At 30.4% G+C, this 57,671-nt stretch carries 55 protein-coding genes (1 of these 55 cut by a window edge); 46 read left to right on the top strand and 9 right to left on the bottom strand.

The features are described 5' to 3' along the window. The first annotated feature begins 112 nt into the window (after positions 1–112). The 3 genes from C820_RS14325 (at position 113) to C820_RS14315 (ending at position 2,797) form a co-directional block, all read left to right on the top strand. On the top strand, positions 113–1,108 hold the full coding sequence (locus C820_RS14325; RefSeq protein WP_004036514.1) for an AAA family ATPase: 996 nt from the start codon (positions 113–115) through the stop codon (positions 1,106–1,108). Further along, positions 1,092–1,958: a DUF58 domain-containing protein gene (locus C820_RS14320; protein ID WP_004036515.1), complete on the top strand. Its 867-nt coding sequence runs from the start codon at positions 1,092–1,094 to the stop codon at positions 1,956–1,958. Before C820_RS14325 ends, C820_RS14320 begins: the two co-directional genes overlap by 17 nt. Before the next feature lie 92 nt (positions 1,959–2,050). Next, positions 2,051–2,797 (top strand): hypothetical protein, encoded by a 747-nt coding sequence (locus tag C820_RS14315; RefSeq protein ID WP_004036517.1) that lies wholly within the window; start codon positions 2,051–2,053, stop codon positions 2,795–2,797. Between the two features lie 115 nt (positions 2,798–2,912). Here the strand turns inward: C820_RS14315 and C820_RS14310 are convergent, their stop codons facing one another. After that, complete coding sequence (locus C820_RS14310) at positions 2,913–3,233, bottom strand: hypothetical protein (RefSeq protein ID WP_004036519.1); 321 nt, start codon at positions 3,231–3,233, stop codon at positions 2,913–2,915. 203 nt (positions 3,234–3,436) lie between these two features. Between C820_RS14310 and pheA the strand changes: the two genes are divergently transcribed. From pheA to rlmD, 9 genes are all read left to right on the top strand, one after another. Continuing rightward, positions 3,437–4,264 (top strand): prephenate dehydratase, encoded by an 828-nt coding sequence (gene pheA, locus C820_RS14305; protein ID WP_004036520.1) that lies wholly within the window; start codon positions 3,437–3,439, stop codon positions 4,262–4,264. 17 nt (positions 4,265–4,281) lie between these two features. Further along, on the top strand, positions 4,282–4,581 hold the full coding sequence (locus C820_RS14300; RefSeq protein WP_004036523.1) for a MazG-like family protein: 300 nt from the start codon (positions 4,282–4,284) through the stop codon (positions 4,579–4,581). 26 nt (positions 4,582–4,607) lie between these two features. Further along, positions 4,608–6,584 carry a DHH family phosphoesterase gene (locus C820_RS14295; RefSeq protein WP_004036525.1) on the top strand — a complete coding sequence of 659 codons (1,977 nt, stop codon included), beginning with the start codon at positions 4,608–4,610 and terminating at the stop codon, positions 6,582–6,584. 2 nt (positions 6,585–6,586) lie between these two features. Further along, positions 6,587–7,033 carry a 50S ribosomal protein L9 gene (gene rplI, locus C820_RS14290; protein ID WP_004036527.1) on the top strand — a complete coding sequence of 149 codons (447 nt, stop codon included), beginning with the start codon at positions 6,587–6,589 and terminating at the stop codon, positions 7,031–7,033. Between the two features lie 16 nt (positions 7,034–7,049). Next, positions 7,050–8,399: a replicative DNA helicase gene (gene dnaB / locus C820_RS14285; protein ID WP_004036528.1), complete on the top strand. Its 1,350-nt coding sequence runs from the start codon at positions 7,050–7,052 to the stop codon at positions 8,397–8,399. A 473-nt stretch (positions 8,400–8,872) separates the two neighbouring features. Continuing rightward, positions 8,873–9,814 carry a 3'-5' exoribonuclease YhaM family protein gene (locus C820_RS14280; RefSeq protein WP_004036530.1) on the top strand — a complete coding sequence of 314 codons (942 nt, stop codon included), beginning with the start codon at positions 8,873–8,875 and terminating at the stop codon, positions 9,812–9,814. 18 nt (positions 9,815–9,832) lie between these two features. Further along, positions 9,833–10,168, top strand: a complete 336-nt coding sequence (locus C820_RS14275) for a hypothetical protein (protein WP_004036531.1) — start codon at positions 9,833–9,835, stop codon at positions 10,166–10,168. Between the two features lie 13 nt (positions 10,169–10,181). Beyond that, entirely contained in the window at positions 10,182–10,781 is a 600-nt protein-coding gene (locus C820_RS14270; RefSeq protein ID WP_004036533.1) for a CRISPR-associated protein Cas4, read from the top strand. Continuing rightward, on the top strand, positions 10,778–12,169 hold the full coding sequence (rlmD, locus tag C820_RS14265) for a 23S rRNA (uracil(1939)-C(5))-methyltransferase RlmD (protein ID WP_004036535.1): 1,392 nt from the start codon (positions 10,778–10,780) through the stop codon (positions 12,167–12,169). The genes C820_RS14270 and rlmD overlap by 4 nt, the downstream gene beginning before the upstream one ends. A 132-nt stretch (positions 12,170–12,301) precedes the next feature. Here the strand turns inward: rlmD and mcrC are convergent, their stop codons facing one another. The 4 genes from mcrC to C820_RS14245 form a co-directional block, all read right to left on the bottom strand. Beyond that, entirely contained in the window at positions 12,302–13,360 is a 1,059-nt protein-coding gene (gene mcrC, locus C820_RS14260) for a 5-methylcytosine-specific restriction endonuclease system specificity protein McrC (RefSeq protein ID WP_035296218.1), read from the bottom strand. Continuing rightward, a complete protein-coding gene (locus C820_RS14255; protein ID WP_004036539.1) occupies positions 13,350–15,779 on the bottom strand; it encodes an AAA family ATPase in 2,430 nt (809 codons plus the stop codon). The genes mcrC and C820_RS14255 overlap by 11 nt, the downstream gene beginning before the upstream one ends. A gap of 153 nt (positions 15,780–15,932) precedes the next feature. Then, entirely contained in the window at positions 15,933–17,009 is a 1,077-nt protein-coding gene (locus tag C820_RS14250; RefSeq protein WP_004036541.1) for a PIN/TRAM domain-containing protein, read from the bottom strand. A gap of 35 nt (positions 17,010–17,044) precedes the next feature. Beyond that, complete coding sequence (locus tag C820_RS14245) at positions 17,045–17,527, bottom strand: CarD family transcriptional regulator (protein ID WP_004036543.1); 483 nt, start codon at positions 17,525–17,527, stop codon at positions 17,045–17,047. Positions 17,528–18,329: 802 nt separating this feature from the next. Here C820_RS14245 and ispD point away from each other — a divergent pair. The 10 genes from ispD (at position 18,330) to guaA (ending at position 29,649) form a co-directional block, all read left to right on the top strand. Beyond that, on the top strand, positions 18,330–19,034 hold the full coding sequence (ispD, locus tag C820_RS14240; RefSeq protein WP_004036544.1) for a 2-C-methyl-D-erythritol 4-phosphate cytidylyltransferase: 705 nt from the start codon (positions 18,330–18,332) through the stop codon (positions 19,032–19,034). A gap of 2 nt (positions 19,035–19,036) precedes the next feature. Then, on the top strand, positions 19,037–19,501 hold the full coding sequence (gene rnhA, locus C820_RS14235; protein ID WP_004036545.1) for a ribonuclease HI: 465 nt from the start codon (positions 19,037–19,039) through the stop codon (positions 19,499–19,501). Between the two features lie 133 nt (positions 19,502–19,634). Further along, a complete protein-coding gene (locus C820_RS14230) occupies positions 19,635–19,835 on the top strand; it encodes a cold-shock protein (RefSeq protein WP_004036546.1) in 201 nt (66 codons plus the stop codon). Between the two features lie 201 nt (positions 19,836–20,036). Further along, positions 20,037–21,863: a translational GTPase TypA gene (typA, locus tag C820_RS14225; RefSeq protein WP_004036547.1), complete on the top strand. Its 1,827-nt coding sequence runs from the start codon at positions 20,037–20,039 to the stop codon at positions 21,861–21,863. A 26-nt stretch (positions 21,864–21,889) separates the two neighbouring features. Beyond that, complete coding sequence (locus tag C820_RS14220; protein WP_004036550.1) at positions 21,890–23,524, top strand: putative polysaccharide biosynthesis protein; 1,635 nt, start codon at positions 21,890–21,892, stop codon at positions 23,522–23,524. 171 nt (positions 23,525–23,695) lie between these two features. Further along, complete coding sequence (locus C820_RS14215) at positions 23,696–25,411, top strand: bifunctional diguanylate cyclase/phosphodiesterase (RefSeq protein WP_004036552.1); 1,716 nt, start codon at positions 23,696–23,698, stop codon at positions 25,409–25,411. A gap of 24 nt (positions 25,412–25,435) precedes the next feature. Next, positions 25,436–25,744 carry a hypothetical protein gene (locus C820_RS14210; protein WP_004036553.1) on the top strand — a complete coding sequence of 103 codons (309 nt, stop codon included), beginning with the start codon at positions 25,436–25,438 and terminating at the stop codon, positions 25,742–25,744. A 262-nt stretch (positions 25,745–26,006) separates the two neighbouring features. Beyond that, positions 26,007–27,686: a Na/Pi cotransporter family protein gene (locus C820_RS14205; RefSeq protein ID WP_004036555.1), complete on the top strand. Its 1,680-nt coding sequence runs from the start codon at positions 26,007–26,009 to the stop codon at positions 27,684–27,686. Continuing rightward, positions 27,670–27,903 carry a hypothetical protein gene (locus C820_RS14200; RefSeq protein WP_156801422.1) on the top strand — a complete coding sequence of 78 codons (234 nt, stop codon included), beginning with the start codon at positions 27,670–27,672 and terminating at the stop codon, positions 27,901–27,903. Before C820_RS14205 ends, C820_RS14200 begins: the two co-directional genes overlap by 17 nt. Positions 27,904–28,110: 207 nt before the next feature. Beyond that, positions 28,111–29,649 carry a glutamine-hydrolyzing GMP synthase gene (gene guaA / locus C820_RS14195; RefSeq protein WP_004036558.1) on the top strand — a complete coding sequence of 513 codons (1,539 nt, stop codon included), beginning with the start codon at positions 28,111–28,113 and terminating at the stop codon, positions 29,647–29,649. A gap of 196 nt (positions 29,650–29,845) precedes the next feature. Here guaA and C820_RS14190 read toward each other — a convergent pair whose 3' ends face one another. Beyond that, positions 29,846–30,304, bottom strand: a complete 459-nt coding sequence (locus C820_RS14190) for a helix-turn-helix domain-containing protein (RefSeq protein WP_004036563.1) — start codon at positions 30,302–30,304, stop codon at positions 29,846–29,848. A gap of 183 nt (positions 30,305–30,487) precedes the next feature. On the opposite strand from C820_RS14190, the gene C820_RS14185 reads away from it, so the two are divergent. From C820_RS14185 to C820_RS14130, 12 genes are all read left to right on the top strand, one after another. After that, on the top strand, positions 30,488–30,676 hold the full coding sequence (locus C820_RS14185; RefSeq protein ID WP_004036566.1) for a hypothetical protein: 189 nt from the start codon (positions 30,488–30,490) through the stop codon (positions 30,674–30,676). Further along, positions 30,677–31,759, top strand: a complete 1,083-nt coding sequence (locus tag C820_RS14180) for a site-specific integrase (RefSeq protein WP_162213069.1) — start codon at positions 30,677–30,679, stop codon at positions 31,757–31,759. It abuts the gene before it with no gap. A 22-nt stretch (positions 31,760–31,781) separates the two neighbouring features. Continuing rightward, positions 31,782–32,105, top strand: coding sequence for a plasmid mobilization protein (locus tag C820_RS14175; RefSeq protein ID WP_004036570.1), 324 nt, complete (start codon positions 31,782–31,784; stop codon positions 32,103–32,105). A 46-nt stretch (positions 32,106–32,151) separates the two neighbouring features. Then, entirely contained in the window at positions 32,152–33,267 is a 1,116-nt protein-coding gene (locus C820_RS14170; RefSeq protein ID WP_035296589.1) for an AAA family ATPase, read from the top strand. 448 nt (positions 33,268–33,715) lie between these two features. Further along, positions 33,716–33,949 carry a hypothetical protein gene (locus C820_RS14165; protein ID WP_004036572.1) on the top strand — a complete coding sequence of 78 codons (234 nt, stop codon included), beginning with the start codon at positions 33,716–33,718 and terminating at the stop codon, positions 33,947–33,949. Between the two features lie 1,123 nt (positions 33,950–35,072). Further along, positions 35,073–36,389, top strand: coding sequence for a M56 family metallopeptidase (locus tag C820_RS14160; protein ID WP_004036573.1), 1,317 nt, complete (start codon positions 35,073–35,075; stop codon positions 36,387–36,389). A gap of 21 nt (positions 36,390–36,410) precedes the next feature. Further along, positions 36,411–36,794 carry a BlaI/MecI/CopY family transcriptional regulator gene (locus tag C820_RS14155; RefSeq protein WP_004036574.1) on the top strand — a complete coding sequence of 128 codons (384 nt, stop codon included), beginning with the start codon at positions 36,411–36,413 and terminating at the stop codon, positions 36,792–36,794. A gap of 207 nt (positions 36,795–37,001) precedes the next feature. Beyond that, a complete protein-coding gene (locus C820_RS14150) occupies positions 37,002–37,667 on the top strand; it encodes a hypothetical protein (RefSeq protein ID WP_004036575.1) in 666 nt (221 codons plus the stop codon). Positions 37,668–37,739: 72 nt separating this feature from the next. Beyond that, on the top strand, positions 37,740–38,219 hold the full coding sequence (locus C820_RS14145; protein WP_004036577.1) for a hypothetical protein: 480 nt from the start codon (positions 37,740–37,742) through the stop codon (positions 38,217–38,219). A 194-nt stretch (positions 38,220–38,413) separates the two neighbouring features. Beyond that, positions 38,414–39,643 carry a hypothetical protein gene (locus C820_RS14140; RefSeq protein WP_004036579.1) on the top strand — a complete coding sequence of 410 codons (1,230 nt, stop codon included), beginning with the start codon at positions 38,414–38,416 and terminating at the stop codon, positions 39,641–39,643. A 103-nt stretch (positions 39,644–39,746) separates the two neighbouring features. Next, complete coding sequence (locus C820_RS14135) at positions 39,747–40,475, top strand: S-layer homology domain-containing protein (RefSeq protein WP_004036581.1); 729 nt, start codon at positions 39,747–39,749, stop codon at positions 40,473–40,475. Positions 40,476–40,677: 202 nt separating this feature from the next. Beyond that, on the top strand, positions 40,678–40,959 hold the full coding sequence (locus C820_RS14130) for a metal-sensing transcriptional repressor (protein ID WP_004036582.1): 282 nt from the start codon (positions 40,678–40,680) through the stop codon (positions 40,957–40,959). Positions 40,960–41,251: 292 nt separating this feature from the next. Here C820_RS14130 and C820_RS14125 read toward each other — a convergent pair whose 3' ends face one another. After that, complete coding sequence (locus C820_RS14125) at positions 41,252–41,779, bottom strand: helix-turn-helix domain-containing protein (protein WP_004036584.1); 528 nt, start codon at positions 41,777–41,779, stop codon at positions 41,252–41,254. A gap of 175 nt (positions 41,780–41,954) precedes the next feature. Between C820_RS14125 and C820_RS14120 the strand changes: the two genes are divergently transcribed. The 6 genes from C820_RS14120 to C820_RS14100 all read left to right on the top strand — a co-directional run bounded on the left by C820_RS14120 (position 41,955) and on the right by C820_RS14100 (position 45,213). Continuing rightward, positions 41,955–42,164: a hypothetical protein gene (locus C820_RS14120; RefSeq protein WP_004036586.1), complete on the top strand. Its 210-nt coding sequence runs from the start codon at positions 41,955–41,957 to the stop codon at positions 42,162–42,164. Next, positions 42,145–43,215, top strand: a complete 1,071-nt coding sequence (locus C820_RS14115; protein WP_004036587.1) for a site-specific integrase — start codon at positions 42,145–42,147, stop codon at positions 43,213–43,215. Before C820_RS14120 ends, C820_RS14115 begins: the two co-directional genes overlap by 20 nt. Before the next feature lie 5 nt (positions 43,216–43,220). Further along, positions 43,221–43,544 (top strand): plasmid mobilization protein, encoded by a 324-nt coding sequence (locus tag C820_RS14110; RefSeq protein WP_004036589.1) that lies wholly within the window; start codon positions 43,221–43,223, stop codon positions 43,542–43,544. Continuing rightward, positions 43,541–43,861, top strand: coding sequence for a hypothetical protein (locus tag C820_RS14635; protein ID WP_004036591.1), 321 nt, complete (start codon positions 43,541–43,543; stop codon positions 43,859–43,861). The genes C820_RS14110 and C820_RS14635 overlap by 4 nt, the downstream gene beginning before the upstream one ends. A 26-nt stretch (positions 43,862–43,887) precedes the next feature. Continuing rightward, a complete protein-coding gene (locus C820_RS14105; RefSeq protein ID WP_004036592.1) occupies positions 43,888–44,655 on the top strand; it encodes an AAA family ATPase in 768 nt (255 codons plus the stop codon). Positions 44,656–44,979: 324 nt separating this feature from the next. Next, positions 44,980–45,213, top strand: a complete 234-nt coding sequence (locus C820_RS14100) for a hypothetical protein (protein ID WP_004036595.1) — start codon at positions 44,980–44,982, stop codon at positions 45,211–45,213. 1,760 nt (positions 45,214–46,973) lie between these two features. Here C820_RS14100 and C820_RS14095 read toward each other — a convergent pair. Continuing rightward, positions 46,974–47,810, bottom strand: a complete 837-nt coding sequence (locus tag C820_RS14095; protein WP_004036597.1) for an AraC family transcriptional regulator — start codon at positions 47,808–47,810, stop codon at positions 46,974–46,976. Positions 47,811–48,033: 223 nt separating this feature from the next. On the opposite strand from C820_RS14095, the gene C820_RS14090 reads away from it, so the two are divergent. The 4 genes from C820_RS14090 (at position 48,034) to C820_RS14075 (ending at position 55,106) form a co-directional block, all read left to right on the top strand. Then, on the top strand, positions 48,034–49,968 hold the full coding sequence (locus C820_RS14090) for a PTS sucrose transporter subunit IIABC (protein WP_004036599.1): 1,935 nt from the start codon (positions 48,034–48,036) through the stop codon (positions 49,966–49,968). Positions 49,969–49,995: 27 nt separating this feature from the next. Next, positions 49,996–50,829: a Cof-type HAD-IIB family hydrolase gene (locus C820_RS14085; RefSeq protein WP_004036600.1), complete on the top strand. Its 834-nt coding sequence runs from the start codon at positions 49,996–49,998 to the stop codon at positions 50,827–50,829. An 88-nt stretch (positions 50,830–50,917) separates the two neighbouring features. Next, complete coding sequence (locus tag C820_RS14080; RefSeq protein WP_004036601.1) at positions 50,918–53,158, top strand: alpha-galactosidase; 2,241 nt, start codon at positions 50,918–50,920, stop codon at positions 53,156–53,158. A gap of 91 nt (positions 53,159–53,249) precedes the next feature. Then, positions 53,250–55,106 (top strand): alpha-amylase family protein, encoded by a 1,857-nt coding sequence (locus C820_RS14075; protein ID WP_004036602.1) that lies wholly within the window; start codon positions 53,250–53,252, stop codon positions 55,104–55,106. Between the two features lie 953 nt (positions 55,107–56,059). Here the strand turns inward: C820_RS14075 and C820_RS14065 are convergent. Beyond that, positions 56,060–56,518, bottom strand: coding sequence for a helix-turn-helix domain-containing protein (locus tag C820_RS14065; RefSeq protein WP_004036606.1), 459 nt, complete (start codon positions 56,516–56,518; stop codon positions 56,060–56,062). Positions 56,519–56,698: 180 nt separating this feature from the next. Between C820_RS14065 and C820_RS14060 the strand changes: the two genes are divergently transcribed. Both C820_RS14060 and C820_RS14055 read left to right on the top strand, forming a co-directional pair. Beyond that, a complete protein-coding gene (locus C820_RS14060; RefSeq protein ID WP_004036608.1) occupies positions 56,699–56,887 on the top strand; it encodes a hypothetical protein in 189 nt (62 codons plus the stop codon). Then, positions 56,888–57,671, top strand: partial view of a site-specific integrase gene (locus C820_RS14055; protein ID WP_251855602.1) — the 5' portion only. The gene runs 299 nt beyond the window's last position; 784 of the gene's 1,083 nt are visible here — the first part of the coding sequence; the start codon lies at positions 56,888–56,890; its stop codon lies off the right edge, out of view.

Below are 57,671 nucleotides of genomic sequence, written 5' to 3'. Positions count from 1 at the left end.
ATTTCTGAAAAATTTCTGTCAATTTTATAAAAAAATGATTACGGTTTTGGCAGAACATTGACGGAAATAAAAAGCCATTTTATAATGTATAAAAAAGAAAAGAGGGACTATAATGGAAGCAGATGAAATAAAAATAAAAGAGTTTAAACAAAAATTTGAAAAAATAGAAAATGAAATTAGTAATGTGATTGTGGGACAAAAAAGTTTGATAAGAAATGTGTTGACTGCTATGATAGCTGGTGGCAATGTACTTTTGGAAGGTTTGCCTGGATTGGGTAAAACGCAACTTGTAAAAACAATAGGAAAAGTGCTTGATTTGGAATTTTCAAGAATACAGTTTACACCTGATTTAATGCCCGCAGATGTGACTGGTACAAGTATATTAACAAAAGATAATGAAGGAAATAATATATTACAGTTTCAAAAAGGTGCGATATTTACAAATTTATTGCTTGCAGATGAAATTAACAGAGCTACCCCTAAAACACAAAGTGCTTTATTAGAAGCTATGCAGGAAAAAACAGTTACAGCAGGTAGAACTACTTATATTTTGCCAAAACCTTTTTTTGTACTTGCTACACAAAATCCTCTCGAAATGGAAGGAACATATGCTTTACCAGAAGCACAAATGGATAGATTTTTGTTTCAATTAAATGTGGACTTTCCAAATAAAGAAGAACTCTATGAAATTGTAACAATGACAACTGGTACAGAACAAAAACAAGCACAAAAAGTTTGTAGTGGTGAGGAAATTTTAGAATTGAGAGAAATTGCTCAGCAAGTTCCTGTCGCAAAAGCAGTTGCAGAGTATGCTATGGATTTGGTATTACACAGTCACCCTGAACAAGCTCTTGCACCAGAACAAGTTAAAAAATATGTGCGTTATGGTTCTAGTCCTCGTGGAGCACAAGCGATTATTACCACAGCGAGAATATACGCCCTTTTGGACAGTAGATATCATGTTGCTTATAAAGATATTAACGAGGTAGCAAAACCTGTGCTTAGACACAGAATATTTTTAAATTTTGAGGGCATCGCAGAGGGCATGACAGCAGATAATATTGTAGAAATTTTATTAAATGAGGGCGAAAATGGAAAATCTGAATGATGTTTTTACAAAGCAATATTTTACAAAATTAGAAGCACTTTGTTTAAATATGAAACAAAAATTAGGTGTAGACGGTTATAATGGTGCTAGAAAAGCAAAAGCACAAGGTAATTCTCTTGAATTTTCGGATTATAGAGAGTATGCTATGGGAGATGATTTGAGAAGAATTGACTGGAACAGTTATGCACGTTTTGAAAAGCTATATATGAAAGTGTTTTTGGAGGAAAAACAGGCTACTATCAATTTATTTTTAGACAGTAGTAACTCTATGTCAGAAAGTAAAAAAGCATTGTACAGCAAGGCTTTAATGGCTTCTATAGCATATGTTGCACTAAAAAATATGGATAAAGTCAATTTGTATTGTTGGGGAGATGGTTTACAACAAAAAAAATTGAATACACAATCTTACCATCGTTTTGCAGAAGTAATTCAGTTTTTAAATCAAATACAACAAAATGGACAAACTTCTTTTACCAAAACAATAAAAGAATGTGCAGCTCTGCATTTGGGCAGAGGTGTTTCATTTGTATTTTCTGACCTTTTGACAGAAGATAATTGGAAAGAAGCTATAAAACTGCTACAATATCAAAAACAGGAAGTAGTGCTTGTATGGGTGCTTTCTAGAGAGGATATTTTTCCTGAACAAAGGGGTAGTATAAGATTGGTAGATAAAGAAACTTCTGAGGCGAGAGATTTGGAATTGACAGAGCAAATGTTGAAAGATTATCAAAAAGCAGTAGAAAGTTATGAAGTGGAAATAAAAGAATTTTGTAAAAAAAGAGGAATTGTTTTTGTAAAAGCAGTGAATGATATGCCTTTGCTCAAAGTGCTTCATACAATATTGAAATAGTAAATTTTTTGAATATAAAAACTCTCACCTTTTTTATGATATAGGTGAGAGTATATTATTTTTACTGATATATCATAGAAAAGGAGTAAAATATGTCAAATAAAAAATGTATTCCCATAAAAAAGAATTTGATAAGTTATATGTCAAAATACTTTGCAGATTTTTTGTTTGTAGGAAATCACAGCAATTTTTATGCTTTTCGTCGTGAGAATGAATGTGAAATTTATGATTATATTATTATTCAAAAAGAATTTTTTGATGGGATACTATCTGTTATCATTACAGAAGTTTCAAGTTGTTATAACAAAAATTATAGAGCAATACCTCATTTTACTGTAGGCTATGATACAGACATAGCAACACTTATAACAGCAAAAAATACTTATAATACTGCTACTGGTTGGCATAATATTGAAAGTAAAGCAGAACAATTAAATGATTTATTTGAATTAATAAAAAAAGACATTGATAACTATGTAATGGATTATTTTGAGAAATGCCATAAAAAAATAAATTCTGATAAATATATGACAGTTATGAATTGCTATGTTCAGGCTCAGTTTAAAATGTTGTGTGATAATGAAATAAATTCAATAAAACAATATTTAGTAGATGTAAATAAGGCATATTCTGCATATAGAAAAATGTGTAAAAAGACTGGTGCAATAGAAACTATAGAATATTTTGATATTATTCCAGTACACACTATAGTGCAAAAATGGCTAGTAGACATTCAAAAAGCATTAAATGATTGCTATTTATCAAAAAGCATTAAAATGCAGATGATAAAAAATATAACAGTACTATTTAGAGATAATTTTAATTTTTATCATCTATAATAATATACAAATTAATAAAACATATGGGAGTAGATAAACGTTAAATAAGGAGAGTTTTTCACTTATAAAAAGTTTCTCTATGTTTTTAGCTTCACTTCGGTTGTCACTAGATATTTTAGACACTCCCATACATTTCATATATTTTTCTAATTTTTTCAATATCTGAAGGACATGAAAAATCAAACATTGGCCATAAAATAATGTCTTCTATATTTTCCCAGTCTGTTTTAAGGCATATACCATCTATTAATTCTGAATGGTATAGTTCATCTAAATTTTTATATCTCATTTCTCCACTACCACTTTTTTGAAATGTAACATAGTCTTTATATTTTGTAATCCTATACATAATACTATTGTTTTTGAAATATACTTCAAATTCTGGTTCATCACTAAACATATAAAATAATTCTTTAAATACATCATAGGTAATCATATTATATACTTCCTTAAAATTCTTTTTATTTATTATATTGATAAAAATAATTATAACATAGTCGCTGATATTGTTCAATTTGTTTTATAATATTACTATAATTATACTGTAAAGAAGGCTTTCTTTTCATACTTGAGATAACATACGGAATATGGTAAAATACAATATAATGCAAACATAACACAAAAGTGAGGTGAAACAACATGAAAATAGGCTATTTAGGACCAGATGGTACATTCAGTCAGCAAGCAGTGCTTTTATATCAAAAGACAGTAACAGATAAAACTACACTGTTACAATATAATAATATTTATGCTGCATTAGAAGGCGTTATCAAAAACGAAATTGAAGAATGTGTTGTACCTTTAGAAAATTCTATTGAAGGTACTGTTACTAGCACAATAGATTTATTGATATTTACACCAGAACTTTATATAAAAGGAGAAATAATCATACCTGTTTGGGAAGATTTTTTAGTAAAAAAAGAATATAATGGAGAAAAAATTACAAAAATACTTTCTCATCCTCAAGCGTTGAGCCAGTGTACTGGTTTTTTGAGAAAATATTTTCCAGATGTTTTATTACAGGCAACAAACTCTACAGCAGAAGCTGCTAAAATGGTAGCAGAAAGTAAAGAGTGTATTGCAAGCCTTTCTCCAAAGCAGTCAGCAAAAGTATATCAATTAAAAGCACTTTATGAAGGAGTGCAAGACGATGACCAAAATAAAACAAGATTTGTTGTAGTGTCCAAGCAAAAGCCAAAACAACAAGCAAAAGGTAAAAAAACCTCTATTGTGTTTACAACAGGACATAAACCAGGTGATTTATATCGTATATTAGATATTATATCTATATGGGATATTAACATGACAAAAATAGAGTCTCGTCCTATGAAACATCAGCTAGGTACTTATATTTTTTTTGTAGATTTAGAAACAGAAGTGCAGGAAGATTTAGATGCAGCATTAAAAATGATTGCAAGAAAAACAACATATTTCAAATTTTTAGGCTCTTATATGGTGTTAAAATAGAGAGGAGGGTTTAAAAAATGGAAATTGCAAAAAATATTAAAATGATAGATACTTTACAATGTCAATTATTAAGCTTTGTTTCACAATTATTTTTGTCTATGCAAAACAATGATATTACAACGGCAGAAAGGGCAGAAATATTGGCAAACATAGAAGTTATATTATATTTGCTATCCGATAAATTGGGGGTTTCTTCTAAAACATTGGACCAAAAAGCAATTAGCAGAATAAAAGTGGGACTATTGAAAGAAGAAAATAGTGAAGAATGGAAGGCATCTCTTTTGGGAATACTGCACCATTTAGACAACAGAAAATAATATTCTGCTATAGGGGGAGTTTGATTTTGAAACAAAATAGTAACTATAAAAAATGGCAAGTTGTTTTTTCTTTGCTATGCTTGTTAATTGCTGTGTTTGTGCATTCAGCAAAAATAAAATATGATATAGATATACTTTTTTTTATTGTAATAATACATTGTATTATAATGATATTAGCAGGATATTTGTATAATAAAAAAAGTAGAAAAGTAGAACAAATTGCTATACAAAAAAATGATGTAAATTTAGAATTGCCGAGTCAGCTTCCTTTACCATACGCTGTAATAGATACACAAAAAAAATTACTTTTTTATAATACTATGTTTGAACAAATATTTGGAGGAAAAGCTTTAAAAGGAAATCAAAAAATATTTCGAAAATTGTTTCCTTATTATGATATAAAAGAACAAAAGCAATCTGTTTGTTTTAAGGGAAGAACATTTGATATTTACACTAGTTTTTGTGAAATAAATGAACAAGCAGAAAATGATACTATCAATACAGCATTACTTTGTTTTGTAGAAACAACACAATATCAAAATTTGGAAACAACATTAGAAGAACAAAAAACAGTAGTATCACTTCTTTTTTTGGATAATTATGAGGAAGTTATAGAAACACTTGATGAAAGTAAATTGCCTATATTAACAGCATTGATAGATAGAAAACTGAATAGTTTTGCATCTAGTGTAGAAGGTATTATTAAAAAGTTTGAAAAAGATAGATATATTTTTGTTTTTTCACAAAAACAATTAGAAATATTAAAAGAAAAAAAATTTGAATTATTAAACCAAATTAGAGAAATTACAGTAGGAGAACATATTCCTGTTACGATTAGTATGGGGATAGGAGTAGATGGCAAAAATTTAGAAATAGCAATGAAAAGTGCAAAAGCAGCAGTTGCATTGGCATTAGGTAGAGGGGGCGACCAAGTACTCATAAAAGAAGGAGAAAAATATTTATTTTATGGTGGAAAGAGCGGAGAAATCAGCCATAATGCTCGTATTAGAGCAAGAGTAAAAGCAGATGCACTTTGGGAAATGATAGGTGAAACAAATGATGTATTTGTAATGGGACATAAAAAGGCAGATTTAGACTCTATAGGGGCCTGTATGGGCATTTATACTATAGCACAAACAATAGAAAAGCCTTGTTATATAGTACTTGATGAGGTTTCAGAAGGCATAAAAAGACTATATGAGCGTTTAGAAGAAACAGAAGAATATAAAACTGTATTTATTACACAACAACAAGCAATAGAAAAAGCAAATGAACAATCACTTGTAGTAGTAGTAGATACACATAGACCAATTATGACAATTTGTCCTCAGTTGTTGGACATTTCTAAAAAAATTGTAGTGTTTGACCATCATAGAAAGAGTACAGATTTTATAGATAATGCAGTATTAATTTATCATGAACCATATGCCTCTTCTACTTGTGAATTGATAACAGAAATGATACAATACTTTGGAGAGAAAATAAAATTGAAGCCATTACAGGCAGATGCTTTATTAGCGGGCATTACAGTAGATACTAAAAATTTTTGTGCGAAAACAGGTGCAATTACATTTGAAGCAGCAGCATTTTTAAGAAGACATGGTGCGGATAGTACTCGTGTTAGATTGCTTTTTCAAAATGATATGGCATCTTATCAAGCAAAAGCATCTGCTGTAAAAGATGCAAAAATGATTTATAAAGATATGGCTTTTTCTGTCTGCCCTTCTAATGTAGAAAATTCTGTATTGACGGCAGCTATGGCAGCAGACGATTTGTTGAATATTGTTGGAGTAAAAGCATCATTTGTATGTTGCTTTTTAGAAGAAGTGGTGTATATCAGTGCTAGAAGTTTTGGAGAAATCAATGTACAAATGATTATGGAAAAACTAGGCGGTGGTGGCCATATGACAATATCAGGAGCACAGCTTTCTCATTGTACTATAGAGCAAGCAGAACAGAAATTAAAAGAAGCTATTGAAAGTTATTTAAAGGAGGATACTTAATTATGAAAGTAATATTGTTAGAAGATGTAAAAAGTGTTGGTAAAAAAGGAGAATTAGTAAATGCAAGCGATGGCTATGCAAAAAACTTTTTGTTTCCTAAAAAACTTGCTGTTGAAGCAACAAAATCAAATTTGAATGATTTTGAATTAAAACAAAAATCAGAAGCAAAAAGAAAAAAAGAAGAATTGGAACAAGCACAAAATATGGCAAAAGAATTAGAAAATAAAACAGTTACTGTAAAAGTAAAAACAGGAGAAAATGGTAAATTGTTTGGTTCTGTTACAAATAAAGAAGTTGCAGAAGAAATTGTAAAACAAACAGGTATGCAAATTGATAAAAAGAAAGTATCTATAGGTGATCCTATTAAAATGGTAGGAGAAAGAACTGCTGTGATTAAATTGCATCCAAAAGTATCAGCAGAGATTACAATTAAAATTGTAGAAGCATAATAAAGGAGGAATAGAGGTGGAGGAAAAGCAACAAACTGCTGTAAATTTTCAAAATGTGCCACCTCATGATGATACCGCAGAACAGGCAGTATTAAGCTGTATGTTTTTGGATAGAGAGGCGGTAGCGGCAGCATTGGAAATATTGAGAGCAGATGACTTTTATCGCCCAGATAATAAAATGGTGTTTGAAGCAGCAGAAGCATTGTTTTCATCAGGTATTCCTGTAGATGTAGTAACTATAAAAAATAAATTAGAAGAAAAACAAGTATTTGAACAAATTGGAGGATTACCCTTTATTGTATCTATTTCTACGGCAGTAGGTAATTCTGTTAATGTAAAGCATTATGCTCATATTGTAGAAGAAAAAGCACTTTTACGTCGACTGATTAAAACAGCAGGAGAAGTTTCTCAAATTAGCTATGAAGCAAAAGAAAATGTTAGTTTTATTATGGAAAAGGCGGAAAAAGGAATATTCGATATTATACAAAACCGCCGTACAGAGGAATTTGTAAGCATTAGAGATATTACAGTAAATGCTTTTGAAAAAATAGAAGAAGTATATCGCAATAAAGGAAAAGTAACAGGCATTGCAACAGGTTTTACAGATTTTGATGCCAAAACAGCAGGACTACAAAAATCGGATTTAATATTGCTTGCAGCAAGGCCTTCTATGGGTAAAACAGCATTTGCACTGAATATTGTTCAAAATGTAGCAATTAGGGGAAATGTACCTACTGCTATTTTTTCATTGGAAATGTCAAAAGAACAGTTAGTAAATAGAATGCTTTGTTCTGAGGCAATGCTAGATGCTCAAAAAATGAGAACAGGAGAATTAGAAGAAAAAGATTGGATAGTATTAATTGAAGCTATGGGGCCTCTTTCTGAAGCACCTATTTATATAGATGATACACCAGGTATTTCTCCTATAGATATTCGTTCTAAATGTAGAAGGTTGAAATTAGAAAAGGGCTTAGGACTAATTGTAATTGACTATTTACAGCTTATGAGCGGCAATGGCAGAAATGACTCTAGACAACAAGAAATTTCAGAAATTTCTCGTTCTTTGAAGGCGATTGCGAGAGAAATGGACGCTCCTGTAATAGCATTAAGCCAGTTAAGTCGTGCTTGTGAACAAAGAGCTGACCATAGACCAATGCTTTCAGATTTAAGAGAGTCTGGTGCAATAGAACAAGATGCTGATATTGTAGCATTTTTGTATAGAGATGAGTATTATTTTCCTGAAACTGAAAAAAAAAATCAAGCAGAATTAATTATTGCAAAACAAAGAAATGGCCCTACAGGTACAGTAGAATTAACTTGGCTAGGACAACATACAAGATTTGCAAATTCTACTTATACAAGATAAATAAAAAACCGTCATATATTGGCGGTTTTAGCGTGTCGATAAAGTCGACACGCTAAGTCGAAAACAGGTTTTCGACTTGTTTAAATAATAGAAGTATAAACAGCTTGTTCCATAGGCTTAAAAGCCTTGAAACTCGCTGTTTTCCTCAGGCGGGCAAAGCTCGCCTTGCGGATTAAAATGGGGAGTTGCACTCCCCATACCCCTTGCTTTTTACGGCAGAATAAGGTTTTTTGACAGACTGAAACCGTCATATATTGGCGGTTTTTTGTTTTGTAAAAATATAAATTTCAATATTTTGGAAAATATTAAATATTTTTAATATTTTTGGAATATACTACTAAAAAGGCGTATTTTATTTTTGCAATGTGTCATAAAATAGAGTATAATAAGAAAGAATGTATGTTTTTTTAGAAATAGTTGTAATAATGATATAAATAATAGTATAGTATATATTTTAGGAGGAAAACAAAATAATGAGATATATAAATGAATTAAAAGAAGGAGAGTCTGTTATAGGGCATTACCTTTGCAAAAGTAGACAATCTTTAAAATCCAGAGCAGGAAAAACCTATTTATCTTTAAAATTGCAAGATAAAACAGGAATGGTAGATGCAAAAGTTTGGGATATGACAAATGACATTAAAACATTTGAAGAAAATGAATATATTAAAATAGATGCAACAGTAGTGACTTATCAAAATGATATTCAATTAAATGTAAAAAGAATACGACGTAGTATGGAGGGGGAATATGACCCAGCAGATTATATTCCTTGTACAGAAAAAAATATTGAAGAAATGTATCAAAAATTGATGTCTTATATTAAAACGATAGAAAATCCTTATATTAAAAAATTGTTAGAAGCTATTTTTTATAAACACCCTATTGTGAGCAAACAGTTTAAAACACATTCTGCTGCCAAAAGCGTACATCATAGCTATATGGGCGGTTTGTTAGAGCATACACTTTCTGTAACAGAAATATGTGACTTTGCAGCACCACGTTATAAATATGTGAATAGAGATATTTTAATTGCTTCGGCTATGCTACATGATGTAGGAAAACTGATAGAACTTTCAGAATTTCCAGAAAATGACTATACAGATGATGGACAACTATTAGGACATTTGATGATAGGTTCTGAACTAATAAAAGATACTGCTTCTGATATAGAAGGTTTTCCTAAAACATTAGAAAGTTTGTTAAAACATTGTATGATTTCTCATCATGGAGAATATGAATATGGTTCTCCTAAATTGCCTAAAACAATAGAGGCTTTTATACTGCATTGTGCAGATAATTTAGATGCTAAAACGAAAGTATTTGAGGAAATGATAGACAATAACAGTAATCAAGGAAATTGGGCAGGTTATCACAAAATGCTTCAAAGAAATATCAGAAAATCCGAATATTAACAAGGAAGGAATATCGCAATGAAATTAAAATGGGATAGAACAACAATATCTGCCTCAGAGGTTAATCGATATACCTATTGTCCTTATCAGTGGTATTTTGAACGTTATTATGGAAGAAGCAAATTATTTCAGATGTCAAAAACAAAAAAGGCAGAAGTAAAACTTGTTCAGTCACAGAAAACGAAATCAAAAACGACAGCGGCAAAAACAAGAGATGCCCATTTTGCAAGAGGGCGTGCTTATCATGCCAAAGAATATCAAAATTTTAGAAGAAAACAGAAAATATTTCTTTTTTGTTTTACAGCAATCATCATTATTTTAATTGTTTGTGTATTCATTTTATTAATAAAATAAGGACGGGGTGATTATGCTTCTTTTAAAAGATATGGATTGGATTTTTTCCTATGTACCTTTTGTATTACTTTTTTTTCTTTGGCTGAAAGAACAGTGTTGGATATTGAGAAAAAGAAAAAAAAGACAAGGATTTTTAGGCTATAAATTGATATATGCTGACCAAAAAGGAAATAAAAGAGAAAAGGACTTTGGAAAGTTGCTATATTCTAAAAAATATGATATACAAGGAAAACCTGATTATATTTTTCAAAAAAGATTAGGTAATGCAATAATACCTGTAGAAATTAAAAGCGGAAGTATTAAAGAGGATAATTTTCCTCATCCAGGAGATAGAATGCAGCTTGCTACTTATTTTTTGTTGATAGAAGATGTATACGGTGTACGTCCTAAATATGGTAGATTGGTATATAAAGATTATATGTTTGATATTAAAAATACTATAGCAATTAGAAGAGAAGTACGCAGAACATTGGCAAATATGAGAAAAATGCTTCATACAGGAGAAGGAAAAGCAAATTGTAGTGTTGCAAGTTGTAGATATTGTGTTTGTAAGGGTACAGTTTGCCCTTATTGGCAAGTACCAAAACAAAGAAAGGTGAAGAAAGCGGAATGAGTAAAAAAACAGTACTGGAAAATGTACCTGTAGAAAAAAATAAATGTTATACTATGATAATAGATGATTTAGGAAGCGAAGGAGAAGGTATAGGAAAAATAGAGGGTTTTGCTATATTTGTAGAGGGAGCATTACCTCAAGAAGAAATTGAGGTTTTAATTGTAAAAGTAAAAAAGAATTTTGCTTATGGTAAATTAATAAAAATATTAAAGCCTTCTTTTCAACGTGTTTCGCATTTGTGTGATGTTGCTTCAAAATGTGGAGGGTGTCAGTTGCAACATTTGAGCTATGAGGGACAGTTAGAATATAAAACAAAAAAAGTAGAAATGGCATTAAAAAAAATAGCACAGTTAAATACTGTAGAAGTTTTGCCTGCATTGGGAATGGAATATTGCTGGAGATACCGAAATAAAGTGCAATTTCCTGTAGCAAAGCATAACGAAAACTTAGAAATAGGATTTTATGGAAAAAGAAGTCATAGAATTATTGATACACAAAAATGTTTTTTACAACATGAAATAAGCGATAAAATTATTGAAATAGTAAGACAATTTTTGCAACAATATCATATTGGTATTTATGATGAAAAAATTCATAAAGGGCTTGTACGCCATATATTGGTAAAAATAGGATTTTATACAGGTCAGATTATGGTTTGTATAGTGATAAATGGTAGAGAATTACCTCATAAAGAAATATTGATACAACAATTACAATGTATAGAAGGTATGACAAGTATTGTATTAAATATTAATAGAGAAAAAACAAATGTGATATTGGGAAATCAAAATCATGTAATATGGGGAAAAGAGTTTATTGTAGATACGATTGGAGAATTAGAATTTGAAATTTCTCCATTGTCATTTTTTCAAGTAAATCCTGTGCAAACAAAAAAACTTTATCAAAAGGCATTAGAATTTGCTCAATTGAATGGATATGAAACTGTTTTAGATTTGTATTGTGGTATTGGTACAATGTCTTTATTTTTTGCAAAAAAAGCAAAATATGTAGTAGGCTGTGAAATTGTAGCAGAGGCAGTAGAAGATGCCAAAAGAAATGCCAAAAGAAATCATATTGAAAATGTGGAATTTGTGCAGGGAGCAGCAGAAAATGTACTACCTGTACCAGCAGATGTAGTAGTGTTAGACCCTCCCAGAAAAGGCTGTGATGAAAGAGTTCTAAATACAATATTAAAGATTAATCCTAAAAAAATAGTTTATGTTTCTTGTGATCCTGCAACAATGGCAAGAGATATTAAAATATTAGTACAACAAAATTATTGTGTAAAATTAGTACAACCTGTTGATATGTTTCCTCATAGTATTCATGTTGAAACAGTTGCACTGCTTTTTCGAAATGAAACAGATGATAAAGTCAGAACAATTTAAAAAAAGTAAAAAATAAACTAATATAACAGTTTTAAATTAAACTATATGATGTGAGAATTAATCATAAAATGGTCTATATTTGACCATAGTATTGCGTTTTCTTACTATTATGTATGTTAAAGAAAACGCATACTACTTTTTAAAGTAGGAAGTAACTATGTTGTCTAATTGTTTTGCTATTATTTTAAAATCTGTATTTAAGTCTAATGTTTTTATTTCAATTTGATTGCCACCTATATGAAAAGTAAAATTTGGAGTGATGTCTTCTTCTGTTTTAGCATACAACAATATTCCTGAAACATTGCCTGTGTTGTTTTTATCTTGATTTTTTACATAAGCAAAAATTTGATATAAATTTGTAGAATGTAATTTGTATTTATCATAATGTTTTTGAAGTATATGACTGTAATATTTTGCATCAATAATTACAGTTTTATCATGAAGACAAAGCATTACGTCTGTTTGCATTATAGGAAGAAAACAAGTCATTGATTTATCATTTTGCATTGTTAAATTCCATTTTATTTGAGCAGGCTTTATTTTTGATAAATAGCTATGATGATAGCGATAATATTCTAGTATAAATTTTTCATATAATTTTGCCATATGCTCCTCTGAAAAATTTATGATATGATATTTTCCTTTTTCAGTAGTCTGCAACATTCCGTGCAATACAAAATAACAAATATTTAAAAGCATTTCATAATTTTTATTATTATGTTGATAATGGAGCTGTTGCCATTTTATTTTTGATGGTTCTAATAGAGTAATATCATTAAAAAATATCAATAATTTATTTAATGCAGTTCTGTATTTATTTGATAAATTTTTATCTTTTATAATAAAATATATAGTAGTTTTTAATATCTGATTATATAAATTATTTTCAGATAATTCATCAAATTCACAATATAATTTTTGTCTTTTTTGCATTTTATTATGTAGTGTTTGTGAAACATTTAATTTTCCACGTAATACAGATAATGTTTCATATTGTGTAATATACTCATAATAAAGTCCTCGTTTTAATTGTTGCGCTATGCCTTTTGAAAGTATTGCAGCAAATAAATCTTGTGTTTTTTCAAATTTTTCAGAAGCAATTTTATTATAATTATTTTGTTTTAAAATAGGAAATACATAACACAACATATAATATATATTTTTTATAAGTATTGACTTATCATTTGTCATCAAAAACACCACGCAAATTTTTTTTCCATCGTTCTAAATTTTCTGTTTCATCAAACCAATATTCTGACAGCATGGGTATGATGTCAAATTCTACAATAGAACGTAACCAGTCTGTAGTACAATGTTGTGCTTTTTCATCACAGAAATAACTATGACCTATTTGAAATCCACGCCCTAAAGAAGCATCTGAAATAATTTCTTTATTTAAAAGCTTTATTTGCTCTATGAGGGCATCAAACGTTTTATTTGCTATTTTATGCTGATAATTTTGAAATCCTTCTGAATAATATGCAGGTTCTATTTCAAAAAAACTAAATCGTCTTCTCAAAGCATAATCCATTATAGCTAGGCTACGGTCTGCTGTGTTCATCATGCCTATAATATATAAATTTTCTGGTACTGAAAATGAAATATCATTATAAGATAAAGTAATTGCTGTATCACGATAATCTTTTTCAATTAACATAAGCAGTTCACCAAATATTTTGCTAATATTACCTCTATTGATTTCATCAATAATAAAAAAATACGGTTTATATTTATGTTCTGAAGCTTCAACACAAAAACGATAAAAAGTGCCTTCTGTCAATTTAAAATCAGCACCACATGGACGATAGCCCATTATAAAATCTTCATAAGAATAATTTTGATGAAATTGAACCATTTTAATTCTACTGTCGTCTTGTTCTCCCATAATTGTGTAAGCGAGTTTTTTAGCAATAAATGTTTTTCCAACACCTGGAGCACCTTGTAATATAATATTTTTTTTGTTTTTTAATAATGCCTCAAGCATAGTATAACGTTGTTCTGTCATATAAACAGCAGCTAAAAAGTCCTGTTTCGTATATTTTGAAATAGCAGTATTTTCTGTATTATGAAAAAGTGAATGTAATGATATATCAAAATATGGCTTTAATATCAACTTTTCAAATAAATCTTGTTCTGCTTCACTTATTTTTATGCAAGTAGAATTATTATTTGGTGTCCACCATTTTTGAGTACCTTTATAAGCTGAAGTATCTTTTGATTTTGCTATAATACAATATTCTCTTTCATACCATTCATTTTGAATTTCTTTATTGGGTACAGCCTTTTCGCTAATGAACTGCCCCAATAATTGTATGCTATTTCCATAACATAAATAAAAGAAATCTCCTTTTTTAATGGTATTGATAAAGTCTTGCCCTTGTTTAACTTTTGATGTACCTTTAGCTTTTGTATTACTATGAACAACTACAACATTTCGCTTTTCAAATATTATTTTGTTTTGATTTGAAATACCAGTTGCTTCTGTACCATGGCTGATTTTCCAAATTGCTGGTTTAGAATTTGAATATAAAGGAATATATGACAAATCTGTTTTATCTAATGCTTTATCTAATTCATAACGTAGTTTCCAAATAAAACAACCTTCTGTAGTATTATTTGCTTTTTTTCCAATGTAAAGTATTGGCCACCATTTAGTATGGCATTGTTCCGTTGTAATAATAGGACATTGTGTTTTTTCAGCAATACGACGAGCTAAAGTAAAAGAGTTTACATTATAAAAATTAGGACTTTCACCATATTTTTCAGAAAGTTGTTTACAAGTAGCTTGCCCACCATAATCTTTTATTCTTTTTACAATTTGAAGTGCTGCTAAATTAAATATAGAACTGTCCTGTAAAAGTTCTGACCATTTTTCTATAGAAATTTCAGGAGTATAATTTTGAGGAAACCAATGTTCTGGTTGGCTTTGTTCTAAATAAAGTTTACTCAAATAAAAGCCAAAATCAATTGTACAAGTTTTTAGATAAGGGTCAGTATAACAATCATCAGTAATTATATTTTGAAGTATTGACTTTATTTCAGTATCTTTTTGAATAATATCACAAATTTCATCATACATACAAAATCCATTTATTAAATTGTTTATAGAGCCATTATGTTTTAGTTCATAATTACTGTTTAATTCTGTAGCAACATTTTTATAAATAGTATATTTATAAATGTAATATTTATCTGGAAACATTAACCAAATATATACACTAATAGTATATATATTTTGAAAGTGATTTTTCCATGTACCATCATCATATTTTTGTCTAATAGTTTCAGAAACATTTTGGAATAATTCAATACGTTCTGAAAGAGAGTAATTTTCATTAAATAACTTACGAAACATTTGACGAACTGTTTCAGCATCAACTTTTGCAAAAGCTATTATCATTACTCTAGGATAAAAATTTTTTGATGTAAGTAAATTACCTGTTTTAGCTGTAGCATATTCAAACATTTCAGCAAAATTTTTTGCTTCTATATTCCAATGGGACTGAAAATGTTTTATTGCTTCCCATTTGTATTTTTCGTTGTTCCAATGACTATAAAAATGCTTTTTATATTCTGTAAGTATTATTTTTAGTTTATCTATATCAATCATTTTATTTCTCCCAAATTAATGATTACTTTAAAGAAACAATTAAAATTAAACAGTATTATATCATGAAGTATTATTTCTATCAATTATAAAATCCCCTTTTTTATATAAACTATATAAAAAAAGGGGATAAAATATATTTTTATTGTGTTGTAATTATGAAACAGCCATTGCAATTTTAGTAAATATCATTCTACCTGCTGCTGTTTGTAAAACACTTGTCACAACAACATTTTTTGTTTCACCAATAAAACGGTTGCCACCTTCTACAACAATCATAGTACCATCATTTAAATAGCCAATACCTTGTCCGTTTTCTTTTCCTGCTTTTATAACAGTTACTTGCATTTCTTCTCCTGGTAACACAACTGGTTTAATTGCATTTGCTAATTCGTTAATATTTAAAACACGAACACCTTGAAATTCTGCTACTTTGTTTAGATTGAAATCATTTGTTACAACAAAAGCGTCCATTTTTTCGCCCATTTTTAATAATTTTGTATCTACTTCTAATGCTTCTTTTGGGTCATAGTCTACAATTTCTACTGGAACAGAAAGCTGCTTTTGAATTTCATTAAGTATATCTAATCCACGTCTTCCTCTGTTTCTTTTTAAGGAATCAGAAGAATCGGCAATATGACGTAGTTCTTCTAAAACGAAATTAGGAATTAATATTTTTCCTTCAATAAAACCCGTTTGAAGTAAATCTAATATTCTTCCATCTATAATAACACTAGTATCTAATATTTTAGGTCTGCCATGTGCAATAATATTTTTTTTAGAGTCAGGATTTGCCAATACATTTTTTAGATTACTTACATTGATTTCATCTTTCTTTTTACGAGCAACACGAAACCCCAAAAAACCAAGCACAATATTTAATAATATAATAATGCCTGTTCCCAAAGGTCCAAAGCCATTAAATGCAATACCAATTAAATTCGCTATAGCAAGTCCTATAATACAACCCAGTAAACTAAAACTTAATTCCTTTAAGTTCATTTTAACTAGTTTTTCTTCTGTCTTTGCCATTTGTGTCATAATTTTATTTGTGACAGCAGAAGAAAAAATAAAATAAAAAATAAGGCCAAGTACAATAGAAATCACCACAGGCACGTAAAATGGTACAATGCGGTTTAGACGAAATAAGTCCAGCAGATACAACAAATGAAATATCGCAAAAAATGCTGCTGTAACAATTAAACTAATTACAATTCCCAATAATCTTTTCACTATATCACCTCCCCCATAATAGTGTTATTAAGATATTAACAATTTAATACTAAATTTGCAAGTAATTCTTCTGCTTTTTCTGTATCAATTTCATAAGAACATATAATTTCACTTAAAACAATTTGCTTTGCTGTATTTAACAATTTTTTTTCTATATTAGAAAGTTTTTTTCTTTTTTCTCTTTCATTTAGATTTTTTACAACTTCTGTAACCATATCTAATTTACCAGTTTTTAATTTTTCCAAATTATCTTTGTAACGTAAGCTCCAATTTTCTGGCATGATAATTTTTTTTGCACCAACATATTCTAATGCTTTTACAACTTCTTCTTTGTTTGATACAGCCCTTACACCGAGTTGTTCTGATTTATTTGCAATTAAGCGAATTTTTAAATTATTTTTAGGAATTTGTATAATATAATACATTTCTAATTTTGTTCCGTGAAAATCTTGTTCAATACTTTCCACAACGCCAGCACCATACATAGGATAAACCACTTTTTCACCAATTTGAAACATAAAAAATCTCCTTTCTGTCATTACTACTGTTTTTGTTAAGTATGTACAAAAACGATTTAAAAAATACAAAAAAGCAGTACAGTTTTACTGTTTGCTGCCTGTAAACTGTTTATCAATTTCTCTTTTGTGATGGAAGGGCTTAGGACATTGTTTCAATTTTTTTGATTTTTATAAAAATAAATGGAACAAATCTCTTTTATTTTATCATACAATAGTTTATCAGATATTAGTTAAATTCATATAATATATAAGTAATAGTCGCTAACTAATATAATGAAAGGTCGCTTGATATGGGTAAATTATAAATTAAATTTACAATATTTTTGACTTCTAATGAACTTTTTTGTAGCAAAATAATAACCCACGTATAGTATTTACAAAAAAATTATGAAATACTAAATGTACAGTTTTACTGTTTCCTGTTTTTCTCCATATTTCACACCCCAATTTAAAATCTCTTTGTTTTAGAATAACATAATTTTGCAAAAAATGCAAAACATTCATTTTAGCAATATTTCATAGTAAAGTCAATACTTAAAAAATGAATATATCTAAATATATATTATATTATAATAAAATAATACAGACAATGTACAAAAAAAGCGTTTTTACAAAGTGAATATTGTTAAGTATTGACAAAAATAAATATTATCGTATAATTATAGTAAAAATTGAATGTAAGAATAGCACATTTATGAAAAATAATATAAATAATAGCCCTTGTACTTTGTGCAGGGCTTTTGTTTTGGAGTAGTAACATCAAAAAAATAATGGTATTGTTTTTATTTGTAAGGAGAATAACATGAATATTAAAAAATATTGTACTGCAGTAATACCAGCAGCAGGAACAGGTATTCGTATGGGTACAAAAATAAAAAAACAATTTTTAAAATTGGGAGAAAAAGAAATTATTGCTTTTACTATAGAAAAATTTGAACAATGTAAAGAAGTTGATGAAATTGTTTTAGTAACAGCAAGTGATACAATAGAATTACTTTGGAGCATTGTAAAAAGAGAAGGTTTTCAAAAAGTATCTACTATAGTAGAGGGAGGAAAAGAACGTCAACATTCCGTATATGCAGGAATTTGTGCAGCAAATAATAAAACAGAAATTATAGTAGTACATGATAGTGTTCGTCCTTTTGTAGAGATAGAGGATATTAAAAAAACGATTATAACAGCACAACAAAAAGGAGCTTGTGTATTGGGTGTCAAAGCAAAAGATACTGTTAAAATTTGTAATACAGAAAATGAAATTGTAACAACACCACAAAGAAATCTTGTTTGGTATATACAAACACCTCAAGCATTTCAAAAAGATTTATTACTAAAAGCATTTGAAAAAGCAGAAAAAGAAAATTTTATAGGTACAGATGAGTCTATGCTTGTAGAAAGAGATGGCAATGTTGTGTTCGTAATAGAAGGACATTATGAAAATATAAAAATTACGACGCCAGATGATATAGTGATAGCAAAAGCATTTTTAAAAAAAGAAAAGGAGAAATGATATTGAAATCAGTTACAATATATACCGATGGTGCATGCTCAGGCAATCCAGGTGCAGGAGGATATGGCACAGTACTTTTATATGGCAGTGCAAGAAAAGAATTGTCACAAGGGTATCAATTAACAACAAATAATCGTATGGAGGTACTAGCAGTAATAAAAGGCTTAGAAGCATTAAAAGAACCTTGTGAGGTTGCATTATATAGTGACTCTAAATATGTAGTAGATGCTATTGAAAAGGGTTGGCTAAAAAAATGGAAAGAAAATAATTGGAAAAGAAATAAAAAGGAAATCGTATCAAATATTGATTTGTGGCAAAGATTGTTACCATTATTAGAAAAACATAAAGTAACATTTATATGGGTAAAAGGTCATGCAGATAATGTAGAGAATGAAAGATGTGACTTTTTGGCAAGACAAGCTATTTCAAATGGAAATTTAAAAAATGACACAAATTATACCCTATAAATTAGAAAAAAAGATAAATATTGGAAAATATTAACTTTTTGCAGAAATATTTATTGACAGAATAGAAAATATATGGTACTATTAAATACGTTATATAAGTAAGCATTTTTTATTTACGTAGGAGGATTTTAACATGAAAAAAGGTACAGTAAAATGGTTTAATGCAGAAAAAGGTTTTGGTTTTATTTCCGTACCTGGAGAAGATGATGTGTTTGTACATTTCTCTGCTATTCAGGCAGAAGGTTACAAAACACTTGAAGAAGGCCAGGAAGTAGAATTTGAAGTTGTTCAAGGAGCAAAAGGTCCTCAGGCAGCTAATGTAACACGTGCTTAATCAATTATCGTATAGTTCATAGATGCTTTTGCATTGAAATATATATATAAATTAGGTTATGCTCTTATTGCCTTTCATATTTATTATGAAAGGCTTTTTATATTGATTTTGTGTTGCGGTTTTGTATACCATGTGGTAAAATATAGAGAATTTTATACAATATTTATAGAATTTTCAATAATAAAGAGGAGCTAATGAAAAATGGAACAAAAAATAGGACAAATTAGAAATGTTGCAATTATTGCCCATGTTGACCATGGCAAAACAACATTAGTAGACCAATTATTAAAACAGAGCGGCATATTTCGTTCTAATCAAGTAGTACAAGAAAGAGTTATGGACAGCGGAGATATTGAAAGAGAACGAGGTATTACAATATTATCAAAAAATACAGCAGTACATTATGGAGATATTAAAATTAACATTATTGACACACCAGGCCATGCTGATTTTGGCGGAGAAGTAGAACGTGTATTAAAAATGGTAGATGGTGTTGTACTTGTAGTAGATGCTTTTGAAGGCGCTATGCCACAGACAAAATTTGTGTTAAGGAAAGCATTAGAATTGAATTTGCCTGTTGTAGTATGCGTAAACAAAGTTGACCGCCCAGAAGCAAGGCCAAAAGAAGTAATTGATGAAGTGTTAGAATTATTTATTGAATTAGATGCAAATGAAAATCAACTAGACTCTCCTTTTGTTTTTGCATCTGCAAGAAGTGGTGTTGCAACATTAGATTTAGAAGAACAAGGAAAAGATATGATACCTCTTTTTGAAACGATTATAAAACACATTCCTGCACCAAGCGGAGATTTACAAGCACCATTACAGGCTTTAATTTCTACAATAGACCACAGCGAATATGTTGGAAGAATTGGTATAGGTAAAATTGGAAATGGTACGATACGTGTAAATGATGAAGTAGTTATTGTAAATATTCATAATCCAGAGATGCAGAAAAAAGTAAAAATTACAAAATTGTATACATTTGAGGGATTGCAAAGACAGGAAGTAAAACAAGCAGGTGTTGGTGAGATTGTAGCTATTTCAGGTATGGAAGATATTATGATAGGAGATACTATTTGTTCTCCAGAAAAGCCAGAAGCATTACCATTTGTGAAAATTTCAGAACCAACAATATCAATGAATTTTTCAGTAAATGATAGTCCATTTGCAGGAACAGAAGGGAAATTTGTAACATCAAGACACATTCGTGATAGATTATATAAGGAATTAAATACAGATGTTAGTTTGCGTGTAGAAGATACAGATACACCAGAATGTTTAAAAGTTTCTGGACGTGGAGAATTACATCTTTCTATACTCATTGAAACATTAAGAAGAGAAGGATTTGAATTTCAAGTTTCAAAACCAGAAGTACTTTTTCATGAAGAAAATGGTAAAAAATTAGAACCTATGGAAAATGTAACAATAGATGTGCCAGAAGAATTTGTTGGTAATGTCATTGAAAAGCTGGGAAGTAGAAAAGGAGAAATGACAAATATGTATCCATCAAAAGGAGGATATACTCGTTTAGAGTTTAGTATTCCTGCAAGGGGATTGATTGGATATAGAAATGAATTTATGACAGATACTAAAGGAAATGGTATATTAAATTCTGTTTTTGATAGTTACCAACCATATAAGGGAGAAATCCCTATTCGTTCACAAGGTTCTCTTGTTGCTTTTGAAGATGGAGAAGCGATTACCTATGGGCTGTATAATGCACAAGAAAGAGGAGATTTGTTCATTGGTGCAGGAGTGAAAGTATATGCGGGTATGATAGTAGGTCGTAATGCAAGAGCAGAGGACATGGACATCAATGTCTGCAAAAAGAAACAGTTGACAAATACAAGAGCATCTGGTTCTGATGATGCTTTAAAATTAACACCACCGATACAAATGTCATTAGAACAATGTCTTGAATTTATAAATGATGATGAACTAGTAGAAGTAACACCGCTAAATTTGCGTATGAGAAAAAAAGTATTAGATGCAGGATTGAGAAGAAAGATACGTATTCATGGATAAAAATGTATTATGATTGAGGTGCTTTTATGGTGAAGAAAAAAAGTGGTTCTTTTGTAAAACAAGCAGCAATATTGGCTTTTGCAAGTATTATGGTAAGATTTTTAGGATTTTTATATCGTATTCCTATGACAAACATGATTGGGGATACAGGCAATGCCATTTATAGTGCAGGTTATTATATTTATACATTTTTATTGATATTATCTTCAGCAGGACTGCCTGCTGCTATTTCAAAAATGGTTTCAGAACGTTTAGCAGCAGGAGAATATCGTAATGCTCATAAAGTATTTCAAGTTTCGTTGTTAGTTTCTGGAATGCTTGGATTTTTATTTATGATATTGATGCTTGTATGTGCAAAGAAAATGGCTTTTTTTCTGAGTGATGATGGAAGCAGCTATTATTGTATATTGACATTATCGCCTACTATATTAATTGTGGCAATTATGTCTGCATATAGAGGTTATTTTCAAGGTATGAATACTATGTTGCCAACTGCACTATCTCAAATAGTAGAACAAATATTTAATGCTTTTTTTAGTGTTTATTTAGCCTATGTTTTATTAGGCTATGGCGTAGATAGAGCAGCAGGAGAAAAAAATATTATTATGGGAGCAGCAGGAGGCACAGCAGGTACAGGAATAGGTGCACTTGCTGGTCTGATTGTCATTATGTTTTCTTATACACTTTTGAAGCCAGTAGTATACAAAAAAACAAAATATGATAGAAATAAAGAAACAGCAGAAACAGGTACAGAAATTGCAAAAATATTACTAAATACTGCTGCACCCATTATAGCAGGTACAGCAGTATTTAGTATGACAAATTTAATTGATATGGTTATGGTACAAAAAATATTAATCAATATAGGGCATACACTAGAAGAAGCAAAAGCTCTATATGGACAGTTGTCTGGAAAATATGTAACACTGACAACATTACCAATATCTATATCTACAGCAGTAGCAACTGCAACTATACCAAGTATTGCAGCATCTATGAGATTACATCAAAAAAAAGATGTGAAAAGAAAAATGAATATGACATTACGTGTGTCTATGATTATTTCTGTTCCAGCAGGTGTTGGATTAGGTGTACTAGGAAATCAAATTATACAAATGCTTTTTCCAAAAGCACCAGATGGTGGTATGTTATTAATTGTAGGCTCTGTATCTATTATATTTTTAGCATTGTGTCAAACTGTAACAGGCGTTTTGCAAGGCATTGGCAGAGTAAAAGTTCCTGTTGCAGGAGCAATATTAGGTGCGATTGTAAAAATAATATTAAATGCTTTGTTAATTAGAATACCTTCTATTAATGTTCTGGGAGCAGTTTTGTCTACAACAGGCTGTTATGCAGTAGCTTCTATATTTAATTTAGCTATGCTATCTCATATTATGAGGGTACGTATTGATTTATTAGCTTCTTTGTTTAAACCTCTAATTGGTTCAGCAGTTATGGGAGGCGTTTGTTTTGCTGCCTATAAAGCTCTTTTTGCATTTTTAAATAGTAATACTGTTGCTACAATTATAGCTATTTTTATTGCTGTAATAGTATATGGTCTTGTTATGCTTTTGATTGGTGGCATCAAAGAAGATGACTTAAGAGCAATGCCTATGGGAACAAAATTAGTACGTATATTTAAAATGTATGGTTTAATATAAAAAAAAGAAAAATTTTTGAATAAAATTATATTACAATATTTGCAGCTTTTCATTTTCATAGTGTAATTTTTAATGTCTAGGTATAAAAATGATTGAAATAAATTATGAAATATGCGATAATAAATTACAACAATAATATTGAAATGGAAAGTTACAGAGGAGGTGTTTTTTTTGCAAAGAGAGCAAGACAGACAAGCGAAATTAAGACCATATATTGAAATATTATCTTTTTGGGGAGAAAGCATAGAGGATTATTTATTTGTATTAGATGTAGAACAACAACAGTTTTATTTTTCCTCTTGTATTTGGGAAAAATATCCTTTGCCTTTTTTAGATATTTCTTTCGGTATAGAAGACTGGATTTCTGTAATAGATGTTAGAGATAGAAATAGAGTAGCTGAAAAATTAGAGGAAATTAAAAATGGTCAAACAGACCAAATTTCTCTGGAACATCGTATGATTGATAGAAAAGGAGTATCTGTATGGGTAAACTGTATAGGTAAGTGTGTTTCTTATGAAGAAGGAAAACCAAGTATTATTGCAGGAAGTATTTCAGAAAATGTAGTAAGTAAAAAAATAGACCAGTTGACAGGACTGCAAAATCAAACTGTTTTAGAAAAAATATTTCAAGACGCATTTCAAAAAAATGAAACAGGTTATTTTTTAATGTTGGGCATAGACGACTTTAAAAACGTAAATGATAAATATGGTAGAAAATATGGAGATGAACAACTTAAAAAACTTGCTGAAATTATAGATAAAAACTTAGATTATGATAGTCAACTTTATCGTTTAGATGGTGATAAATTTGGTGCGAATTTAGTAGGATACACAAAAGATAGTGCAAAAGCATTTTATGATAGAATAAAAACAGACTTTTCTATTCAAACATATAGTACTGTTTCAGCAGGTGCAGTAGGCTATCCTATGGACGTGAATAACTATCACAATTTATATCAATATGCAGAAGATGCGTTAAATCAGTCAAAACAGCAAGGAAAAAATAAACTTTCTTTCTTTTCTATAGATAATTATAAAGGGCATCTTTTCTTTATTGACTTAAAAGAGGAGATATTAGAAAGTATTAAAAATAATTTTGAAGGATTTTATATTTATTATCAACCAGTTGTAAAAAATGAAGATGGAACACTTGTAAAATCAGAAGCATTGATGCGTTGGCGTTCTAAGCAATACGGTGAAATTAGTCCTGTAGTATTTATTCCTATATTAGAGCAGACAGGGTTAATATTAGAGGCAGGAAAATGGATATTAGAAAAAGCAACAAAACAATGCTATCAATGGAGAGAATTTTTGCCTAATTTCCGAATGAATATTAATTTATCATACATACAATTAAAAGATAAAAGACTAATGGAAATTGTGTTTGATGCTTTAAAAAAGGCAAATCTTCCAGGAAGTGCTATTATATTAGAAGTAACAGAAAGTATACAATTACAAGACTATTCTTATTTTAATTTACTTTTTTATCAATTAAATAAAAAAGGAATACAAATTTCTATAGATGATTTTGGAACAGGTTATTCTAGTCTTGGTTATTTGAAAGAATTAAGAGTTGATGAAATCAAAATTGACAGATGTTTTGTAAAATCTATACAAGAGGGTGGATATAATTCTCATTTAATTAAAAATATGATTGAATTAGCACATAGTGTAAATATTCGTGTTTGTGTAGAAGGTGTAGAAACTATTGAAGAACGTACTGTGTTACAAAAACTATCTCCAGATGTAATACAAGGATTTTATTTTGGAAAACCAGAAACGCCAGATATATTTTATGAAAAATTCATAACAAAAGCAAAAGCAGGGCAACCTATTGTAGATGATGGAGAGAGAAAAGTTGTTTCTGAAAAGAATAATTTGTTGTAAAAAAATAGCCAAAATTATTTAAATTTGTTAGATGAATTAGATGATATTATATATGTATGTGATGTGGAAACATATGAATTATATTACATCAATAAATTAGGAAAAAAATTAACAGGTGTATATGATTATACAGGAAAAAAATGTTATGAAGTATTTCAAAGAGGAGAAGAAGGCTGTTCTGACTGCAAAAAAGACTGTTTAGAACAGGGAACATTTCGTACAAAAATTAAAAAAGAAAAAAATGTTGAGTTTTTAATAAAAGAAAAATTAATTACTTGGAATGGAAAGCCAGCACGTCTGCAAATTGTAGCAGATAATAGCATGAAAATGTAAATTTAAAAGATTTTAATGAAAAAAGAGGTCTTTGAAAAAAGACTTCTTTTTTTTGAAATAAAAAAAGAGATTTTGTACAATATAAATAAAATGATACCAAAAAAAAATATTAATATGTTATAATTTTTGTTATATTCTGTTAAATCTATGTTAATACTGTTGAATTTTAGAAATAGAAATGATACATTGAATTTGTTTCAAGGTATTTTTATAGCAAGGAAAAGGAAAAAGGTGGGGATTTTTACAAGTAAAGGAGGAACATATGAATTACGTAGACATTATCATTTCATTTGTAGGTGGTTTGGCACTATTTATTTATGGTATGCAAATTATGGCACAAGGTTTGCAAAATGCTGCTGGTTCTAAAATGAAACAGCTTTTGAAAGCATTGACGCAAAACAAAGTGATGGGTATTTTACTTGGTACAATGGTAACAGCAATTATACAAAGTTCTTCTGCAACTACAGTAATGGTAGTTGGTTTTGTCAATGCAGGATTGATGGACTTAACGCAATCTATGAGTGTAATTATGGGTGCAAATATTGGTACTACTGTAACAGGTTGGCTCGTTTCCAGTGTGGAGTGGGCAAAATTTTTAAGCCCAGCAGTAATTGCACCAGTAGTTGTTATGGTTGGTGTAATCATTATGATTACTGCAAAAAAAATGGCACATAAAGAAATATCATCTATTATAATTGGATTTGGTGTATTGTTTATAGGAATTGAAATGATGTCTAATGCAGTATATCCTTTGAGAGAGTCAGAAGTATTTAAAACACTTTTTGTTACATTAGGAGATAGTCCGCTTTTGGGTGTTTTAGCAGGTGCTGTAGTAACAGCAATTATACAAAGTTCTTCTGCATCAGTAGGTATATTGCAAACATTAGCAGCATCTGGATTAGTACCATTTAATGCTGCGGTATATATCATTATGGGACAAAATATTGGTACTTGTATTACAGCTATGCTTTCTGGTATTGGTGCTAGTAAAAATGCAAAATGTGCTTCTTATATGCACTTATTGTTTAATATAACAGGTACATTTTTGTTTAGTGCTTTGAGTATACTGTATTTTAAAATAATAAATCCTCAAATGGGATTAGGCCCTATTTCACAAACGGAAATCAGTATAGTGCATACTATATTTAATATTGCAACAACTGCACTTTTATTCCCATTTTCTGGTTATATTATTAGCATAGCGAAAAAATTAAACCATGTAGAAAATGAAGAAGTAGAAGCAGACGAAAGTAAATTAGTACACTTAGACGACCGTTTATTAGAAACACCAAGTTTTGCAGTACAAAGTGCAGTATTAGAAGTAGTTCGCATGGGATATATTGTAGAAAAAAACATTGATACTTCTCTAAAAGCACTATTGGAACGTGATCATGAACAAATAGAAAAAGTACGAAAAAGAGAAGTAACAATTAATAATCTTTGCAATAGTATTTCTGATTATCTTGTAAAAATTTGTAATACACACATTAATCAGTCAGAAAATTCTACTGTAACATCATTATTAGCTGTTATCACAGATATGGAAAGAGTAGGCGACCACTGTAAAAATTTAGCTGCTTGTGCAGAAGCATTAGAAAGAGATAAAGTATTTTTTTCTGACTCAGCAGTAGAAGAATTACTTCAGATGATAGAAACAACCAAAAAAAGTTATGATAGTGCTTTAAAAGCGTTGGAATATTCTGACACAACTTATGCTTATGAAACAGTAAGAGTAGAAGATGTTGTAGATGATATGGAGGATAAGCTAAGAGCGGGTCATATTAATCGATTAGCAAATAATTTGTGTAATGTTCGTTCAGGAGTAAGATATTTAGATACACTGACCAATTTGGAACGTATTTCTGATCATGCTATGAATATTGCACAAGTAGTGATAAATGAAAATAGAAAAGCAAAACATTTCCATGAAGCAACAGAATAATATTGCAAAACAAACAAATACTATTGTTGAGGTGATGACAATGGCAAAAAAGAATAAATATAAAAGACAAGCACAATATAATAGTGATGTTTCAGGAAGTGATTTATATCAAATTCGTCAAAATTCTCAATATGATTTAGAAACTGGAAAAGCAGAACCAGATAATAATATTTTTTGGCAAGAAAGAAGTAATCCATTAAGTAGTAAAGGAAATTAAAAAAAACCTCCTTCTCTATATCACATAGAGAAGGGGGGTTTTTACTATTTATGTTGCAGTAAATTATAGTAAAATTGATGATATTTTTTCTTTTATATTGTATAAATTTGTTTGCTGTGGTATGATATTAATAATAATTTGCCGTAATACCGTTTACGGCATTTTTCCTTTTAAAAAGAGTAGATGTATAAAAAATGGAGGACGAAAATGAACCAAGAATTAATTATAGTATTGGATTTTGGCGGTCAGTATAATCAGTTGATTGCTAGACGCGTCAGAGAACATCATGTATATTGTGAAGTTGTGCCTTGGAATAAATCTATAGAAGAAATTAAATCAAAAAATCCAAAGGGAATTATATTTACAGGTGGTCCTAATAGCGTGTATGAACAAAATGCTCCTCGCTGTTCTGAAGAACTATTTCAGCTAGGTATTCCTGTATTAGGTATTTGTTATGGTTGTCAGCTTATGGCCTATACATTAGGTGGAAAAGTTGGAAATGCTGGTGCAAAAAGTGAATATGGTAAAGCAGAAGTAACTTTTGATACTTCTAGTAAATTACTAAAAGGAATTAATGAAAATGAAATTTGTTGGATGAGCCATACAGATTATGTTACTGAATTGCCAGAAGGATTTAAAATAATTGGAAAAACAGCTACTTGTCCTTCTGCTGCTATAGAATGTGAGCAAAAAAGATTTTACGCTGTACAGTTTCACCCAGAAGTAAATCACACTCCAAAAGGTTCTCAAATGATTTATAATTTCTTATATGAAATATGTGGTTGCACTGGACAGTGGACTATGACAAATTATATTGAAGACCAAATAAAATCTATTCGTAATTTAGTTGGAGAGGGAAAAGTGCTTTGTGCTCTTTCTGGAGGAGTGGACTCTAGCGTTGTTGCAGCACTTGTTTCAAAAGCGGTAGGAAAGCAGTTAACTTGTGTTTTTGTAGATAATGGTCTTATGAGAAAAAATGAAGGTGATGAAGTAGAGGCTGTTTTTAGTAACTTATTTCATTCTCATTTTATTCGTGCAAATGCTCAACAAAGATTTTTACATAAATTAAAAGGCGTGACAGAACCAGAAACAAAACGTAAAATAATAGGAGAAGAATTTATTAGAGTATTTGAAGATGAAGCTAAAAAAATTGGTAAAGTAGATTATCTTGTGCAAGGTACTATATATCCTGATGTAATTGAAAGTGGTTTAGGGGATAGTGCTGTAATTAAATCTCATCATAATGTTGGAGGACTACCTGACGTTGTAGATTTTGAAGAGTTAATTGAACCTTTAAGATTACTTTTTAAAGATGAAGTTCGTCAAATGGGTATAGAATTAGGATTGCCTGATACGCTTGTATGGCGACAACCTTTTCCAGGTCCAGGTCTTGGTATTCGTGTCATTGGTGAGGTGACAGAACAAAAACTTGAAATATTGAGAGAGGCTGATGCTATTTTTAGAGAGGAAATTGCAAATGCAGCATTAGAACGTAGTATTAATCAATATTTTGCTGTGATTACAGATATTAGAAGTGTAGGAGTTATGGGCGATTTTAGAACATATGATTATACTATTGCTTTACGTGGTGTTACAACAACAGATTTTATGACTGCTGATTGGGCTAGAATACCTTATGATGTTTTGGATAAAGTTTCTAGTAGAATTGTAAATGAAGTCAAACACGTAAATCGTATTGTTTATGATATTACAAGTAAACCCCCAGCAACAATTGAGTGGGAATAATTAAAATTTTTTTGAAACCTACATAAACAGCGGGTTTCAGAAATTTTAAAAGGGCGTTTGATAACAATTTGATAACATTTGTAAAAAGGCATTTACTCATCAGCAAGCAAGTGGCTGTCGAGTGCCTATAAAAAAGAATAAGTGGTCTTACCAAATAAATGAATTAATTTGGTAAGACTTTTTTTGTTGTCAAAAGTTATTTGTTATTTTTTCCCATATTAGGATAGTTGTATCGCCATTGGTCGTACTGCTCTTTTGTGATTTCACCAGAAGCTAATTTTGCCCTTTGAGATTGCCAAGCAGAAATCATGTCAAACATGGAAAGGTAGGTTGTCCCTTTGTTTTTATCAAGGCGAATACAAAGTTCTCCATTGATTTCATCAGCGTACAGACCGTAAATGTCTTCCATTGCAAAAAGTGTGTGCAGAAGTCCGATGTAGCTGTCAATATCAGGAACAGCAAGTGCCTGAGGGGATACCTCAAAAACTTCTGCTAATGCGTTCAAATATTTTTCTTTGGGACTGCGAACACCTTTTTCATATTGAGCAATGCGGACATCTGCCTGCATATCGTTAAATCCTAATAGTTTGCCTAAATATTTTTGTGTAAAGCCATGTAATAATCTAAAATGGTGTATTCTTTCTCCTATTGCCATAATTCTATCTCCTAACAAATGTTGATAATTCAGTATAACATAAAAGTGTGGCAATAATCAATAAAAAAAATAATACAAAAAAGTATAGAAATTTTTGAAAATTACTTTACAAATACAAAAAAGTATAGTATCATATCATTATACAAATTAGTATAGTGAATAGTAGTGAAAGGAATGATGATAATGGAAAAAATGTTTTTAAAAGTATCCGATGTAATGAAAGTATTAGATGTTTCAGAGTCTTATGCTTATAAGCTAATACGCAAGCTAAACAAGGAACTGGAAAAGAAAGGCTGTTTTGTAATGGCTGGGCGTATTGACCGTCAATTTTTCTATGAACATTTTTATGGGACACAAAAAAGGAGGGATTAAATGTCAGTTTATAAAAATGAAAAAAATAATACTTGGTATGTTATGGTTCGCTACAATGACTGGAAAGGCGAACGTAAGCAAAAGTGTCAAAGAGGTTTTACTACCAAACAAGAAGCTCAAAATTGGGAGCGTCAGTTTCAGCTACAAAAGAAGGCTGATGTGAATATGACGTTAGAAAGTTTTTGCAAACTGTATGAAAAGGATATTCGTCCTCGTTTGAAGGAGAATACTTGGCTAACAAAAGAAAGTATTATACAAAGTAAGATATTGCCCTACTTGGGACAACGCAAACTGTCAGAAATTACAGCAAAAGATGTTATTGACTGGCAGAATGAAATGCGAAGTCAAAAAGGAAAAACAGGAAAGGAAATTTCTCCTACTTATTTAAAAACGATTCATGCACAGTTAAGTTCTATATTTAACCATGCTATCCGCTATTACGATTTAACAGTCAATCCAGCAAGGAAAGCAGGTACGATGGGCATGGAGGAAAGCAAGGAAATGTTATTCTGGACAAAAGAGGAGTATCTAAAATTTGCCGATGTGATGATGGATAAGCCACTTTCATTTTACGCTTTTGAAATGTTGTATTGGTGTGGCATTCGAGAGGGAGAACTGCTTGCTTTAACGCCTACCGACTTTGATTTTGAAAACAGAACAGTGACAATTAACAAATCTTATCAAAGGCTAAAAGGAAAAGATGTTGTGACTGTTCCGAAAACAAAAAAGAGCAACAGATTAATTAAAATACCACAATTTTTAGCAGATGAGATGAAAGACTGTTTTAAATTATTTTACAGTTTAAAGGCAAATGACAGGATTTTTCCAGTCACGAAACATTATTTACATCATGAAATGGATAGAGGTTCTAAAGCTGCTGGAGTAAAGAGAATACCTATTCATTCCCTCAGGCATAGTCATGTCAGTTTGCTAATAGACATGGGGTTTACGGCTCTTGCAATAGGAGATAGAGTTGGACATGAAAGCGAAAAAATTACATATAGATATGCTCACTTATTTCCCTCAAGGCAGTCAGAAATGGCAGACCGTCTTGATTTTGAAAGAACAAGTGATGAGATATAAATTTTACAAAAGGAGTGTTATTATGTCAATAAAAAAATTAGACCAACAAGGACGATGGAGAAATAAAACAGTATCTTTTAGAGTTTCCCCAGAAGAAAATAAGCAAATTGAAACAGCAGTCAAGTTGTCAGGTATGAGCAAACAGGATTTTATTATATGTTGTTTGCAGAAAAGAAAAATTGAAGTAATAGGAAATCCAAAAGTGTATAAGGCACTCAAAAATGAGTTAGCAAATGTATTGAATGAACTGAATCGTATTGAAGCAGGTAACAAAGTATCTCAAGATTTATTGGATACTATCAATTTAATTACTATCACAATACAGGGTATGAGAAATGGTAAGTAAAAGACTTTCGCTATTTCAAATACCAAAAGAAAAAGGAGGAAAACCAATGAGTAAAGAAAAAAAGATTGTCCCTATTACATCTGGTGCAACAGACAAAGGACAATCACTAAAAACTAATATTATTGTAACAGAAAAACAGCAAAAAAGCAATGAACAAAATACAAAAAATTTTGAGCAGGGGGTGTTGTATACGATTACAATGGAAGAATTATATGATACAGCTTTTCCGCCAAAAGTCCCTATTGTGGATGGGCTGATTTATAATGGCACATACCTTTTTGTTGGTGCTCCGAAGGTAGGAAAATCATTTTTTATGGCACAGTTAGGTTATCATGTCAGCATGGGTATTTCACTATGGGATTACAAAGTTAATCAAGGCAGTGTATTATATTTAGCATTGGAAGATGATTTCAGCAGACTGCAAAAACGACTTTCAAAAATGTTTGGTATGGAAAGCACAAGTAACTTTTATTTTGCTACAATGTCAAAATCTTTGAACGAAGGTTTGGAAGAACAGCTTAGCAAATTTATGAAGGAACACGCTGACACAAAGTTGATTATGATTGATACACTTCAAAAAATAAGAGAAGTTGGAGGAGATAGATATAGCTACTCTAGCGATTATGATATTGTGACAAAGTTAAAACAGTTTAGTGACAAACATAATGTTTGCGTTTTGGTAGTGCATCACACGAGAAAGTTGCAGTCAGAAGACAGTTTTGAAATGATTTCTGGAACGAATGGTTTACTTGGAGCAGCGGACGGTGCCTTCATCATGCAAAAGAAAAAACGTACAGACAATATTGCTGTGTTGGATATTGCAGGACGTGACCAAGCAGACCAGAAATTGACGATTGAATTTGACAGAGAACATTGTGTTTGGAATTTCAAAAGGGCAGAAACAGAATTATGGAAAGAGCCAATCAATCCGCTTTTAGAGGCTATCAATTTATTATTAACAAAAGAAAGTCCAGAATGGCAAGGAACAGCAACAGAACTGGTTGAAAAACTACCAGATATGCAAATACAAGCAAATGTGGTTACTAGAAAATTAAATGTGTTGAACAGCCGACTTTTACAAGAATATGGTATTCAGTATGAAAATAAACGTGGGCATGAGAGAAAAATTTGCCTGAAACGTGTAGCAGATGGAAAAAAATAAAAAAATGCGTCGATATGCGTCGATATTTTACACAACAGAGGATATATCAAAAATATCGACGCAACTGACGCAAAGCGAAAAACATGAAAAAAAGAAATGCCAGAAAATGCGATAAAATCAAGGAAAACAGGCAATCAAAAATTTTTATAAAGACATATAAATTTAGATAAAAAAGTAAAAAGTGCGTCGATATGCGTCGATATTTTACACAACAGAGGATATATCAAAAATATCGACGCAACTGACGCAAAGCGAAAAACATGAAAAAAGGAAATGCCAAAAAATGCGATAAAATCAAGGAAAACAGGCAATTAAAAATTTTTATAGAAGCATATAAATTTGAATAAAAAAGTAAAAAGTGCGTCGATATGCGTCGATATTTTACACAACGGAGATATATTAAAAATATCGACGCAACTGACGCAAAATGCAAAAAGGGGATAACAGTATGAAACAAGTGCAGATTAGTGAAGATTTATTTCTATTACTGATACAATACCATATTTTTGAATGTTACAATGAGGAAGAAAAAATTGCAAAAGAATTACAGCAAAAATTTGATAGCATCATCAATAGAAATCTATATACAAAATATAAAACTGCCCCAACAGAAGAAGAAAAAGAAAAGGCTAGACAAGAGTATTTAGACAGAAAAGGAATACATTCTAGCTTTCGTTGGTAGGGTTTTTCCTTTGATTACTAATGACAGAAACGTGACACGTTTCTGTTTTTTAGTTGACAAGAGGAAATTGCCTTTTCAGGTACAAAAAACAGTAATTTGTAATAGATGTATATACTGATATTTGGAAATGTTGTATGTACAACGTTTTTAGAAATGAATTGAAATGAAAGTATATAAAGTCAATAAAATAAAAATAACCTTCAAAAGTGTTGTAGCTACAACGCAAATAGGGCATATAGCATTTTTTATAGATATTCTTTCTTAATGGCAAAAAAGAAATAGAACAAACTTCTTTTTTAGTCTGCTAAGGGAGAATTTTTTTTTGTAAAATTTACATGAAGATAGTTTTATTTAAAAATAGTAATATTTATTTATAGTATTAAAAATAAAGCAAAGAAATTTTCTATTTTAAATTTTTAATGGGAAGATTTTTTTGCAAAATTTACATGAAAATAGTTTTATTTTTTAATAGTAATTATTATTGATAGTATATAAAAAGGAACAAAGAAATTTTGTATTTTAGGCTACTAAGAGGGAATTTTTTTTGTAAAATTTTAAGAATATAAGAAATTTTTATGATAAGAATTTTATCAAAAATGGTTTTACTTTCAATAGTAATTTTTATATACAGTACAATAAAAACGACATTCCAAAAAAAGGAAAAGCCACGCCGAAGGCGTTTTGCAAATTTCAAAAAAATTTGCATTTGGGGTTTGGGGTCGCCCCAACAAGCGTGGAAAGGGATATCCCTTTCCCCTGCTTGCACTTGGTGCAAAAATGACTTTGTATACAAATTTTTATGAATTCTAATTATTTCCAATCTACTTATTTATTTGAAAAAATAGTTTAAGAAATTTTTGTTATTTTATTAAAAATAGATTTTAAAATTACAAAAAATTTTAATAGCAATTTTTATTTTTAAAATAAATTTTTTGTGAGTATGCAGTTTTATTATGAAATCACTTTAAACTAAAAAATTAGAAAATAAAGAAAAATTTGTTTATCATAACTATAAAAATAAAGCAGAATTTAGTCATAATTTTTATTTTTTTGTATTGACAAAATGTGCCAAGTAATATATTATTAGACCTATAATAAAATAGTTCTAAAGGGAGAGGAAAGAATGATTTCATTTCAGAGCAACATACTTTTTATCATGTCATTCTCTGGAACTGTTTTATTTGTATTGTACATTGTGACTTCCCTATACACACAGGCACATTTTACTGCAAAATGGCGATACAATTTATTAAAAGTATGTTTGCTTTTTTATGTATTCCCCTTTCCAGAGTTTCGGTATTATATGCAGGATATATTACAAGCATTACATATTCCTATTCCTTATCACTGGTGGAGCAATCAAAATATTGTTGGCAATATGAAATTTATCAGAAATACCATTCATATAGGTTCTGATAAATGGATACTGTCCGATGTTGTAAAATACGCTTGGGGAATTGTGATATTTTCAGGAGTCACAGCAGTTATCATCATTATAGTACAGGTTGCAAGATATTTTATAGCAAGAAAGAAACTCGTAAAAAGTACAATATGTAAAGAGAAAAAAGAGGCAACAGCAATTTTCAAAAAAATAAAAAAGGAGTTGAATATAAAAGAAAGTGTACAATTAATCTATACTGAAAATTGTGACAGCCCTTTTACAACAGGATTGTTTTCTCCTATGATAGTGCTTCCATACAACACAGACTATACTGCGGAACAATTAGATTTTATCATAAGACATGAATTGACACATATTAGAAATAAAGACTTTATTGTAAAATTTATTGCGATTGCGGTTGTAGCACTTCATTGGTTTAATCCGATTTGTATTTTTCTGTATTTTGAAATATGGAGCATGAGTGAAATATATTGCGACAGTGAAACAGTAAAAAATTATGATGATGATATGATAGAAAAGTATTGTTTTTATATGGTGGATTTATCTGCCTACGATTATGTAAAAAGTAAGAAGTTGTTTTATACGGGATTAATTAGTGAACATTCTTCTATGATGAAAAGGAGGGTATTAAACTTGAAAAAAGGAAATAGAAAAAAGGGAGTTTTACCAATTGTAACAGCATTTGTAATGTGCTGTTTGAGTATAAGTACAGTATTTGCTTATGAAGCACCAGTTGAAACTACACTTCCAGAACCAAAAGGAGAGATGGTAGAATTTTTGACAGAGGAACTTATAACATTTAATTCATGGAATGATAAAGTAATTGTAGATAATGAAGGAAATACTTACGAAATAGGAAATGAAGAAAGGGCATTATGTAAGCACAACTATGTATCTTGTACATTTGGAGACCATGAACGTCATTCTGATGGTAGTTGTACAATGTACCTATATGAAGCTGATAAATGTACAAAATGTGGTGATAGAATTAATGAAGAATTAGTTGGAGAAACATCTTATAAAAAATGCCCTCACTAAAGAGAAAAGGAGCATTTGCTTATGAAAAAAAATTACGGTTTGACCAATACAGAAATGCAGATTATGGAAAAATTTTGGGAAGAAAATAAAAGATTTTCTTATAGAGAATTATCAGAATATATGAATGGTACACTTGACAAAAAGTGGAAAAAACAGACATTAAGCACTTATTTGACAAACCTTCAAAAAATGGGTTTAATTGAGGTAGATGATAGTGGTAAAAACTATATTTATTACGCTACTTGTACCAAAGAAGAAGTAGTGCAGAAATGGACAAGAAAATTAGTAAAAACATCTTTTAATAATTCTATATTCAATTTTGTATCTGCTTTTACTGGAGGGCAAAAACTAACTCGTGAAGAAGCAGAAGAATTGAAAGAACTGTTTCGCTCTGAGGATAAATAATACAGTCTTTGGGCTGATATTATAAATAAAAAAAGAAAGGAGAGTATTGTAATGCGTTGGAGAGGAGGATAAATATATAAAAAATATCTTACAAAAAAAGAAATTGCTCGTGCGGACACACAGTAAAAATTCTATTTTTTATAAGATATTTACATTTAGTATACCAAAAAGGATAGTATTTTGTAAATAGTTTAGGAGGAATTTAGTATGAAAAAATTGTTAATCGTTGCAACAATGCTTTTAATGGGATTTTCAACATCTGCATACGCAAATGAATTAAGCAGTTCTGAACCAAAAGGTGAAATTGTCCCTTATGAGATATATAACATATCATCTGAAGATAGTAGAAGTATGGATACTCCTTTAAGTGAAGAAGAACGTATTGATTATATGGAAGCTCATGGAGAAACACCAGGAACGCAATTTCTTATTGGCAACAAAAAATATGAAGTTACTGATGACTATGAACTTTGTTATTTAGGAATTGATGAAACAGTGGATGTAGATTGTTTATCAGATACAGCAAGAGGCATGAATATTCCAACTAGCAAAGGTTCACTACCATATAGCGGAAAATATAACATAAGTAATTATGTTTATTCTGATAGATACTTTAATGTTGGTAAGTCTGGAGATTTAGACCACTCTATTGCTGTTACAGTTTCGGCTAATGCAGAACAAGATATTATGGTAAGTTGGATGGATGCTAGAAACGACCAGTCTATGGCAAATAAGACATACTATTTTAATCACGCAGATAGTGTTACTAAGTATGCGTGGGTATATTCTGGTGAAGATTTCTACTTCAAACTTACAAATAAAATGCCATCAAGAGCAATAGCTGGAACTTATAGAGTTGAAGTAGATGATTAAAATTTTTGAAAAAAATCAGTTGTTTCGATTTCCGAATTCAAAATATATATGCTTTTATATGGAGGAATTGTAATGAAAATAAAAAAAGTAGCACCTATTATTGTAGTGATTGTATTATTATTATGTTCTGTAGCAATCATACAAAAAAATAAAACAACTACACAATATGAGCCTTCTATTGAAGTAGCAATTGAACAAAATTATACATTATCTGGAAAATCTGATTTCACTGGAGAAGATGTTCCAATTGAAGTTTTTATTAAAAAAGCAGTATTTTCTTCTGGAGCAGTTGCTATTTTTCAAAACTATCAGAAAGCAGAAGATGTTTCTTTTTCAGGTGTAAAAGATATTGTTATTCATGTAAAAAATGGAAAGGTTTATAATTTGTGGAATGATTGTAAAGATAAATCTGTTTCCTATAATAAGGAAACAAATGAAGCAGTTACTTATATCTTATTTTCTAAAACAATTCCTTTGAAAAACATAGAAGCAATAGAAGTGGCAGGGCAAAAATTTGAAATAAATTCTGAAATCAATGACGAAAATATGTAATTTAATATCTAAACTAAAAACTTTGGAGAGCTTCAAGACTTTTAAATTGATAAAACAAATTATTGATTAATAAGTCGAAAACCTGTTTTCGACTTAGCGTGTCGATAAAGTCGACACGCTAAGCCTTCTATAAAGTTTATATACATATAAAAAAATAGATATTTGTGTTGTTTTGCAAGAAAGGAAGTATAAATATGGAAAATATTAACATGATAAATACATCAGTTTTAGCCTTAGAAAAAGTAGACATGACTCCTGTTATCGGTCAAATGAAATCAGGAAATCCTAATTATATCAGCATTTCCGAATATTTTCAAAAATATGGAGAGGAAAATATCATTCAAGGCTTTAATGTAGCAGAAATAAAAAATGAAATTTTGGTTCTAAATGCTGGCGATAAAGAAGCAGCAGCAAAAGTGCAAAATAAAAAGAGTAATGAACCCAATGATGTATTTTTGAGTTTAAAAGAAGGTAAGTTTTTGGGTATGGAAATTTTGAAAGTTTCTGATTTGCCACCAGATGATATTCATTTTTCAGTTGCATTAAAAGTAGATGAACATTTCATGCCATCTATTATACCTACACCAAATGTAGAAGAACAAAGTCCGTTAGCTACTGCAAAAAACTCTATATTGGAAAAACCTAATTATACCGTATACTATTCCAATTACAAACCTACTGAGAAAGATTTTGAAACATCATATGAACCAACTTCAGGTTCTTATGTATATAAATATTCTCTTTCTTGGCAAAGCAATTATTTGTGTTCTGTAAATGTAACTTTTAACAATACACAATTAAAATGTGGAACTCAAAGCAATAATATGTATACTTATGTAAATGCAATGTCCAATAGTCAGGCAATTGATTTTGGTCTTATAGCAAATCCTTCTTCTTCATTTAGAAATAAGGGAATGTATGCATGTTATTATCCTAAGGGTAGTAAAGTTGTTTATGTTGAAGCATCTCCTAAAGTAGCTGCAACTTCCTATGGTAATGACAAAATGACCCTCGAAAATAAGACAGTTAATATAAGACTTAGTGTAGGTTCTAACAAAAGTACAACAATTAAACCAGGTCAAGTTGAAATGTATATAGGTGTAAATGGTACCTGTATATACTATAAAGTTCTTGATGATGACCTTATATCAAACCTTGTATCAGGTGTTAGTGGTACTCCTTTAACATTTCTTCAGGCTATGTCCTGTTTAGAAAAAGACAACAACGATACAAATTTAACTAGTGGTGCATATTTTAAAAATGTTACATTTAATGATGCTATGTTATATAGTTATGAATCAAGTTCTGCTAGAAGATTTTCAACATATGGGGCATATACATATTATGTATTTGAATGTAAACCTTCAAAAGTAGATTTTAATTATGGAAATGATTATGAAAAAATATCTATAAATTATAATTAAAATTTATAGCTGATTAAGATGATATACTGAAAAGTGTATCATCTAGTTATTTAAAGTACATACAACTTTATAAAATTGACAAAATTGAAGGAGGAATAATACCATGAAAAAATTAATTTCAATCTTTATAGCAGCAACAATGATATTTTCAAGTATTACAACAGTTTTTGGTGCCAACTTCAGCGACATAAACGGGCATTGGGCAGAAAGTACCATAAACAAATGGAAAGACAAAGGTATGATAGCAGGTTATGCTGATGGTACATTTAAGCCAGACAACCCAGTTACTCGTGCAGAACTTGCAAAAATATTGACAGAGGCATTTGAATTGAAAGAAAAAACATCTCTTGAAGAATATGATGATATGGATAGTTCTTCATGGTATTATCCTTATGTACAATGCAGTGAAAAATATATTCCTGTTTATCCATTGGCAGAAAATTATCCAAGTAATATGCCTTATATAGAAAATCAAGAACATAGTGGTACTACTTTTGGTTTTTTACCAGAAGTTGATGCAATCCGTGTTCATGTAGCAGAAGCACTTGTTGAAATCAAAAAGGAAAAAGAGAATATTACAATAGAATTGCCATCTACTATACAAGATATTAAATATTCAGTAGAAGAAACATTTCCAAATGACCCTGCTTATGACTTGGGACTTGGTGTGCCAGGAGGAGGAATTGCTGGTAATGTAGCTCGTATGACTGAATATACCTATATTGCTAATAAACTTGGTATTATGACAGGGGATGAAAATGGTTTCCGTCCCTATGATAAAATTACAAGAGCAGAATTGATTACTGTAATTGATAGAATGTTGAGTGAATAAAAATAAGAAATTTTTCCTTAAATTAAAATAAAAGATATGTATTATATAATATCATTGTTGCTGAAAATGATTACCTCAAAAAAGTACAAGCAAAAATTTTGGTTTGCTTGTATTTTTTTGTTAAAAATCTCTTGACAATTTGTTATTTAGGCATTATTATATACATATACTTGTTATTGTATTAAAGTGTGGAGAGAATGTTATGAAAAAATGTATAGAAAATGAAAACGAAAAATTGCACCATAGAATGAAAAGAATAATAGGACAGGTACAGGCGATTGATAGAATGATTGAGGAAGATATTCCTTGTGAAGATGTTTTGTCACAAATTAATGCAGCAAAATCTGCTTTGCATAAGACAGGACAGGCTATTTTAGAAAGTCATTTGAAGTATTGTATTTCTAAAGGTGTGGAAAATGGCGATGTAGAGGAAACTATGAAAAGTTTCTCAAAGGCGATGGATAGATTTGCGAATATGAAGTAAAAAAATAGAGTGATAACACTGGATTGATAACAATTTGATAACATTATTTGGAATAGACCATAGATATAGAATAATAGAAAACAAATGAAGTCAAATAAAACCAGATGTCCCATACAAAACTGTATAGAACTAGATTTTAATTTGAGAGTGGGAGTAGTACCCAAAACTTCAGAAAGTCTTGAAATAACAGCGTTTTTTGAACTGTTTTACCCTCTCTGATATTATTTTGATATTAAAAATTTATATAGACCTTTTCGTTGATTTGTATAAAACGAAAGGGTCTATTTTTGTTTTAGGAATTTCTCCATTGTACAGATGGTGTGAATTTTCCACCACCATCACAAGTATAAGGAAAGTTTAACTTCCATTCAAAATATTCCTTTTTAGTAATTTGTCCATTTTTCAGCTCTGTTTTTCGAGTGAGCCATTCTGCTAAAAATTGGTTTACTAAATTGTAGTTGAGAAAAATGCCTACAGGTGCAGGAGTAGTCCAAGCGTCAGAATTTTTATATTCTACTTCTGTGCTGAGTTCTGGGTTTTCGGTCATTTGAAATAGGTTGACTGTATTGGGATTTAACTCGTCCATCCAGAAAAAGGTTTGCATAATGTCCTCTGCACTTCCAGAAACTTCTACATAGAAATTTAAGGAATTTACATGAAGTGCTTCAGCAATTTGATTCAAAAGTTCTTTTTTAGGAGTTCGATAGTTTGTTTCATATTGAGCAATGCGGTTTTCAGTCAAACCAACTGCAATACCTAGCTCTTTTTGTGTCATACCCCTAAAAATACGAATTCGCTTTATTTTTTCACCAACAGTCATAGAATTAACCACCTTTTACAAATATTTTTGTATTTATTATAACTGATATTTTGGAAATAGTAAATAAAAAATTAACAAATATGTGAAATAAATACTTGCATTAACAAAAAAGATAATATATAATAGATATAGAAATTTTAACAAATAAGCGAATAGTAAAAGGTGGTTGATAAGTATGAATAAAAATTTATTTATAAAAGCAGAAGAAATAGCGACAGAATTGGGTGTATCAAAGCCATACGCTTATAAACTCATACGAAAACTGAATGAAGAATTAAAAAACAGAGGCTTTATTACAATTTCTGGAAAGGTTAACAGACAATTTTTTGAAGAAAAAATTTATGGACTGAGAAAGGAGGAAAGTTATGTCGGCTTACAAAGATAAAAAGACTGGAAAATGGTTTGTGTTTTTCTATTATCGTGATTGGCAAGGTAAGAACAAAGGAAAAACAAAAAGAGGATTTCAAACCAAACGAGAAGCGTTGGAATGGGAAAGAGAATTTAAACAAAAACAAGAAACAAATCTTGATATGAGCTTTGAAAGTTTTGTTGAAATCTACAGTAAAGATATGAAGGCAAGATTGAAGTTAAATACATGGCTTACAAAAGAAAACATCATTCAAACAAAGTTAGTTCCTGCTTTTGGCAACAAAAAGATGAATGAAATCCGTCCTGCTGATGTAATTGCATGGCAGAACAAAATGCTTGCTTACAAAGATGAAAAGGGTAATGCCTATTCAGAAACATATTTAAAAACAGTGCATAATCAATTAAGTGCTATTTTTAATCATGCAGTAAGATATTATGAGTTGAAATCCAATCCTGCTTCAAAGGCTGGGAATATGGGAAAGGCACAGACAAAAGAGATTGAATTTTGGACAAAGGAGGAATATTTAAAATTTTCAGAAGCAATGATGGATAAACCACTTTCTTTTTATGCTTTTGAAATGCTTTACTGGTGTGGTATTCGTTTGGGAGAACTACTTGCGTTGACACCAGCCGATTTCGATTTTGAAAAAGGTGTAGTGACTATCAATAAATCTTATCAAAGGCTTCAATGTGAAGATGTTATTACTGAACCAAAGACTGCAAAAAGCAATCGTATAATACAAATGCCTGATTTTTTGGTTGAAGAAATGCAAGACTATTTAAAACTGCTTTATGGCTGTAAATCCACAGACAGAATTTTTCCAGTTACAAAAAGCTACCTCCATCATGAAATGGATAGAGGAGCAAAGACAGAAGGTGTAAAACATATTAAATTGCACAGTTTAAGACACAGTCATATTTCACATTTAATAGATTTAGGGTTTTCAGCAGTTGCAATTGCTGACAGAGTAGGACATGAAAGCATTGATATTACATACCAATATGCTCACTTATTTCCTACAAAACAGATAGAAATGGCACAGAAATTAAATGCAGAAAGAGGGTGAAGTTTTTGGAGAAAAATTTAGACAAACAAGGCAGATGGCGAAACAAAACCGTTTCATTCAGAATGTCAAAGGAAGAAGTAACATTATTAGATAACCTAGTAGCTTTATCTGGTTTAACCAAACAAGATTATATTATTAAGAGATTGCTTTGTCAAGATGTTGTAGTAGTAGGCAACACAAGGGTTTATAAGGCTCTAAAAAATTATATACAACTGCTTTGTATAGAACTGCAAAAATTAACAAATGGAAATGAAATTGATGATGTAACATTATCAACAATTCAATTTATTAATCAAATTTTACAAGGAATGAAGGAGGAAAACCAATGAGTAAAAAAGAAAAGATTGTTCCTATTACATCTGGTAGCACAGACAAGGAACAATCAAAAATCATTAACAAAAGTATAGCAGAAAAAGAGAAAAAAAGCAATTTACAAGCCACAGAAAATACAGAAAATTTAAAAAAATTTGAATTGGAGGTGTTGGAAACGATTACAATGGAAGAATTGTATGACACAGTTTATCCACCAAAGGCTGCTGTTGTTGATAAATTGATTTATAATGGTACATACCTTTTTGTAGGTGCTCCCAAAATTGGCAAGTCGTTTTTGATGGCACAGCTAGGCTATCATGTGAGTATGGGCTGAATTATCAAGTAAATCAAGGAAGTGTTTTGTACTTAGCATTAGAGGATGATTTTAGCAGAATACAAAAAAGACTGTCAAGAATGTTTGGAATGGAAAGCACACCAAATTTTCATTTTGCTACAAAATCAAAAGCATTGAATGAAGGATTAGAGAAGCAACTCACTCATTTTGTCAAAGAGCATCCTGACACAAAGTTGATTATGATTGATACACTACAGAAAGTAAGAGAAATCAATGGCGACAGATATAACTACTCCAATGACTACGATATTGTAATGAAGTTGAAACAATTCAGTGAAAAACATAATATTTGTATGTTAATTGTTCATCACACAAGAAAACTGCAATCAGAAGACTGCTTTGATATGATTTCTGGCACAAATGGTTTGCTAGGTGCCGCCGATGGAGCGTTCATACTTCAAAAAACAAAAAGGATTGATAATAAAGGAATTTTGGATATTGTTGGACGTGACCAACAAGACCAGAAAATTTATTTGGAGTTTGACAGAGAAAAATGTTTGTGGAAATTTATCAAAATGGAAACAGAATTGTGTAAAGAACCACTTGACCCAATTGTAAAAATGGTTGGCGAAATGGTAATAAAAAATAAATCAGATTGGATTGGAACTGCTTCAGAATTAGCTGCACTGCTACCAAAGGAAATATCACCAAACGCTTTGACAAGACGTTTAAATGTTAATACAGAGCGATTGCTTGAGGAGTTTAACATTTATTACGAAACAAACCGAAATAGGACAGGCAGACAAATCAAGTTGACATTGATAAAAAAATAAAAAGTGTGACGATATTTTGTTTGAATATCGTCACAACCATCTTGAAAAATAGGTCTAAATGTATGAAAAGCCTTGATTTTATTGGATTTTACATTAGTTGATTTAAAAATTGAAAAAGTAGGAGCGTGACGGTATTTAAAAAATAGCAGGTATATAAAAATATCGTCAATATCGTCACAGAACTAAAAAAGATAAAATGAAATTGCAAGAAAGCCTTGATTTTACAGCGTTTTTTGAATGTAAATTTTGAAAAAAAGTGTGACGATATTTTAAAATTCAACAGACAAAATATCGTCACAAAATTAAAAAATAGAGGTGTAAAATATGAAACAAGTACAAATTAGTGAGGATTTATTTCTATCACTGATTAAATACCATATTTTGGAATGTCATAATGATAAGGAAAAAATTGTAAAAATGTTAAAGGAAAAATATGACAGCATAGTCAACCGAAATTTGTATACAAGATATAAGACTGCTCCAACAGAAGAAGAAAAAGAAAAAGCTAGACAAGAGTATTTAGATAGAAAAGGGATTCACTCCAGTTTTCGATGGTAGGGTTTTTCCTTGTTTACTTAAAACAGAAACGTGTCACGTTTCTGTTTTTTAGTTGACAAAAGGAATTGCCTTTTTAATCATAAAAAGCAGTGATTTGAAACAAATGTATATTACTGGCGTCCAAAAATGTTGTATGTACAACGTTTTTAGAAATAAGTATAAACAGAAGTATTAAAGTCAATAAAATAAAAATAGCCTTCAGAAGTCTTGTATCTACAACGCTCTGAAAACAAATATAAGGTATTCATATTATTTTATAAATAATAGGGGGTATATAGTGTGTAGTGTGTATATATTATTAATACAGAGTATATGTTTTATGGTAATTTTCTTTCTTAATAGCAAAAAGGAAATAAGATAAACTTCTTTTTTGAGCTGTTAAGAGAGAATTTTTTTTGCAAAATTTACATAAAAATAGCTTTATTTTTTGATGGTAATATTAGTTTATAGTATAAAAAAGAAAAAAGAAATTTTCTATTTTAAACTGCTAAAAGGAAATTTTTTAATTAAAGATTTTGTTTAAAATCAGTTTATTTTTAATAGTAAATATTATATATAGTACAATAAAAACGACATTCCAAAAAAAGGGAAAGCCACGCCGAAGGCGTTTTGCAAATTTCAAAAAATTTGCATTTGGGGTTTGGGGGAACACCAACAAGCATGGAAAGGGATATCCCTTTCCATGCTTGCAATCGTTGTTGCTCTTCTTTTGTATACAGATTTTTAGTATTTCCATTTATTTACTAATTGATTATTCTCTTCAAAAAAATGCTTTAAAAATTTTTATTATATTTTTGAAAATATGTTTTAAAATGATAAAAAAATTGAATGCTTATAATATTTTTTTAAGACAACATTTTTTATTTTAATAGACACTCAAAATTAAAAAATAAAAATTTCAAAAATTTAATGCAGACTTGTGTAAATTATTTTTATATTTTACTGTGATATTAACAAGTTTCATGTATTCTCTAGTAATTATTTCTCAAAGTTCCTTATTTAAAAACATTACTGTAAAAATAATGTTTGATTAAAGTTAATATTATAAAAGCAAATAAGTGAGTTTTTATTGAGTTATCTATATTTTTTAAATAAAAAGTAAATTTTGCTCCACATTCTGGTTTATTTTCTGCTTTTAATATTCCTCCTATTTTTTCAATATCAGATTGTGCAATCGCAAGTCCGATGCCAAAATTTCCTCATTTTCCAATTTGTTCTACTTCTTCACAAAATTTATAAATTGGCTGTGTGATGCTACGAGTAACCATATAAACTACAATAAACAAAAATACAACAAATAAAGAAGATATGACAGGTACCAAAATACTTGCTTTTGCAATCCAATCTCCTATTTGAGAAGTAGGAAATATGCAATAATATATTTTATTCTCACAGATTCAGTAGGAACTCTATAAATACTTACAATATATTTTTCTCCATTATTTGTTTCCCATTTTATAGTATTTTCAAACGTACTATTTGTATTTTGTATGTATTTTATCCATTCTTCAGCAAGAGGCTCTACATTTTGTTATTTTTGTTCTTCTCTAGGGTATACCATTTGCATATATGACGCAAATATCATGATTTCAGAATTTCCATTGATGCGATTTAAAAGCGATGTCATTTATTTTTTTAGACTTTTAATGTTATAAAGATGTCTATATTAATTTTCATAATTTTATAAAATAGGATTTTATTTTTTTGATATAATCATTCCCTTGCTTCAAAATGGAATGAGGATATAAATACTATTTATATTAAAACTCCTTTTTTTGATTCTTTTTTCGATAATCACTGGGTGTAATTCCCATTTTTTGATGAAACAATCTTGAAAAATACAAAGGGTCAACATAACTTACAGAACGTGAAATAAGATAAATCGGCATTTCTGTATCTTTTAAAAGAATACATGCTTGTCGCATTCTATAGTCAAGCAAATAATTTTGCATGGAAACATTGGTAAAAGATTTAAAAATACGGTGCAAATAAGAACGATTAATATTAAGATGGTCTGCAACATCTTGTACTGTAATTGGGTCACAATAATGTTCCTCTATAAATTGCAATGCTTCTTCCACGTAGTTTGACTTTTTTTCATTCACACAATATTGTTCATTTGGAAATTTACAAGCCAAAAGAAAGAGATACTCATATAAAATGCTGTTCATAATCAAATCACGATTTTTAGGAAGTTTATCTGCTTCCGCCATTTTTTCATGACAAAGTTTTAGTTGTTGATCTTCTTCATAGTGTACAACAAGATTTTCTAAAAAAGAAGTTCTTTGTAAATACTTTTTTATTTTAATTCCTTGCATACCAATCCAAGTATAAGCCCAAGGAGAATGTACATCTGCTTCATAATAAATCAGTTCATCAGGACAGATTATAAAAGCATCCCCTTGTTTCAGTCGGAATAATTTCCCTCTTGTTTTATAAATTCCCGCCCCACTTAACACATAATGAATTAAATAACCATTGCCATTGCGTAGAATAGGACCATAACTATGACCAGGTGCACAGCTCTCATAGCCACAAGTATAAATCATTGCATCAATATTTCGGAAAAAATCATTAGAAAAAATATAATCTATCATACCATTCCTCCTAAAACCTTAAGACTTCATTTCAAGCTTATTTTTTTCAAAAAAGTAAGAGTCATAATGTTCAATATAGAAGTAACATACGTCCATATACATCTTATTATAACAGCGTATAATGATAAATACAAGGAGCAAATAAAAAAACGTTTTTTTACTGTAGCTATGGGAAATTTTAAACAAAAGATGCTTCTCTAGTAAAGAAAAGGAGGATTATAAAATGGATGAAAACAAAAGACAGAGATATGAAAAAATATCCATAGAGTTAACAAAACTTGTTGGGGGAAAAGACAACATTCAGGGTGTAGCACATTGTGCGACCCGTCTAAGAATTGTTTTAAAAAACAATGATATTGCAGATTTAAAAGCAATTGAAGATGTAGACCTTGCAAAAGGTGTTTTTGTGGCAGGAGACCAAGTACAGATTATATTTGGTGCAGGTTTAGTCAATGATGTATATGAAGTATTTGCAGAACACAATAACATGAAAAATATGAGTTTAAGTGACTTAAAAACAGTAGCAAATCAAAAAATGAATCCGCTTCAAAGAATTATTAAAGCACTATCTGACGTATTTGTAGACATTATGCCAGGAATTCTTGCAGCAGCATTATTAACAGGGCTTTCAGGTGTATTAGGAAACTTTGAATTTGTAAAAGCAAATGAAACACTTTATGGTATCAATAGATTGATTAACATTTCATCTGGTGCTATTTTTGGTTTTCTTCCTTTAGCAGTAGCATATAGTGCTTGTAAACGATTTGGGGGCAGACCCATTCTTGGTATCGTTATAGGTTGTATTATGTTGAGTAATAGTTTAGCAGATGCCTATGCAGCAGCACAAGGAACGGTAGAAGTAACTGTACTACATATTTTTGGATTAGGTGTAAAATTAGTTGGTTTTCAAGGTGGTATTATTGTAGCATTGTTAATGGGATTTGTTACAGCAAAACTAGATAAATTTTTTGAAAAAAAGGTGCCAGAAGTCATTCGTCTTTTAATTTCTCCGCTACTTACCACATTAGTTGGTGCTCTACTTTTGTTTACTATTATTGGACCAGTAGGTCGAGGACTTTCCTCTGGTATTACGAATGCTTTGGTATGGATGACACAAAATTTAGGTGTGGCTGGATATGCAGTATTTTCTGGTTTGCAGCAGTTAGTTGTTATTACTGGTTTGCATCATATTTTTGGTGCAATCGAAGCACAGCTTTTAGCAGATACAGGAAGAAACTTTATCAATCCTTTGATGTCTGTGGCAATTATTGCACAAGGTGGTGCAGTTCTTGGTTATTTGATAATGCATAGAGATAATGCAAAAACAAAAGAATTATGTATCCCAAGTTTTATCTCCGTTTTATTTGGCATTACAGAACCTGCATTATTTGGTATCAACTTGAGATATCGTTTTCCAATCATAGGTGGATGTATCGGCGGAGCATTAGGTGGTGTGATTGTTTATCTTACTAATCTTGCAGCACTTGGTTTTGGTACAACTGTTGTACCAGGAATTGCTTTAGCCGACCCAGTAAATAATGGGTATGTAAATTATATTATTGCACACGCAGTTGCGATTGCAGGTGGATTTCTTATGACATTGGTTTTAGGAAAATTTATGGATAAAACAGAAGTACCAGCAACCACAGCAACAATAGCTTTAACACAGCCAGAAATACCACAAGTTTTAGAAACGCCAGAAAAAGAAGAATTTTTTGGATATGCAGAAGGACAAATGATTGCTATAGAAGATGTCAATGATGAAACATTTAAAAACAAAATATTAGGTGATGGTGTTGCAGTAATTCCAAGTGTTGGAAAAGTATATGCACCAACAGACGGCAGAATTATCAGCATTTTTGATACAAAACACGCTATCTGTTTTGCAAGCAATTATGGAACAGAAATTTTAATCCATATTGGAGTAGATACTGTAAACTTACAAGGAAAATATTTTACCCCTCATGTTAACACAGGTGATGTTGTCAAAAAAGGGCAGCTTCTAATTGAATTTGACAAAGAGCAGATACAAAAAGCAGGTTATGATACCGTTATTCCTATGATGTTTACGGACTTTCCAGCAGAAAAAAAATTGAAGATATCTTCTCCTGGAGAGATGACGACAGATACCATTACATCAACTGTTTACAAGGCATAAATATAAAAAAAGAATTGAGGAAAAAATATGAAGAAAAAGTTAATTTTTTTGGATATTGATGGTACTTTAGTTTCAGAAATGTTACCACCATCTGTCAATGTAATCCAAGCAGTACAAAAAACAAGACAAAAAGGACATAAAGTATTTTTGTGCACCGGACGAAATATGCCTATCATTGGAAAAGACATTATAGATGTTGGATTTGACGGCATTATAGCAAGTGCTGGAAGTCATATTGAAATAGAAGGAAAAGTACTTTTTGACAATCTTCTTCCAGAGAAAACTATACAAGAATGTTTGGCAATCTTTCATGAGTATGGTATGTATTGTAGAATAGAAACACCAGAAGGCATTTATACAGACCCTCAAATGGAAGAATTGCTTAAAACAGCAAAACCAGATAAAACAAATTCTGAATTAATTCGTATGCAAAAAGAAATTGAAGTAGGAATACCAATTTTACCTTATAAAGAATATCCACAAAAAGGTGCATATAAAATATGTTTTACCAGTACCAATATAGAAGCAATTGAGAAAACAAAAAAATATTTGGGAGATAGATTTCACTATGCAGTATATCCGTATGCTAATACAACCTCTTGCTTTAATGGAGAAATTATTCCAAAAGGAATTGATAAAGGAACTGCTATGGCTTTGGTATGCCAGTATTATGAAATTCATAGCGAAGATACGATTGCTTTTGGAGATAGTATGAATGACTATGAAATGATGAAAGCAGCAGGTATTAGTGTTGCAATGGGAAACGCTTGCGAAGAATTAAAAAATATTGCAGATGTAATATGTGGTAACGTTTGGGAAGACGGCGTGTACTATGAATTTCAAAAAATGGGGCTTTTTTAAATAATTAAGAAGCAAGTTCTTTTGTGATACCAAACAAAAGAACTTGCTAGTATCAAAACAAAAGCAAACAACGGGAGAATGTGTAGATATGGCGATAATAATTAACAAAGATATTTTTACAATACAAACGAAAAACTCAACTTATCAAATGAAAGTAGACAAATATGATGTTTTACTTCATGCATATTATGGTGAAAAAACAGACAACAGTGATAAATCTCTTTTATATTATCAAGCAGACAGAGGATTTTCTGGAAATCCATATTCAATAGGAAAATATGACAGAGCTTATTCTTTGGATTCCCTCCCACAGGAATATAGTGGTTTTGGCACAGGTGATTATCGTATTACTGCTTTAAGAGCACAAAATATGGATGGAAGTCAAGTTGTAGCATGGAAATACGCTGGTTACAGTATAGAAAAAGGGAAATATGCCATTCCAGGTCTGCCTGCTGTCTATGCAGAAAAGGAAGAAGCACAAACACTTATCATTCAGCTAAAAGATATTGACACAGGCTTAGAAGCATTCCTCTATTATGGTGTATTAGAAGAATTAGACATTATTACAAGGGCAGTAAAAATTACCAATCAAGGAAAATCGAATGTTATACTGCAAAAAGCAGCAAGTTTACAATTGGACTGGGAATATGGCGATTTTGAATTGCTCTCTTTTTATGGACGACACAATATGGAAATGAACATACAAAGACAAGCAATTCATCATGGAATACAATCTATAGGAAGTGTTCGAGGAATTAGCAGTCACCAATATAATCCCTTTGTTATGCTGTGCGAAAAAGATGCAAAAGAAACAATGGGCAGTTGCTATGGATTTTCCTTAATGTATAGTGGAGAATTTTTAATTGAAGTAGAAAAAGACCAAATTGATAGAACAAGATTACTTTGCGGAATTCATAGTGACAATTTTCAATGGACGTTGCAATCCAAAGAAAGCCTTTGGTTGCCAGAAGTTATCATGACATATAGTCAAAATGGAATAGCAAATGTGAGCAAAAATATGCATACTATTATTCGAGAACACGTTTGTAGGGGGATATGGAAAAAGAAACGTCGTCCTATTTTAATCAATAACTGGGAAGCAACTTATTTTAAATTTACAGGAGATATGTTGATTGACATTGCAAAAGAAGCTGCAAAACTTGGTATTGAATTATTTGTTATGGACGATGGTTGGTTTGGAAAAAGAGAAGATGACAATACAGGGCTAGGGGATTGGATTCCAAATGAAAAAAAACTTGGTTGTACTTTAAAGGAATTATCTCAAAAAATTATTTCACAAGGCATAGCTTTTGGCGTATGGATTGAACCAGAAGGAATTTCAGAAGATAGTGATTTATACAGGACGCATCCAGAATGGGCAGTAAAAATTCCAAATAGAAAGCCATGTTTAAGTAGAAATCAACTAGTATTAGATTTTTCCAGAAAAGATGTTCAAGATTATATGATAGCAACAATATCCAATGTGATAAAAGAATCTTCTGCAAGCTACATAAAATGGGATTTTAACAGAGCAATATGCGATAAATTCAGTAACTGCTTAGCAGCAGACAAACAAGGTGAATTTTCTCATAGATATGTGCTAGGTTTATATAGAGTATTAGAAAAATTAACAAGTGCTTTTCCAGAAGTATTGTTTGAAGGTTGTGGAGGCGGAGGCGGTCGTTTTGATGCAGGTATGATGTATTATACACCTCAAATTTGGGGTAGCGATAATACAGACGCTATCGAACGTCTTAGCATACAATATGGTGCTTCCTTTGGTTATCCAATTTCTGCAATGGGAACGCATATTTCTGCCGTTCCTAACCATCAGACAGGACGTATAACACCACTTTCCACAAGAGCTTGTATGGCAATGGCAGGCACTTTTGGCTACGAATTGGATATAGCAACATTAACAGCAGAACAAAAACAGGAAATTAAAAAACAAATTGCTATTTTCAAAAAATATTATTCACTGTTTCAGTTTGGTGATTATTATAGAATTTCCAGCCCATTGGAAGGTAATTGCACTGTTTGGGAATTTGCAGACCCAGAAGGGAAAGAAGCATTAATCAGTGCTGTTTATCATCATGTTCAGGCAAATTCTGTACCTGTTAGGGCAAAAGTTTATGGTTTGAAGGATAATGCTATGTATCAACTTTCTTTGCAGAAATACAATGAAAAACAACCTGAAAGACTGCCTTATGGATTTCATTGTGGTGAAGTAATTAGTGGTATAGCTTTAAGACAAATTGGTTTTGTTGTACCAAATGCTGTAGATGACTTTCAGGCATGGCAAATTTATATAAAAGAAAAAAGACCTTAAAATTCTCAGGCTATTAAAAAACTTAGGAATTCTGTTTTCATTTTAAATTTTTAACAAACGAAAGAAAATATTATTTTAGGAGGGAACCACAATGGTATTAGACAAAAACGAATATGAACAGGAATATCAATCCAGATTTCTAAAATATTATGATGAATTAAAATGGCTATATTGTGAATTATATGAAAACCGTATGGATGATTTTTATAAACTTTGTGACATTATGTATCAACAATATCGTGCAAGAAAACACCCTTTAAAAAAATTAGATAGACAGAGAGCTCAAAATACAAACTGGTATAAAGGCAATCAATTATTAGGCATGATGTTATATGTAGATGCTTTTGCTGGAAACTTAAAAGGGGTTGGAGAAAAATTAGATTATATTCAGGAATGTAACGTGAATTATATCCATCTTATGCCATTGCTTGACTCACCCGAAATAGAGAATGATGGCGGATATGCTGTATCTGACTTTCGTAATGTAAAGCCACAATTAGGCACAATGGAAGAACTAGAACAATTAGCAGATGATTGTCATAGCAGAGGAATTAGTCTTTGTTTAGACTTTGTTATGAACCATACTTCAAAAGAACATGAATGGGCAAAAAAAGCAATACAGGGCGAAAAAGAATATCAGGATTATTATTACTTTTACGATGATTTTACTATTCCGGCTGAATTTGAAAAGACAGTTCCACAGGTATTTCCAACAACAGCACCAGGCAATTTTACATGGTTCCCAGAAGTGCAAAAGTTTGTAATGACAACATTTTATCCTTATCAATGGGATTTGAATTATGCAAACCCTATCGTATTAAATGAAATGATGGATAACGTTTTAAATTTGATAAATAAGGGAATTGATGTGATAAGAATTGATGCTGTACCATATATTTGGAAACAGTTAGGAACAAATTGCAGAAATCTTTCACAAGTACATAATATTGTTAGAATGATGAGAATTATTTGTGAAATTGTTTGTCCAGGTATATTGTTGCTTGGAGAAGTTGTTATGGCTCCTGATAAGGTAGTGCCTTATTTTGGAACAGTAGAAAAACCAGAATGTCATATGCTTTATAATGTAACAACAATGGCAACAACTTGGAACTGTGTTGCAACAAGGGATATTCGTATTTTAAAGCAGCAAATGGACATTGTAAATCATTTGCCAAAAGAATATGTATTTTTGAATTATTTAAGATGCCATGATGACATTGGTTGGGGTTTAGATTATCCTTATCTGACGCAATTTGGAATGTATGAAGTAAGCCATAAAAAATATTTGAATGACTTTTTTACAGGAAATTTTGAAGGTTCTTTTTCCAAAGGAGAGTTATATAATTCTGACCCAATTTCAGGAGATGCAAGATTGTGTGGTACAACCGCATCTTTATGTGGCATTGAAAAAGCACAAACAGAACAAAATATACAGTCTTTGGAACAGGCAATTCAACTGGATTTTATGCTTCACGCATATATGTTGGTACAATCTGGAATTCCCGTTATTTACAGTGGTGATGAAGTAGGGCAATTAAATGACTATACTTATCATAATGACTTAAAAAAGAAAGAAGATTCCAGATATTTGCATCGTGGAAATTTTTTGTGGGATTTAGCAGAAAAAAGAACAGAAAAAGGTAGTGTACAACAAAAATTATTTGATGGGATTGAAAAGCTGGGAAAAATAAGAAGTCAATATTCTGTTTTTGAGGCTGGTGCAGATGTTTGGACACTAAACAGTGGTGATAATTCAATTTTAGTGCTAGTTCGTTCTAATTCAAAAGAAAAGCTAGTTGCAATATTTAACTTTAGTGAATTTGACAAAATTGCTTTTATTTACCAAAATGATGGTATATATACAGATTTAATTTCTGGTACAGAAATGCCAGCAAATGAAGTAAAAATTCCAAAATATGGTGTATATTGGTTATTAAAAGATTATTAAATGACAATTTAAAATATTCCTCAGTTCAATCCAACAGCTTACTTATATTATGTTTATACATTCTCTTGATGAGAAAGAACAGAACACTCTTTTTTTGTATCAAAAGAGGAAATTGCAAAAAATGACTATGAACTTTTTATCAATAAATATAAAAAAGTAGAGTATGTACCTGTGGAATACCATCCTATACAACAAATACTTTTAGAACTGTATGAACTAGAATAACAGATTACGACAAGGCTGACAGAATGGGAGGGAATGTTATAATGGCAAAATTAGGAGAAATATGTAATATTGTTTCTGGTTCTACACCAAAAAGTAATGTTTCAGAATATTAGAATGGAACTATTGATTGAATTACACCTGTTGAAATAAATGATGATACTTATATTATAGTAGTGAAAGAAAAATAACAGAAAAAGCTGTAAAGGATACTAAATTAAAATCATTTCCAGCTGGTATAATTATTTTATCTTCTTGTGCACCTATTGGAAAAGTCGCTATTGCAGGAAAAGATTAGTTAATGAAATAAAAGAAAATGCAGTACAAGTAATATAGATAAATTCTTTATTATTATAAAAATTGAATTATTATTCAAAAATTTGAATAATAAAAATGTTCATTGATATTAAATTGATAGTAAAAATTTTTTGAAATAGAGATACTGTACAAATAAAACGCAATATGGTATAATAAGAATAACAAATTACCTTATAAAATACTACAAATCTAAAAAGGTCTGTTGAGTGGGAATAATTAAAATTTTTTTGAAACCAGCATAAACAGCGGATTTCAGAAATTTTAAAGGGCGTTTGATAACAATTTGATAACATTTGTAAAAAGGCATTTACTCATCAGCAAGCAAGTGGCTGGCGAGTGCCTATAAGAAAGAATAAGTGGTCTTACCAAATAATTGTAATTGATTTGGTAAGACTTTTTTTGTTGTTAAAAAGTTATTTGTTATTTTTTTCCATATTAGGATAGTTGTATCGCCATTGGTCGTACTGCTCTTTTGTGATTTCACCAGAAGCTAATTTTGCCCTTTGCGATTGCCAAGCAGAAATCATATCAAACATGGAAAGGTAGGTTGTCCCTTTGCTTTTATCAAGGCGAATACAAAGTTCTCCGTTAATTTCATCAGCATACAGACCATAAATGTCTTCCATTGCAAAAAGTGTATGCAGAAGTCCGATGTAGCTGTCAATATCAGGAACAGCAAGTGCTTGAGGGGACACTTCAAAAACTTCTGCAAGTGCATTCAAATATTTTTCTTTGGGACTGCGAACACCTTTTTCATATTGAGCAATGCGAACATCTGCCTGCATATCGTTGAAGCCAAGCAATTTTCCTAAATATTTTTGTGTAAAGCCGTGAAGTAGCCTAAAATAGTGTATTCTTTCTCCTATTGCCATAATTTATCTCCTAACAAATGTTGATAATTCAGTATAACATAAAAGTATGGGAATAATCAATAAAAAATAATACAAAAAAGTATAGAAATTTTTGAAAACTACTTTACAAATACAAAAAAGTATAGCATCATATCGTTATACAAATTAGTATAGTGAATAGTAGTGAAAGGAATGATGATAATGGAAAAAATGTTTTTAAAAGTATCCGATGTAATGAAAGTATTAGATGTTTCAGAGTCCTATGCTTATAAGCTAATACGTAAGCTGAACAAAGAACTGGAAAACAAAGGTTGCTTTGTGATAGCTGGACGTATTGACCGTCAATTTTTCTATGAGCATTTTTACGGGACACAAAAAAGGAGGGATTAAATGTCAGTTTATAAAAATGAAAAAAATAATACTTGGTACGTCATGCTTCGCTACAATGATTGGAAAGGCGAACGAAAACAAAAATGTCAAAGAGGTTTTTCCACAAAGCAAGAAGCACAGAATTGGGAGCGTCAATTTCAATTACAAAAAAATGCTGATGTGAATATGACATTAGAAAGTTTTTGCAAATTGTATGAAAAAGATGTAAGACCAAGACTAAAAGAAAATACTTGGCTAACAAAAGAAAGTATCATACAAAGCAAAATACTGCCCTATTTGGGGCAACGCAGGCTGTCAGAAATTACAGCAAAAGATGTCATTGACTGGCAGAATGAAATGCGAAATCAAAAAGGAAAAACAGGGAAGGAAGTTTCTCCTACTTATTTAAAAACCATTCATGCACAGTTGAGTTCCATATTTAATCATGCCATTCGTTATTATGACTTAGCTATCAATCCAGCAAGGAAAGCAGGCACAATGGGCATGGAGGAAAGCAAAGAAATGTTGTTTTGGACAAAAGAGGAATATTTAAAATTTGCTGATGTCATGATGGATAAGCCACTCTCATTTTATGCTTTTGAAATGTTGTATTGGTGTGGTATTCGAGAGAGAGAACTGCTTGCTTTAACGCCTGCCGACTTTGATTTTGAAAACAGAACAGTAACAATTAACAAGTCTTATCAAAGGCTAAGAGGAAAAGATGTTGTGACTGTTCCGAAAACAAAAAAGAGCAACAGAGTAATTAAAATACCACAATTTTTAGCAGATGAGATGAAAGACTGTT

Source organism: Clostridium sp. MD294, from assembly GCF_000364165.2.
Classification (GTDB): domain Bacteria; phylum Bacillota; class Clostridia; order Lachnospirales; family Anaerotignaceae; genus Coprocola.
The sequence above is the reverse complement of the archived record's forward strand: the minus strand, read 5'-3'. Positions and strand labels throughout refer to the sequence as shown.

Excerpts from the sequence above, each read along its gene's own strand:
- C820_RS14065 (WP_004036606.1), bottom strand. The coding sequence starts at position 56,518 with ATGGCAATAGGAGAAAGAATACACTATTTTAGGCTACTTCACGGCTTT.
- C820_RS14190 (WP_004036563.1), bottom strand. The coding sequence starts at position 30,304 with ATGGCAATAGGAGAAAGAATACACCATTTTAGATTATTACATGGCTTT.
- C820_RS14135 (WP_004036581.1), top strand. The coding sequence starts at position 39,747 with ATGAAAAAATTAATTTCAATCTTTATAGCAGCAACAATGATATTTTCA.
- C820_RS14120 (WP_004036586.1), top strand. The coding sequence starts at position 41,955 with ATGAATAAAAATTTATTTATAAAAGCAGAAGAAATAGCGACAGAATTG.
- C820_RS14100 (WP_004036595.1), top strand. The coding sequence starts at position 44,980 with ATGAAACAAGTACAAATTAGTGAGGATTTATTTCTATCACTGATTAAA.
- C820_RS14115 (WP_004036587.1), top strand. The coding sequence starts at position 42,145 with ATGTCGGCTTACAAAGATAAAAAGACTGGAAAATGGTTTGTGTTTTTC.
- rlmD (WP_004036535.1), top strand. The coding sequence starts at position 10,778 with ATGAGTAAAAAAACAGTACTGGAAAATGTACCTGTAGAAAAAAATAAA.
- rplI (WP_004036527.1), top strand. The coding sequence starts at position 6,587 with ATGAAAGTAATATTGTTAGAAGATGTAAAAAGTGTTGGTAAAAAAGGA.
- guaA (WP_004036558.1), top strand. The coding sequence starts at position 28,111 with ATGAACCAAGAATTAATTATAGTATTGGATTTTGGCGGTCAGTATAAT.
- C820_RS14080 (WP_004036601.1), top strand. The coding sequence starts at position 50,918 with ATGGCGATAATAATTAACAAAGATATTTTTACAATACAAACGAAAAAC.
- C820_RS14160 (WP_004036573.1), top strand. The coding sequence starts at position 35,073 with ATGATTTCATTTCAGAGCAACATACTTTTTATCATGTCATTCTCTGGA.
- C820_RS14255 (WP_004036539.1), bottom strand. The coding sequence starts at position 15,779 with ATGATTGATATAGATAAACTAAAAATAATACTTACAGAATATAAAAAG.
- C820_RS14075 (WP_004036602.1), top strand. The coding sequence starts at position 53,250 with ATGGTATTAGACAAAAACGAATATGAACAGGAATATCAATCCAGATTT.
- C820_RS14145 (WP_004036577.1), top strand. The coding sequence starts at position 37,740 with ATGAAAATAAAAAAAGTAGCACCTATTATTGTAGTGATTGTATTATTA.
- C820_RS14125 (WP_004036584.1), bottom strand. The coding sequence starts at position 41,779 with ATGACTGTTGGTGAAAAAATAAAGCGAATTCGTATTTTTAGGGGTATG.
- typA (WP_004036547.1), top strand. The coding sequence starts at position 20,037 with ATGGAACAAAAAATAGGACAAATTAGAAATGTTGCAATTATTGCCCAT.
- C820_RS14270 (WP_004036533.1), top strand. The coding sequence starts at position 10,182 with ATGCTTCTTTTAAAAGATATGGATTGGATTTTTTCCTATGTACCTTTT.
- C820_RS14180 (WP_162213069.1), top strand. The coding sequence starts at position 30,677 with ATGTCAGTTTATAAAAATGAAAAAAATAATACTTGGTATGTTATGGTT.
- C820_RS14205 (WP_004036555.1), top strand. The coding sequence starts at position 26,007 with ATGAATTACGTAGACATTATCATTTCATTTGTAGGTGGTTTGGCACTA.
- C820_RS14130 (WP_004036582.1), top strand. The coding sequence starts at position 40,678 with ATGAAAAAATGTATAGAAAATGAAAACGAAAAATTGCACCATAGAATG.
- C820_RS14315 (WP_004036517.1), top strand. The coding sequence starts at position 2,051 with ATGTCAAATAAAAAATGTATTCCCATAAAAAAGAATTTGATAAGTTAT.
- C820_RS14230 (WP_004036546.1), top strand. The coding sequence starts at position 19,635 with ATGAAAAAAGGTACAGTAAAATGGTTTAATGCAGAAAAAGGTTTTGGT.
- C820_RS14170 (WP_035296589.1), top strand. The coding sequence starts at position 32,152 with ATGAGTAAAGAAAAAAAGATTGTCCCTATTACATCTGGTGCAACAGAC.
- C820_RS14150 (WP_004036575.1), top strand. The coding sequence starts at position 37,002 with ATGAAAAAATTGTTAATCGTTGCAACAATGCTTTTAATGGGATTTTCA.
- C820_RS14060 (WP_004036608.1), top strand. The coding sequence starts at position 56,699 with ATGGAAAAAATGTTTTTAAAAGTATCCGATGTAATGAAAGTATTAGAT.
- C820_RS14245 (WP_004036543.1), bottom strand. The coding sequence starts at position 17,527 with ATGTTTCAAATTGGTGAAAAAGTGGTTTATCCTATGTATGGTGCTGGC.
- C820_RS14220 (WP_004036550.1), top strand. The coding sequence starts at position 21,890 with ATGGTGAAGAAAAAAAGTGGTTCTTTTGTAAAACAAGCAGCAATATTG.
- mcrC (WP_035296218.1), bottom strand. The coding sequence starts at position 13,360 with ATGACAAATGATAAGTCAATACTTATAAAAAATATATATTATATGTTG.
- pheA (WP_004036520.1), top strand. The coding sequence starts at position 3,437 with ATGAAAATAGGCTATTTAGGACCAGATGGTACATTCAGTCAGCAAGCA.
- C820_RS14300 (WP_004036523.1), top strand. The coding sequence starts at position 4,282 with ATGGAAATTGCAAAAAATATTAAAATGATAGATACTTTACAATGTCAA.
- C820_RS14165 (WP_004036572.1), top strand. The coding sequence starts at position 33,716 with ATGAAACAAGTGCAGATTAGTGAAGATTTATTTCTATTACTGATACAA.
- C820_RS14185 (WP_004036566.1), top strand. The coding sequence starts at position 30,488 with ATGGAAAAAATGTTTTTAAAAGTATCCGATGTAATGAAAGTATTAGAT.
- C820_RS14635 (WP_004036591.1), top strand. The coding sequence starts at position 43,541 with ATGAGTAAAAAAGAAAAGATTGTTCCTATTACATCTGGTAGCACAGAC.
- C820_RS14275 (WP_004036531.1), top strand. The coding sequence starts at position 9,833 with ATGAAATTAAAATGGGATAGAACAACAATATCTGCCTCAGAGGTTAAT.
- C820_RS14175 (WP_004036570.1), top strand. The coding sequence starts at position 31,782 with ATGTCAATAAAAAAATTAGACCAACAAGGACGATGGAGAAATAAAACA.
- C820_RS14085 (WP_004036600.1), top strand. The coding sequence starts at position 49,996 with ATGAAGAAAAAGTTAATTTTTTTGGATATTGATGGTACTTTAGTTTCA.
- C820_RS14200 (WP_156801422.1), top strand. The coding sequence starts at position 27,670 with ATGAAGCAACAGAATAATATTGCAAAACAAACAAATACTATTGTTGAG.
- C820_RS14320 (WP_004036515.1), top strand. The coding sequence starts at position 1,092 with ATGGAAAATCTGAATGATGTTTTTACAAAGCAATATTTTACAAAATTA.
- C820_RS14310 (WP_004036519.1), bottom strand. The coding sequence starts at position 3,233 with ATGATTACCTATGATGTATTTAAAGAATTATTTTATATGTTTAGTGAT.
- C820_RS14280 (WP_004036530.1), top strand. The coding sequence starts at position 8,873 with ATGAGATATATAAATGAATTAAAAGAAGGAGAGTCTGTTATAGGGCAT.
- C820_RS14155 (WP_004036574.1), top strand. The coding sequence starts at position 36,411 with ATGAAAAAAAATTACGGTTTGACCAATACAGAAATGCAGATTATGGAA.
- C820_RS14140 (WP_004036579.1), top strand. The coding sequence starts at position 38,414 with ATGGAAAATATTAACATGATAAATACATCAGTTTTAGCCTTAGAAAAA.
- C820_RS14325 (WP_004036514.1), top strand. The coding sequence starts at position 113 with ATGGAAGCAGATGAAATAAAAATAAAAGAGTTTAAACAAAAATTTGAA.
- C820_RS14095 (WP_004036597.1), bottom strand. The coding sequence starts at position 47,810 with ATGATAGATTATATTTTTTCTAATGATTTTTTCCGAAATATTGATGCA.
- C820_RS14090 (WP_004036599.1), top strand. The coding sequence starts at position 48,034 with ATGGATGAAAACAAAAGACAGAGATATGAAAAAATATCCATAGAGTTA.
- ispD (WP_004036544.1), top strand. The coding sequence starts at position 18,330 with ATGAATATTAAAAAATATTGTACTGCAGTAATACCAGCAGCAGGAACA.